Raw genomic sequence first — 52460 nt, 5'->3', positions numbered from 1 at the left:
CATCATGCCTTCCCTCGTTCATATGCTGGACACTCCACGCACTGGGGAGGTTGCCGGTCGCAGTCCTTGTCCTTGCGTCCCGCAAGTCGATGCCGATGTCATGGTCTGGCTGCGTTCTCCCCATGACTCCCTGCGAGACGCCATACATATACGCCCGCATTCGGACACCCCCCGCCTACGTGTTGGGGGCACCATCAGCATTCCGCCTGTTAAGCCGTGTAGGCGAAGGCGACATTTCAGCCCTCGGATGCGGATTAACCGGTTCGTGTTCCTCAACCTTCCAGTGCTACAGCCTCGGGAACCATCTCGGCGTAACGGCTTCGCCTCAATTCCCTTTACCTGCGGGCTACGTCACCCTGCCAGTTGACGACAGGTCACCGCCGCTTGGGCTCATGCCCCTCACAGCAGGGGGCACGGCATTCTTCAAATCCTCCTTTCTCAATGCATTCCAGTCATATGCACCCCGGACCATCCGGGACGAGGCGCACCATAGGTGAAGTCGCTTACCCACAGCCGGTTCGGCGCCGGCGACTGGAATTGCCGGTTGACCTTGTCGAGTGGACAAGGTGCCGCCTTGTCGCTGATGGTGGTCTTCACCGGCTTGCCGCGGATCACGCCCTGCAAGCCCATGCTCCTCATCAGCCGGGCGACAGTACAACGGGCAATGTCGAAGCCCTCCCGCTTCATCTGTCGCCAGACCTTGCGTACGCCGTAGACGCCGAAGTTCTCGTCGAACACGCGCCGCACCTCCTCCTTCAGGACCTCATCCCGCTTTGCACGGGCTGGCAATCGGGAAGGATCGGCGCGCCGGGCGGCATGCTCGTGCCAGGTCGACGGGGCGATCGGCAGCACACGGCAGATCGGCTCGACCCCGTACGCATCGCGGTGAGCGTCGATAAAGGCGATCATCGCTTCAGTGGGCGGTCGAGTTCCGCCATCGCAAAATAAGCCGACGCCTTGCGCAGGATCTCATTGGCCTGACGAAGCTCGCGAACCTCCCGTTCAAGCTCCTTGATCCGCGACAGCTCCGCGCTCGTCGGCCCAGGCCGTATGCCTGCATCCCGCTCAGCACGCCGCACCCAACCGCGAAGCGTCTCCCCGGTGCAGCCGATCTTCGAAGCGATCGAATTGATAGCTTCCCATTCCGAAGCATACTCGCCCCGGTGCTCCAGAACCATTCGAACCGCGCGCTCGCGCACTTCAGCTGAATAGGTATTGCCGTTCCGTTTCGTCATGATGGCTCCTTAATCTCAAGAGGGGGAGCCTCCGGCAATCCCGGCGCGGTTCATTTCCGCTGCATATCAATGGGTTAGCGGCTGCCGGAGGACATCATCCCTCCTCCGCTACCATTGTCTGAAAGTCCATAAAAATCAGGAAGTTAGCGCCGAACGGAGGTTCGGACGACTGTGAGACATCTCACGCAGATGTACGCGGAGATGCCATGGCGCTGCCTTCCTACATGTCCCGGCGCGAGGGACGCTACTACCTGCAGGTTCGATTCGCCCGGCCTCTGGCCAAGCTGACCGGTGTTTCCCTCTTCAGGGCGTCGTTAAGAACCAGCGACTATCGTCAGGCACGGCTTCGTCTCGCAGAATGCCTGACGTGGGTGCACCGGATGAACGAAATCAAGTACGAAGACTACGTTGGCTTGTTCCAGAAAAACATCACAGAGCTTCGTCAATACGTAGCCGACGCGCTTCCGCTGAGCGAGGCGCGCCTGGTCGCCCGTCAGCTCTACGAAGAGACGCTCAAGAACCTGATCCGACGTGCCAAAGCGGCAGGATGCGATCCGGACATGGTCGAACCGGGGTTCCAGGAACTGTTCAACCGCTTCGTCCGACAGAACGTGGAAGCCGACGCTTGGCTCAGGCACGTGGAGAGGATCCAGGAATACGAACGTGGCCGGGCAGACATGCAGGCCGCCATCGAGCTCGGATTGGTTCGGCCGGGTGTGGGAACAGGTCCGGGTTATTGGCCAGAAGCTCACGCGCGCGCGGCAAGCAACATCGCCTCGTTCTCGCCAACCGCCTTTGAGCCGACAATTGGCGCTCAAGGTCCGCGTGGCACGGCATTAAGCGTGGCCCAGCCGTCAGGAGTGGAACTTGCGAGTTCCGACAAGAGGGCGAACTCCGATCAGCAGAAGGCTCCGCTCCGGTTTTCCGAAGCTCTCGCTCTCTATGTGGAAACCGATGAGGAGTCCAACGGAAACGCGGACGCCCGGTCGATCGTGAAGCTCGTCGTACAGTTCATCATCGACAAGTTGGATGACCCCTTGCTTTCCGAATTCGACGAGGAAGCGGCTGCGCGAATTGACGCGATGCTGCCTGACATCCCCGACCGCAAGAACATCCCGCGCGAACATGCCGGCAGCCTCGCGGCACGCTACGACTACGCGCAGAAGCATGGCTGGGACGGGCTGAAGCGCCTCACCGAAGCGCGGTTGAAGAACGGCTATCACAACGCCATGTCCCGCTTCTTCGGGTGGCTGATCCAGAAGAAGTTCTACCTGCGCGACATGCCCAGGTTCTCGAGGACCAGCGACGAGAACCTCGTCTCCATCGAGCGGGACGCATTCTCGACGGACGAGGTGAGCAGGATCTTCTCGCTGCCGCTCTTCACCGGCTGTCTGAGCGCCGACCGGATCTGGGTCAAGGGAACCTGCCTCGTGCAGAACCACCTCTATTGGGGATACGTCATGTCGTTCCTCACGGGAGTGCGGCCCGGAGAGCTCGGACAGATCGAGCTCGACGACATCGAGGAGGAGCACGGGATCTACTACCTCCAACTGCGTGCCTTCGATCCGAAGAAGGGACGCGTGGCGCGCAAAGACGCAAAACGCTTCAAGACCCCGGCGTCACAGCGGACCATTCCGCTGCATCCCCTCATCCTTGACCTTGGACCGCTTGAACGAATCGAGGACCTGCGGTCGATCGGCTGCCCTGTGCTGTTTCCTGAATGGGAACCCTATCCGAAGCCGGGAGGCGAGATGCGATGGGGACAGCCGCTGACGAAGAGTTTCCAGTACCTCAAGAGAAAGATCGCGATCGATCGCTTCGACGTGGCGCTCTACTCGTCCCGTCACTGGTTCGCCCAGTTGATTGATGAGACGGATATCAAGGACGCAACCCGGCGCAAAGTCATGGGCCATTCCGGCGGGAAGGACGTAGCGACGCGATATGGCCGGAAGCAACGCCTGACCACTCGCGATCTCTCGGAGCTTGCCCACATCTCGTCTCCCGAGATCGACGAAATGAGCCGGCCGCTGCTAAGCGCAAAGGAGCGGGCTGATCGCGGCGAGCTGACGGTGCTGAAGCCATGGCTGACGACGGCAAACTGGTCCGACTACTACAAGCGGAAGTTGCTGGGAAAATGACTCAGCTCCGCCAGCCAAGCCATGGCTCTATGCCGAACGGCCCTTTGTTCACAACGGCCTGTCGCTTGCGGCCTACTGGCACGCTGCATTCGACGCTGGTCTGGTCAGCTTCACCGATGAGGGAATGGTTCTTGTCAAATCCGGACTAAGCGAAACCGCTCGGGCAGCGTTAGGCATCGCCACAGCCCCGCGCCTCTAGTTGACGGACGATCATCGTCCCCAGCTTGCCAAGCATCGGGCACGTCATGGCTTCTGAATGGGCATCCTGTCCCGCCGCATAATTCAATTTGGATGGCCGCCTCTCGGAAATGACTCGTCAGTCAGTCAGATAGTATCGCGGCGTGAACCGCCCGAGTTCCAGGAGCAGTGTGTGTGTAGGACGGTCGGCGACTGAACTGCCGAACCGCTCAGCTCATCTCCCCCGGGGGAGGGCAGCCATAGGCGTTCACGGCGATCGAGTGCCAACTCACAGCCGCCTGTTCCCAAAAACGGACCTTTCGCTTCCTGCCCCCAAAACGGACAGGCGGACTTTGCCTATCACCACAATTAGCACGTTGGCCGCGCCAATTCGGCCGTCATAATGATCGGCCCCCACGGACGGGTCCAATTTGATTGTTAGTGCAATGATGGTCGTGGCGCCAGCGCGGGCGGCATCGCTGGTTGGGGTTGCAGGGCCGCCCGCGCGAATGCCGGGATGAAGACCTCCGGCGCCGGCGGCTTGTAGCCGAGCGATCCATGCGGACGCACGGTGTTGTAATGCCGACGCCAGCTTTCCACGATGATCCTGGCCTCTTTGAGCGTGTAGAAGATCTCGCCGTCGAGGAGTTCGTCGCGCAGGCGAGCATTGAAGCTCTCGATGTAGCCATTCTCCCATGGGCTTCCGGGTGCGATGTAGGCAGTCTTCGCCCCGACGGCGGTGATCCAGTCCTGCACGGCCGTGGCGATGAACTCCGGGCCGTTGTCGGAACGGATGTGCTCAGGCACGCCGCGCAGGATGAACAGGTCGGACAGGACGTCGATGACGTCGGTGGAGTTGAGCTTGCGATCGATGCGGATCGCCAGCGCCTCATGCGTGAACTCGTCGATCACGTTAAGCATGCGGTACTTCCTTCCGTCATGAGTGCGGTCCTCGACGAAGTCGTAGGACCAGACATGGTTGGGCCGCTCGGCGCGCAGGCGGATGCATGATCCGTCGGCGAGCCAGAGCCGGCCTTTCTTCGGTTGTTTGGCTGGAACCTTCAGCCCCTCTTGCCGCCAGATGCGCTCGACCCGCTTGTCGTTGACCACCCAGCCCATCTGGCTGCGCAGAAGCTCGGCGATCTTGCGATAGCCGTAGCGGCCATAGCGGCGGGCCAGTGCAACGATGTCCTCGGTCAGTTGCTGCTCGTCGTCCCGGCCGCGAGGAATACGCCGCTGCGTGGAGCGATGCTGCCCAAGCACGAGGCATACCCGGCGCTCCGACACGCGCTTCGGCAGAACCGAGCGAACATGGTCGATGCAGGCACGGCGACGCGAGGGGCTCAGAAGTTTCCCCGCGCAGCCTCCGTCAGGATCAGCTTGTCCAGCGTCAGATCGGCCACCGCCTTGCGAAGCCGTTCGTTCTCCTTCTGGAGATCCTTCAACTGCCGAAGCTGGTCACGGCTCATGCCGCCATATTGCTTGCGCCACCGGTAGAACGTCAGTTCGGAAACGCCGATCTGGCGAACGGCATCCGCCATCGCCATGCCTTGGCCGCGCAAAACCTCAACCTGCCGAAGCTTCGTGACGATCTCGTCGGGCTTGTGTCGCTTGTTGGCCATTGTGGTCCTCCTTCATGGTCAAAACCATACTTCAAGGTGGACCCGTTCAATGGGGGTGGATCACGGGCGCGCCAGAATAAAATCAAGCGCTTAGCGGATACTTACGGAAAGAAAATTGCCCATCAGAGCCGTTTTTGCCACATAAGACTGGCTTTCGGAAACCCGCAGAAATCCGCCATTGTCCGTTTTGGCCCGTTTTGGCTTGTGGCGCGTTTGTGGCAAGACCGCTGCCCTGCTTGAACGCCGATCATAGCGCGCGACACCCGCGTGCGACCTGCCCGGTTGACCAAGGCGAACGACCGCAGCGCGTCGGCATTTCTGCTACCTATTTGTGTATCCATTGGCTACACTCCTGCATGACCAAGGATTCGGGGCTTCGCATCAGAGTCCAGCGCGAGTTGCGGGAGCAATTTCTGGAGGCCTGCCGTGCTCAGGACAGGCCTGCCGCGCAGGTCATACGCGAATTCATGCGTGATTTCGTCCAGCGCGCCGCGCCAGTTTCAAACGCCGCCGCGGCCGGCAAGCGACGGAAGGGGACCAATAGAAAATAGCTAGTTGCAGGGGGGCAGCGCCCGATGTGGTCTGATAATGAAACTGAACGCGATTTCCTGAACTTCACCGGCATCGCCGATACCGTTGCCGAGATCATTGTGCAGGCCGGCGAGCGGCCTGTTTCAATTGGCGTGTCCGGCGCCTGGGGCGTTGGCAAGTCATCTATGATCAAGCTTATCCGCCGCGCCCTTGATGAGCGGGCGGAAGGGCGCCGCTCGGAGTTTGTATTCGTTGAGTTCAACGCATGGCTTTATCAAGGCTACGACGATGCACGCGCGTCCTTGCTGGAAGTGATCGCCACCGCGCTGGCGGAAGAGGCGAAGAAGCGGCAGACAGGTCTGGATAAAGCGCAGGAGCTGCTGAAGCGAGTGGACTGGCTGAGGGCGGCAAAGTTGACCGCCGGTTCGGCGCTCGCACTTGCGTTGGGATTGCCACCAGTCGGGCTGATCGGCGAAGCCGTCCGGCTTGGCAAAACCGCACTTGCCGGCGAAGCCACAGCGGCGGATGTCGCCGCGATGGAAGCGACAGCGGGCGAGATCGGGGGCGCCGCAACGGGACTTCTTAAGCCGCGGCACGATTCCTCGCCGCCCAAGGAAATACACGCGATCCGCAAATGCTTCGAGGAAACGCTGTCGGAGATGGGCGTGAAGCTCGTCGTGCTGATTGACGACCTCGACCGGTGTCTTCCTCCCACGACCATCTCGACGCTCGAAGCTATCCGGCTGTTCCTCTTCCTCAAGAATACGGCTTTCGTGATCGCAGCCGACGACGCGATGATCAAACATGCCGTTCGCAAGCATTTTGAAGGCATCGACGATGAGAACCTCGTCATCAGCTATTTCGACAAGCTGATCCAGATACCGATCAGAGTCCCACCGCTCGGAACCCAGGAGGTTCGGGCGTACATGATGTTGCTATTCGTCGAGAACAGCACGCTGCCGGAGCCCGACCGGGAAGCGATCAGGAAAATGGTCTGCAAGCAACTCCAGCAGACGTGGCGCGGAAAGCGCGTCGATCGCGCGTTCATGCAGACGCTTCATGCCAATCTGCCGGGCGACCTCGTTGCCCGCTTCGATACCGCTGACCGGCTTGCGCACCTGATGACCTCGGTCTCGCAGATCGCCGGCAATCCGAGGCTGATCAAGCGCTTCCTCAATGCGCTTTCGATTCGCATGACCATCGCCCGCGCTCATGGCGTCGGGGTGGACGAAGCAGTGCTCGCCAAGCTCATGCTGTTCGAGCGGTCCGGCGACAAAGACGCCTACGGCGCGCTCACCAAGGCGGTCAATGAGGACGACGACGGGAAGCCCCGCTTCGTCGCCGATTGGGAGGAGAAGGCCCTCGCGGGCAAAGAACTCGTGCTGGAACCGCCTTGGGACGCCGCCTTTATCCGCGAATGGCTGACTGTGCCGCCGCGCCTTGCCGACGTGGACTTGCGCGGAGCGCTATATGTGAGCCGGGAGCATGCGCCACTGATCTCGCCGGAAGACCGGCTGTCTTCCGAGGGCGCCGAGCTGCTTGCCGCGATCCTCGAGCACCCGGACATGGCGGGCGAGCTGCACGAGCGTCTGACCCGTCTGCCGCGTCCAGAAGCTGCGATCATCATGGATCGCGTGCTCGAGCGCGCAAGGCAGCAGCAAGAATGGGGCACGCCAACCATCCTCGATGCGGCGCTTGCGGTCGCAGCCGCGGACCCGCCGCAGGGCGCGCGGCTTGGCGCGTTCCTGCGCGACCGGCCACCCGCGCAAATCACCGCAAGCATCGTGCCGAAGATTGGCGACCAACCGTGGGCAGCGGAAGTATTCGAGGCCTGGCGCAAGGCCGATGTAGCTCCGCCGGTCAAGAAGGCTATGACGCAGCGAACCAAGCTCGCGCAGGGGGGATAAATGGGCACATCGCAATCCAGCTCAGGATCGCCGTCAGGCGTGCCGCTTGTCCCGCCATGGGTTCCCGATCCGGTGCCGCCTGCCGGCCCAGATGGCAGCGGGCAGGATGGACAAGATGGACTGGGTCCCGATGGTCAAGGTCAGCCGCAGCCGCAGCAGCCGGCCCAACCCGCGCCGGCAGCGCCACCGCCGGCTCTGGCGCCTGCGGGGCGCTTCGGCCCCGCGCGGACAAGCCTCGGACGTTTTGCCCGCTCGGGCTCCGGCGACGACATGCGCCGTGGCGTCGGCCACTATGTCAGCAAAGGGCTTGGCGGCAGCGGCTCGGCCGCGCGCCGCTTCGGCGGCACGGCCAGGACGGCGGGTTCTCTCTATGGAGCGCTTTCCTCCACCGCTGCCGGGCAAGCTGCGGCGCCCGGCAGTCCGCTCGACCCCGCGCTGCTTGCCGGACGTTCAGCCGATGAGGTGATGGACGCCGTTGTCGAGGCCGTCCGGCCAGTAGATGGGACGCAGGACACGGAAGCAAGCCGGGATGCCGTTCGTACGGCCCTTTCCGAGCTTCTTGAACGCTTTCCCGGAGCCGACCTCCTTAATCTGGCTGAAGACCAGAGGCTGTTTGCCATTGAGCGCTACCTCGCGCTCGATGTTTACAACCGGCTTCGCCTCGATGTGGGAAAGGCGATCAAGGACAAGGCGCCGGGGGTCGCAACCGCGCTTTCCCGGATGCGCCAGATCCGCGAATACGTGCGCGAAACCATCGCTGCCCGGTTCCGGGCGCTACGCGCCGCCGGACAGTCGCTCAGCGCGCGCAGGATCGCGCAGATGGGCGCGCAGGCGCTCCGCGAAGCGTTCGAGGTGTTCGAGGAGTATGTGCGATGAGGCTCGTCTGCGCGCCCCTGAACGGCGGATTTGGCGCTGGCGCGGCGGCCGACCTCGAAGTCGTGCTGTTCTCGCACGCGGACCGGCCGACGCGCGCAGCGGCCGGCGCCAACGTCGTGGATATCATTCGGCGCGCAAAGCTGCGGCCCGCTACCCGCGCATGGGACCTGCTCTCAATCGCGCTCTCCGTCATCGCGGCAGATACAGGAGTGCGGCGTGACGAAAGCCCCGACGGCTGGACCCGCGAAATTAATCTACAGATCGCCGTGTCCGATCCCACCTTCTGGACTGCGCAGAAGGACCTCTTTGAAAAGCAGCTCCGCTTCCTCACCACCGATCTCTGGACTCTCTCGTTCACGGGCGGCGGTGTCCAGCCGGTGCCGCCCAATCCTCCGGCCATGCCGCCGGAGGATTGCGTCGCGCTTCTTTCCGGAGGACTCGACAGTCTGATCGGCGCGATCGATCTGGTTTCCGGTCATGGCAAGCGGCCCTACCTTGTCAGCCAAGTCGCGCAGGGCGACAAGGAAAAGCAGGCCTATTTCGCATCCAAGCTGGGCGGCGGCCTTAAGCATCTCCAGCTTAACCACGACGCCAACTGCCCCGGCGTCAACGAGCGCTCGCAGCGTGCTCGATCGATCATTTTTCTCGCCTATGCTGTTCTGCTTGCGACGAGCCTGAAACGCTATCATGACGGCCAAGCCGTAACCGTCTATGTCTGCGAGAACGGATACATCTCGATCAATCCGGCGCTGACGCCCGGAAGGCTCGGAAGCCTGAGCACACGCACCACGCATCCTATCTTCATCGGGCTTTTCCAAAGCCTGCTTGATGTCGCCGGGCTACGCGTCCGGATCGAAAATCCTTACCAGTTCAAGACCAAGGGTGAGATGCTGGCAGGCTGCGCCGATCAGGCGTTCCTGAAGAAGAACGCGCACACCACGACGAGTTGCGGGCGCTTCGCGCGAAATGGTTTTCGCCATTGCGGGCGCTGTGTGCCATGCCTTATCCGCCGCGCGTCCTTTCACGCGTGGGGGGAGCCTGACAAGACCGTGTACGTCTATTCAAAGCTATCGAAGAATGATAGCGACCACTCAGGGTTCGATGATGTCCGGTCGGCGGCGATGGCCGTCGCCCAGGTGCGTTCCGAAGGTCTCGACCGCTGGCTTGGCGCTTCCCTGAACTCCGTTCTGATGGGGGACACGATGCCTTACAAGCAGGTTGTCGCCCGCGGACTCGAGGAGCTGGGAAAATTTCTCAAGGCCACGGGTGTCAAGTGATCGACTTCCATTGCCATCTCGATCTTTATCCCGATCCTCAGCAAGTGGTGGAAGGTTGCAGGCAGCGCGGCATGTATGTTCTTTCGGTAACGACGACGCCTAGCGCCTTTCAGGGCACCAGCGCGCTTACCAATGGCACTGAGAGGATCAGGACCGCGCTTGGCCTGCACCCGCAGCTTGCCCACGAGCGGCAATCAGAGCTGCCGCTGTTCGACGAGCTGCTGCCACAAGTTCGGTATGTGGGTGAGATCGGCCTTGATGGCGCGCCGGAGTTTCGCATCCACTGGAGCGCGCAGCTTGCCGTCTTTGACCATGTGCTCCGCTCCTGCGCCAAGGCAGGCGGCCGCATCCTGTCGCTCCACAGCCGCCGCGCAAGCCGTGCAGTGCTCGACCGTCTTGAGGTGCACGGGAAATCAGGCGTGCCCATCCTTCACTGGTTTACCGGAAGTTTTCGCGACCTCGACCGGGCCGTCGCTCTTGGATGCTGGTTCAGCGTTGGGCCTGCCATGCTTCGCAGCGAGCGCGGACGCGCGCTTGCCGCTCGTATGCCGCGGGATCGAGTATTGACGGAGTCAGACGGCCCGTTTGCACAAATCGATGGCAGGGCTGTCATGCCTTGGCAAGTGACTGAGGCGGCGCGCATGCTCGCTGAACTCTGGTCGCTTTCACCAGATGAAGCGGAGCAGATTACACACAGCAACCTGCGCACTCTTGCATCACTTGTGCCGTCCAATGCCTGACCGATTGTCTCCAGTAGAACGCAGCGCCCATATGCGGCGCATCCGGAAAGTGGATACCAAGCCAGAGCTTGCCGTGCGGCGCATTGCACACCGGCTCGGCTATCGATTTAGGCTTCACAGGGCCGACCTTCCCGGCACGCCCGATCTTGTCTTCCCTAGGCTACGAAAGGTGATTCTCGTGCATGGCTGCTTCTGGCATCAACATCCGGGATGCAGCCTCGCGCGTGCGCCGAAGTCGCGGCTTGAATACTGGCTGCCCAAACTGGCGCGGAATCAGGAGCGCGACATCCAAGCCTTAGCGGCCTTGCAGCACCTTGGATGGGACGTTCTCGTGCTTTGGGAGTGCGAGGCGGCAGCGGGAGAAGCGATCCGCCCGCGCATTGCCTCTTTCCTTGCTGGCGGCAATGATCAGTCCGCGCCTGAAGCAGAAAGCAAGGGCAACTCGCTGGCCACCGGATCACGTTGAGCTTTCTTCCGTGCGGAGAAGCGGCCCTCTCCCGGATGGTCAGCATGATCGCCGATGTGTTGCCGATATTTCGCGGGGAGAGGCTTGAGGCGCTCCGGCTCCGGTATCGGGCGCCGCACAGGTGGAATGAGCTTCAGCGTGCCAAGATTGCCCTTATCGCCAAGAAGCTGGCGCCGGATTTCGCGCGCAAGGACCTCCGCAAGAAGGGACGGCACGGCATTTCCGAGCATCTTCTGCGCGTCGGTCCGGCCGCACTCGAACTCAAGCCCATCAGGGAAGGTCTGAAGGCGGCACATTTCCGCGATTGAGAGCTTGCGGTTGCACCAGTGGAACGGCCCGATCGCCGATCCCGGCTGCGCCTGGATCGTCCATGAAGGCTGGTCCTTCGCCAGCTTCAGCAGGAAGCTCCAATAGCGCGTGCGCCATCCGAAAAGCTGCGATCCGCCGCCGCGGTTGGTGTGCCAGAGATAGTTCTGGCCTTCCGGAATCGTCGGGAGCAAATCGCCCCATTTGCCGCCGACCGCGAGCGAAGGCTCATTCGGCATGCGGGGAAGATCGCCGATGGCATCCCACGCGGTGCGGTACGGCTCGCGCGCATCCAGCAGGCTGATCTCTTCCTTCGCGCAATGCGTTGGCGCCGGAAACTGGAACGGAATGCCTTCGCGGCTTCCAATCAGGAACACGCGCTCGCGGATTTGCGGGACGCCATAATGGGCGGCGTTGAGCATCTTCCATGTGACCGTGTACCGGGTGCCAACTTCCCGGTTGATCTGCTCGATGCCTTCAAGCAGATGCCGCAGTCCTTCGTCCTTGCCTTTGTAGACAAGGCCGTACACGTTCTCGAGCAGGAAAGCCTTCGGGCGCGTGTCCCGCAGCACGCGAAGATAGGCCGTGAGCGTGTCCGCGCGCGGATCGTCGAGTCGCAGCGCATCGCCGTTGACCCAATAGGATGACTTCGAGAAAGGCTGGCAGGGCGGGCCGCCGATCAGCACATCCGGCTCGCCGGCGCGAAGTCCGGCTTTCGCCAGAATCGCCTCTGATGAGATGTCGTGGATATCGCCTTCGAGCAGGCCCCATTTCGGGCGGTTAAGGCGCACAGTCCTGCATGAAACTGCGTCCAGCTCGACCGCTGCCGCCGTAGCGAATCCCGCAGCTTCAAACCCGAAATCGAGCCCGCCGACTCCGGTATAAAGGCTAATCGCGGTCAGTCGGCGTGCAGCCACCCTATGACTCCTCTACAAAGGCTGGATCGAATCGTTGTAGTATGCCCCAGATATAGCAGCCTAGCGAAGGCAACTTGTACTGTCAATACAAATTTTGGGGAAGGCGTGCTGCGGGTCAAGCTTCGGGAAGCCATGGAGGATTATCGCCGCCGAACTGGTGAGCGCATGACGTATGAGCTTCTCGCCAAACGTACCGGCCTTGCGCGGCCAACGATAGAGTCTCTCGCCTCCCGCGACAGCTACAACACCCGACTAAGCACCATCGAGAAAGTATGCCGCGTCCTTGGCTGTCAGCCGGGCGATCTTCTCGAGCTGACAGTTCCAGAGATCGCGCAGAATGAAAATCGATAAAAACATAGCCGCCCGGATCGTGCGCGAGGAGGCGAAGGCGTCCGAATCGGGACCGCTCGACGCCGCCTGGACCGAGAAGGTCGATAGGCTTTCCCGGCTTTGCGCCGATGGTGTCTCCGCCACTCACATCGCCTTTCTCGCGACGGCGATGCTCGCTAAAGCCGTTGATCGCCGCGCTGATCTTTTTGCGATCAAACCGACGCACGCGCCCGGAAATCTGAACGCCTTCTCGGCACGCACCCTTTGCCACAGCGTGATTGTTCCACTCGCGGCCGAGCTGGGCTTTAGCATTGGCGTCACCGGGCGTGAGCCGCTGAACAACCAGCCTTACTTCCGGATGACCCGCCTTGGTGATGACACGCCCGTTCATCCCGGCGGCCGGGCGGCGTTTGACTATATGGTGGAACTCGTTCGCGAACTCACGGCGCTCAAGGATGAAGCGCTCGCGCGCGAAGCCCTGCGCGCCTTCATTGCGGTTCGACGCCGCTATCAGCCGCGCTACACCGATCACGATGACGGCGCCAGCATCACGCCCGACCGGCTCGTTCTGGCGATTACGCGCCTTGTGAATGACGACTCCGAAGGGGGGCGCAGAGCACAAGCCGTCGTTGCCGGGCTGATGGATATTTTTGCGGGGCCGGACCGGGTCGAAAGCGGCCGGATCAACGACCCCAGCCGCAAGTATCCAGGCGATGTCTGTGTCCGTTCCAACGACGACCCTGAAATCTGGGAGAAAGCAATCGAGGTTCGCGACAAGCCGGTCACGATGCACGACGTGCAGATATTCGGAAAGAAATGCGTGGACATGGGAGTCCGCGAGGCAGCCGTCGTCATGGTCTCGGGCGCGCAGCAGGCCCTCGATACGGCGGCGCTGACGCGATGGGCCAACGGGTTCGGGATAGGCCTCACGCTATTCCGCGGCTGGCCCGGCTTCGTCGAGCAGGCGCTGTTCTGGAGCGGCGAACCCAAGCCCGAGGCCGCCAGACGGGCGATCCAGTTCATCCATCAGAGGCTTGTCGCCGTCGAAGCCTCGCCCGCCGCCGTCGTCCTCTGGCAGTCGCTTGTACGCGCGGACTGAGGACGGCCGCCGTGAAAATTGAAAAACTCACCCTCAGGAATTTTCGCTGCTTCGGTCCGCGAGGGACGAAGATCAGGCTCTGTAGAGCGGTCACCGCCTTCGTTGGCGCCAATGGCTCCGGCAAGACCGCGGCCTTTCAGGCTCTATCAAGGCTTTTTGGCGTCACGCCCGCCCAGCGCGCGGTGCGGCGGCAGGATTTCCATTTGCCCGCTGACCAACAGGGGCTTCAGTCCGGAGCAACTCTGTCGATTGAGGTTGTGTTTTCGTTTCCCGAGCTGGAGGGACTCGACGAGGACGAGGCCGAGGACGCCGTTCCGGAATTCTTCCTGCAAATGGCCGCGTCTGCGCCGGGCGCTCCGCTCAAGGCAAGGATGAGGCTTCAGGCGACATGGACAGACGACGGCACGCCGGACGGCAGCATCGACGAGGACCTCCGATGGATCACCACGCTAGATGATGAATTCGAGTGGGATGAATGCAAGCGGGTGCAGGCCGTCGAGCGCGGCTCCATCCAGCTCATCTATGTCCCGGCTGCCCGCGACGCTGCGGCGCAGGTGACCGCATTGCTCAAGGGTCGGCTGTGGCAGGCTGCAAGATGGTCAGACGAATTCCGCGAGAGCAGCGCGGCAAGCGCCCAAGAAATTCAGCAGCAGTTCGAGCGCGAAGAGCCCGCGGAATTTGTCATCGAGCGGCTCACCAAGCGCTGGCGGCAGGTCCATGAGGCAGATACGGACACAACGCCGGTCTTGCGCTTGGTCGAAAGCCGGTTCGAGGAGCTGGTCCGCAAGGCCGAGTTTGCTTTTTCGCCCGATGAGGAAGGGCAGGAACGCGCGCTCGCGGACCTGAGCGACGGCCAACGCTCACTCTTCCATATTGCGCTTACGGCCGCGACTCTGGAAGTCGAGAAAGATGTGTTCGCGCAGGCCGCCGACGAAAGCGCGTTCGATCAGGACAAGCTGCGGCGGACGAGCCTCACCTTCCTTGCGATCGAAGAGCCGGAGAACAGCCTTTCGCCCTTCTTTCTCTCGCGCATCGTCGCGCAGGCGCGGGAGATCGGCACGCTTGCGTCGGCGCAGGTGGCCCTGTCAAGCCACTCGCCGGCGATTCTCAGCCGCATAGAACCGGAAGAGGTGCGCTACTTCCGCCTGAACCGCGAGCGGCGGCGTGCTTATGTCAAGCCACTCAAGCTCCCAACCGACGATGACGAGGCGAGTCAGTATGTGCGGCTCGCAATCAGGGCATATCCGGAACTATATTTTGCCCGCTTCGTCATTCTCGGCGAGGGCGATTCCGAGCGCCTTGTGATCCCGCGCGTCGCGGACGCTATGGGCGTTCAGCTCGACCCCTCGTTCGTGCCGATCGTGCCGCTGGGCGGACGATATGTCAGCCATTTCTGGCGACTTCTCAGCAATCTTGGGATTCCCCACGCGACCCTGCTGGACCTCGATCTTGGGCGGGCGCACGGCGGCGCAGCCCTCATCGCCGATGTCGTCGCGAAGCTGGGTGAGATTGATAACGACCTGAGCGAGAACTCGCTCGTTGCGGCCGGCACCATCGATCCTGACGAGGTGGGCGATGTCGAGGACAGCGATCTGCTGGATGAGGGCGAGGATAATGACTGGCTGAAAGCGCTCAGGGAGGAAGGGATATTTTTCTCGTTTCCGCTGGATATCGATTTCGCGATGCTCAGCGCTTTCCCGGAAGCCTATCAGCATCCGAACCCCGGAGGGCGCGGGCCACGCGGCGGCGCCGATACAATCCGGGACAAGAAAGCTGTCACCCTTAAGACCGGCGGTGATCCCGATCTGTACGACGATGATTATGATGATGAGTTCAAATGGTATCCCTACCTCTTCCTAAGCAGAAGCAAGCCCGAGACCCATATCGCCGCGCTTGCGCGCATCGAGGAGGACGACCTTGCCGAGGATGCGCCTGCCGAACTCAAGGCGCTCATTGAGCATGTGAAGCAGGCGCTCGGCTTTGAGGACGGCGATGAATGAGCCTAGTACGTCCCGAAGATTGGAGGCCGCAAGGCGTTGATGACCTCGAGCCGCGCGCGTGGGAAGCGCTGCGGCAGACGGAAAGGAGCGTGCTGGTCACGGCGGGAGCGGGCGCGGGAAAGACAGAGTTCCTTGCGCAGAAGGCAACCTATCTTCTCCAGACCGGCCTTTGCCCTTCGCCCAAACGCATACTTGCGATCAGCTTCAAGCGTGATGCGGCCCGCAATCTCGCGGAGCGGGTAGCCAAGCGGTGCGCGCCCGAGCAGGCGCGGCGCTTCAACTCCTACACCTTTGACGCATTCGCAAAGAGCCTTGTGGACCGTTTCCGTGCGGCGGTGCCCGACCCATACCGCCCGCCCGCGGACTATCGGCTCGTCTTGCCGCGTCGCCAGGACTACAGCGATTTTCTGGATACGCATGAATTCCGCGGCGTGAACGCTGAGCAGCTCGAACGTGCAATAGCCAGGGCGCGATTGCCGGTCGCCAATGAAGGCTCGGAACTCCAGCGCGCCGTCGCCACGTATTGGGAGGCGCAATACAATGGTCAGGACGATGTGCCGCTCTCGTTTCCGATGATCAACCGGCTCGTGGAATTGCTCATCCGGCAGAACCCATCGATTCTGAAGGCCCTGCACCTCACATATCCCGTCGTGTTTCTCGACGAGTTTCAGGATACCACCTTCGCGCAGTTCCAGCTCCTGCGCACAGCGTTTGACGGTAGCGAAGCCGTCCTCACGGCTGTTGGCGATGACAAGCAGCGGATTATGGTCTGGGCCGGGGCGATGCCGGATGCCTTCGCGCAGTTCGAGCAGCACTTCGGCGCGGAGCGCATATCGCTCATCTGTAACTGGCGCTCGCATGAGGACCTCGTGCGCATTCAGCACGTAATCGCCAGCAGGATCGACCCCGATGTTGAGGAGCCGGAAGCGCGTGCCGACCGGCTGGTCGACGGCGATGTTGCGGCTATCTGGGAATTCGTGACCGAGGATGAGGAAAGCGATTGCCTCGCGCAGTGGATCGAACGCGAGGTGCAGGATGGCAATGTCGAGCCGCACGACATTGCCATCCTTGTGCGCATGCGTGCTGATGAGGTGGAAGGCCAGCTATCACCGGCATTCGCAAACCGAGGGCTGAGGCTGCGCAATGTCGCACGCAACGTGGGCGATATTGCCATTCAGGACCTGCTTGGAGAGGACTTGACTCAAATCCTCTTACGACTGATGCGCCTTGGCTCAACTGCCCGGAGTCCGGAGAACTGGAATGCTGCTTTACTTGACTTGCAATTTCTCGAAGCGGTGGATCCCGCTGATGAAACGGGACAGCAGCTCCTCCAGGAGCGGCTTCAGAAGTTTGTGCGTGAGATGCGGCGGACCTTGAGAAGGCTTGATCCTGTCCCCGAATCCGCGGCAGAGGCCGCGCAGGCTGCGATCGATTTCATCGGAACGGAGGTGCTGCGTCAGGCCTTTCCCTCTTATCAGAGGCAGCCCGACTTCGATCGCGTCTGGAATGGCTTCACGCGGCTCCTGCAAGAGAGTCTCCAGCACGCGGATACGTGGTCGATGGCTCTCGACGAGTTCGAAGGGTTGAGCCAGATCGCGCTGATGACCATCCATAAGAGCAAAGGCCTGGAATTCCATACGATGATCTTCTACGGGCTCGATAACCAGACATGGTGGAGCCTAACGCCCAATCGCCTGGAGGAGCTGAACTCATTTTTTGTCGCTTTCACCCGCGCGAAACAGAGGGCCTTCTTCACCCTGTGCACTGAGCGGGGGCAACCTGTTGCCTGGATCGAAGACCTTCTTATCCCTGCGGGGCTTCGCCACATCGCAGCCGCGGAATTAATTGGTGGGTAGCGGGGCACGTGCGGCGTAGCCGCACCCGGCTCTATTCGCTGCGCTCACCGAACCCGCGGGGCGGTTTCGGCCCATGCGGGTAACGATCCGTCGCGCAAGATGAGTTGGCCAGCCTGCGGCTGACTGTTCTCGTGTTTGTTTTTGGGGGCCTGCGGCCCCGCTTTTTTTTTGAAGTTTGGGGCCTGCGGCCCCCTGTCCGTCAAGGCCAAGACGAGCGCCGCCGGGGCGTTTCCCCGATCTTCCTCCCGCTGGTCGTGCAGACCGGGTGATCCCCCTCACCCCGGCGGCGGCCTTGACGGCGCATCCCCCGCTCATTGGCGCGGGCCTAGTCCGGTTGCATGTGCAACCGCTTTTTAGACTAGGAGAAGATCAATGAAATCAGATGTTTATAGCCGTATCACCGATCAGATCGTGGCTGAGCTGGAGAAGGGAGTCCGCCCCTGGCACAAGCCTTGGAATGCGGGGCATGTCGCGGGGCCGATCAGTCGTCCGCTGCGTTCCTGCGGCAAACCCTACAGCGGAATCAATGTCGTCATGTTGTGGGCGACCGCGATGGAGCGCGGCTTTAGCGCCCCGATCTGGATGACCTTCAAGCAGGCGCTTGAGCTTGGCGCGCATGTGCGCAAGGGCGAGAAAGGCGCGCTTGTCGTCTATGCCAGCACCTTCACCCGCACCGAGCAGGATACGGACACCGGCGAAGCGCAGGAGCGGGAGATTCCGTTCCTCAAAGGCTATACCGTTTTCAATGTCGAGCAGATCGAGGGCTTACCCGCGCATTACACCGCGAGCATAGCGCCTCGGCTCAATCCCGAGCAGCGCATTGAAAGGGCGGATGCGTTCTTTGCGGCGACTCATGCCGACATCCGGCACGGCGGCAACAGCGCCCATTACGTGCCTTCGCTCGATTACATCCAGATGCCGACCTTTGAATCGTTCCGCGATGCCGCAGCCTATTACGCAACGCTCGCGCATGAGTGCACGCACTGGACGCGGCATGAGAAGCGGCTTGACCGCGATTTCGGGCGCAAGCGCTTTGGCGATCAGGGTTACGCGATGGAAGAGCTTGTCGCCGAGCTTGGCGCGGCCTTCCTTTGCGCCGATCTCGATCTTGTCCCGCAGATCAGGGACGACCACGCGCCTTATATCGCCGGATGGCTGAAGGTCCTGAAGGACGACAAGCGGGCGATCTTCACCGCCGCGAGCCATGCGCAGCGCGCCGCCGATTTTCTGACCGGGTTGCAGCCTTCCACCCCGATGATGGAGGCCGCAGAATGACACAGCTTGGTTTTGACAGCCTGCTGACTTCGGCAGCCGAAGAGAACCGGAACCGGGAATTTGCGCGGGAAACCGCGCATCTTCCTTCGACCATGCCGGAGGGACTGGCGCACTACCGCCTTCTGATCCGCCAGCACCATGCGGCCATGCTCGCCGCCGATGGCGAGAAAGTCATGGCGTTGCGGCGCGAGGCAAAATTTCTTGCGCGCAAGCTGAACGGGGGCGACACGGGAATCCTTGCCGACGAGGACTCGGCGGGCAATGTGCTCACGCGCGAGACTGAACCGCGCCGGGATTGCCGGAGGCTCCAACTCCTGAGTAGGATGGAGCATCATGAGCAAGACGACGAACAAGTTTTCCCCTGAAGTGCGCGAGCGCGCGGTGCGGCTGGTTCTCGACAACGAGGGTCAACACGCGTCGCGCTGGCAGGCGGTCATGTCGATTGCGGCGAAGATCGGCTGCACCCCGCAGACGCTGAACGACTGGGTCAAGAAGGCCGAAGTCGACAGCGGCAAGCGCGCCGGCATCCCGACCGAGATGGCCGAGAAGATGAAGGCCCTTGAACGGGAGAATCGCGAACTGCGCCAGGCGAACGAGATTCTCCGCAAGGCGTCGGCGTATTTTGCGATGGCGGAGCTCGACCGCCGACCGAAGTGATGGTGGGTTTCATCGACGCGCATCGGGATGCGCACGGGGTCGAGCCGATCTGCGACGTTCTGCCGATCGCCCCTGCCACCTATTATGACCATCTGGCCAAACGTGCCGACCCGGCGCGGTTGTCGGATCGTGCCAAACGGGACGAGGCGCTGCGCCCCGAGATACGGCGTGTTTTCGAGGACAACTGGAGCGTCTACGGCCTGCGCAAGGTCTGGCTCCAGCTGCGCCGCGAGGGCTTCGATATCGCTCGCTGCACGGTGGCACGGCTGATGAAGGACATGGGCATTCAAGGCATTATCCGGGGCAAGCCGCACAAGACGACGATCCCTGACAAGAAGCAGCCATGCCCGCTGGACAAGGTGAACCGCCAGTTCCGCGTGCCTGCGCCGAACATGCTGTGGGTCAGCGATTTCACCTATGGTGCCACCTGGAAGGGGTTTGTTTATGTCGCTTTCGTCATCGACGCTTATGCCCGCAAGATTGTCGGCTGGCGGGTCAGCACCTCGGCGTATGCGGGGTTCGTCCTTGATGCCCTCGAACAGGCGGTCCATGACCGCCGCCCGGTCAAGGGCATGGGGCTGGTTCACCACAGCGACCGCGGCAGCCAGTATCTGTCGATCAAATACACTGAACGGCTGGCCGAGGCGGGCATCGAGCCTTCGGTTGGCAGCGTCGGTGACAGCTACGACAACGCGCTGGCCGAGACGATCAACGGGCTCTTCAAGGCCGAGGTCATCCACCGTCGGGGGCCCTGGCGCAGCTTCGAGGCCGTGGAATACGCAACCCTCGAATGGGTGGACTGGTTCAACAACCGCCGCCTGCTCGAGCCGATCGGGAACATCCAGCCCGCCGAAGCCGAGGCAAACTTCTACGCGGCTCTGGAAACTGAAGCCATGGCCGCGTAACTAAACCAAATCAGCCTCCGGCAAACCCGGCGCGGTTCACCCTTTCCAAAGGCTACACGCATTACATCATCGCAGATGCGCGCTCAGCACAGGGGGTGAACTATTTGGGCAGAACCCCCGTTTATGGGCACACCACTGTCAACGTCTTCGGGAACACGGCCTATGGACAGACTTCTCTTTACGGAGGTCAACCCATTCTGCAACCCTACTCCTCCACATCCTTGGTCGTGGTCATGTTCACGGCTCCGAACATTCCTCCAAATGCAATAGACGCTCGGACAATCGTAGCGAGCAGAGCTAAATGAAGGAGCCGACTGTCAACTCTCGCGAGCCATAGCCGTCGTAGCTGAGGCATTCCAAGATTGACGATCAAAGGTTCGGACGCTGCGTAACCTGCCCGACACGAACTCAGCCCATCAACCGTTGGCCAATCCGGTCACTGCACAGACACCAGAATTAACCATATCCGAGCTTACCGGCTTGAGATCTTTCGCGGATCCCGATCGGTTTGCGACGCCCAACGGGGCGCTGACGAGATCGGCCTTCGCCGGGTGCTGGCACACCTGACGAAGGCCTGACCCGAACGCCTTAATGGAGGTTTCCGGGCTATGGCAACTGTTAGACAACATCCCCGCCGGACGGAAGGCGCCCGGCGACTTATCGACGCCAATCTGCCGAGAGGAGTCAGGTCGCACGGCGACTTCTCCGGTCATCCATGCGGGGGCCTCCGACGGCGAGGCCGATCATCACGAGACGAAGGAACAGAGCAGCTGGTTTCGCAGATGATCGAGACGGCCAAGGCCGGCGCGGTACGGGACGATCCGACGTTCGGAGAATACGCTCCACTGTTCGGCTTCTTTCGTTCCTGCGTGATGCAGGAGGGTCGGCTGCTCGAACTGGCGATCGCCGATGCAGTCGACGAGAATCCTTCATTGAGTCTGCTTCCGCCAAGGCCGATGCCGATCGTTCCGGCCGCGGTGGAGATGCTCAAGAGGACTCCCGGGCATGTAGCCAGGGGGATCAGGTTTCCTTCCCGCGTCCATTCCACCGAGGCTTACAGGCCGGACCTCTTCATCGTAGACGAGGTAAAGCACACCGGGCTCATGCTCGATATCAAGCGCAGCCTCACTTCCTACCGTCCGCGGGAGATAGAGCGGCTCCGCTTCCGAATGCTGGCGGTGGCGTCGATCGCCTCGGAATGGGTTGCAGAACGACAGGGACCAGTCCTCGTCGAGGTGGAAACCGCCATCATCGATGGGGCCGACGAGGTCTCTGACCACGATCATGGCATATTTCCGCTTTCCGAGATCGACGAGCTTCTCGGCATGGAAGGCGTGCTCGAATCCATCACACGGGCACGAGCGCTGTTCGCGGAGAAGGTCCAGATGGAGCTGAGGGCCCGTTGCCGAGGACTTGTTTTCGGCGATGGCAGCAATGCGCCTGACTTCTCTGCCGAGCACAACGGAGTGCAGGCTGGAACGACGCATCCGTCCGAGATCGGACCGCCGCACTCGGCAACGGTGAGACCGGTCCGGTTCGGCTACGCCAAACGGCCGAACCTGCACTAGGGGCCTGACCGGGCGGCGCGAGTCCTTTCGGACGCTTCCCTCGGTCGACCAATCATCACCCTGACGAAACCGATGCCTGCCACGACCGCGTGGTGGGATGGGAGTCCTGCATCCATGAAGAAGCCACGCCGCAGACCACCTGCCACAAAGGTTCCGGACACTCTTTCAAGGAATCGAACCGCCTCTCCCGCTGAGACGACGCGGCAACGGGAGGCTGTAGAGCGATCATCGACCGCGGCCCCAGTGGCCACCCTGCGCCCCCCATCGCCCCTTGCCAGTGGGGGAACTACCGCCACATGGCCCTCTGTCGAGGGATTCCGCGTCGGTTCCAGAGAGCTGCTCGAGGCGCTCGGACACCGGCCGTCATGCGCTGCGCTGACGAATGCAGGACTCGTCGCCTCGTGCGACTGCCCTCCGAGCAGGCTGCATGATCCGGCCATCGTGGTCGGCGTGGTCATGCACTACGCGAGGATTGCAATGGCGCAACAAGCAGCGTTGCCTACCGTGGTCGTCGAGCTGCTGATGCTCCACGTCCATGCTGGCGACCCTGCCTGCATCATGGTGGCTGACCTCCTCTCCAGGAATGGCCTTATCGATCAGCCGCTTCTTCCCAAGTTCGGCAAGAGGATTCGCTCGTGAGCACTCGGCTGGCCGATTATCTGCTGCGTCGGCTCCGGCACAGGCTGGAAAGCCAGGCGCTCCATTGCGCGGTCGAGGAAGACCTGCTGATCGCAGGTATCCAGGATGTCGACGGCGTCCTGGTTCGGGCATTCGTCGTCCATCCTTCAATGCTCGATAGACCGCCGGATCAGATCGCCGCGGCGCTGGCGAGGATTCGGTCTCGTCCGAGGCCGCACTCCGCCCACTTCCCGAGTGCTTCGAGCTACGATCGCGGACCCGATTTCATCACGGAGGGCGAGCGCGGCAGGCGGTACGGAAGCATCAGCAACATGCCGGGTACGGGGAGTGGTGGAACCTGCGGGCGAAACGGACGCCAAGCCAAGGCTCGCATTCGCGCCCTGACCAAGGCAATTCTCCAGGAAGTGCGGCGGGCTGCCGATCGCCCGGACGCGGCCGAGGTGGCGACGTTGCTCCTCGTCGCCAGGGCGGCCGAAGAAAGCAGGGTTTCGCTCGACGACTTGCTATCCGTCCTGCGAAGCCCGCGTCCCGTGATCACCGTTGTCGGTCAGGTTGCAGGATTCGAGGCCTGTTTCCTCGATCTGCTCGCCAGGGGAGACGTCCTGCCCGGGCGGGTCGCAGTCGCGAGTGGCTCTGAGTTCGTCGACAGGGTCGTCCGGTTCCCAGATCAGGGCGCATCGCGTCGGCGGGTGATTGCATTCTGCGGAAGCTGCATTGATGCCGCCGAGATCGAGGCGACCGAACGCGCATTGGGGCGCATAGCACTGCTGCCGTATCCAATCCTCGGCATTGCGGAGAGCATGGATTGCCTGCCGGAGCGGCTCACGCATACGGCGCAGCTATCCCTTATCACTGGGCAGCTCGACGCAAGACTCGTCAGACGGGTGATCGAGGCCGTGCTTGGAGAGGCGCCCAGTCGGGACCTTCCGCACGAATCCTGTGCCCGGCTGACGCTCTCCGATCTCGCCCTTGCGATCCGGCCGGCCGTTGCACCTGCGGAGGCGGTTCATGCCCTCGAGCGCATCGCGGCCGCCAGAGGGACAGGGTTTCACGGTAGCGAGACATCGTCGTCGAAGGATTCGCGAAGGTGGTCGCCATACGGCAGCAAGGAGCCCCGCCGCCGCGCCCCTGGTTCCGGAAACGAGATCATCCAGCCGGTGAGGCCGAAGGGGGATGAAAGCGACCGTTTCGTCCTGCGCGTCGAGACCATGCCCGGCCTCGGCGAGGCAGCGGAATGGGCGAGGTCCCTGCAGGGCGACCTCGAACTGTGGCGTGCCAGCCAACTCCCTTGGGAGGAGATGTCCACCAGGCTGCTCCTCTCGGGACCTCCCGGGACAGGCAAGACGTCGTTTGCCCGGGCACTGTGCAACTCGCTTCAGGTTCCACTCATTGCCACGTCCGTCTCGACCTGGCTCGAGCCCGGATATCTCGGAGACGTGCTCAGGCGAATGAAGGCGGCCTTCGCGGAAGCCGAATCCTTGAAGCCGTCGATTCTCTTGATCGACGAGATCGACGGCATCGGGACAAGGCGGCAGCGAGGCGAGCATGCCGACTACACCAATGCCATCATCAACAAGGCACTGGAGCTGCTGGACGGTGCGGTCCGCTCGACGGGCGTGATCGTCGTTGCCGCCACCAACCACCCCGAGATGATCGACCCAGCGCTGCTGCGCTCCGGCCGGCTCGAGCGGCACATCAGGCTGCCAATGCCGGACATCCCGGCGCTGATGGGAATCCTGCGCTTCCACCTGAAGGACGACCTCGAATCCGTCCGGGCAAGCGCGCCGGCCGAGGTGACGGAAGCATTCGAGTCCGCCGGTCCCTGGCAAGCCGACCTGACACAGGCAGGTCCGGATGCGGGCGGAGAAGCCACCGGGTCTGCCGTTCACTCCAGAAACCGCACGTCGGCAGCCGCGAGCAAGGACGCCAACCCATCGCGTCGGCGACCAAGCAGAGGCGTCAGACAATCAACAAGCACCACGAGTGAGGATTTGCATGGTGACGTTTGAACAGGGTCGCATTGCCGGCAACGAGCTGTTCGAAGTCGAGCATCAACGGCTGTCGAGGCTGGTCGCCGACATGGATCGGCTCCGCGAGGGAGCTACGGTCGAAGAGTTGGCTGGAGAGGCGCCGCCCTGCCTCGAACGCTGGCAGCTCGTCCAGCGACCGGCCCCGTGCCTGGTGGGGCTTTCTTTCGGACATCCGCTGCTTCCGGGCATTGGCCGCCCCATCATCACTTCGGACCTTGTCCTGTTGACAACGGACGGGTCGTGGGCGCGGACGGTGAGCCGTTGGTACCGGCTCGGCACCCCCGCTGATCCCGAAAGCGCTTCAAAAGGATACCGGCCGTGGAACTGACTGGTGATCAGGGCGCAGAAACTATTCTCCGCGCGTTGGCTCGCAGGGCATCGGGACTGAGCGGAGCCGACATCGAGCGGCTGGTTCGTGAAGCTCGCCAGGTCGCCCGGCGGGAGCGACGTCCGCTCTCATGGGACGACCTCACGCGCCGGCTGGGATTCCTGAAGCCTCCTTTGCCGGAAAACCTGCGCTGGCGGGCAGCCGTGCACGAAGCAGGCCACGCCGTTGCCGGAATGGTGCTCGGACTGGGCGAGATCGTCCTCGTGACGATCGACGCTCCGGATGGAGGCATGGTCGTCTATGAGGAAACGCCCGCGGAGGAAACCGAAGAGCATCTGAATGCGAGGCTGGTTGCACACCTGGCTGGACGCGCAGCCGAAGAGGTGATCCTCGGCTCATGTTCGGCTGGCTCCGGAGGCGATCACCGAAGCGATCTGGCTGCCGCCACACAGCTCGCCCTCAACATGGAAACGGCGTTCGGCTTTGGTGCCGACAAGCCGCTCCTTCATCTCAACAGTGGGAAACACGAGGCGGCTCTCGTCTATCGACGCGACATCGCTGAACGGGTCAACCGGCGGCTCGAGAGCGCATACGGGGAAGCTCGCGAGATCGTTCGGGAGCACAGGGAGGCCGTCCTGAAACTGGCAGTCTCCCTCAAAGTTCAGGGTGCTTTGGAGGCGCAACAGCTGACCCCCGAATTCGTGGAGCGCCCCGGCAAGTAGACAGACCCACGTGCAAGTTCCGGCGTTTCACTACTGCTCGGAACACCCCGTCATGCGCGAATCCTTGGCGCGCCAAAGCCTCCGTCGAACGGAAAAGGACTAAATAAGAAACAGAAAAGGACTCGATATTATCAAGTATAGATTGATGTTCTATCGAATCCTTGCGGCGCTTGGTTCGGCTATCGTCAGCAATTTATGGCTCTATCACCATCGTATTATGGTGTTATATATTACACTATTGACAAATAGATTCAGATGAGTCTTGGAATCTACCAGCTTTTTGGAGGGTTATGGCAGTTCGACATTGGATATGACTGTGACTCTGAGGAGGAGCGGCAGTCACATCATCTTTGAGGTCCACGGTGAGGCACGATGGGTAGGCTAGCTAGTTTCCGACGGTCAGCACTCTCCCCGCAGCCACGCAGAGGGGCGATGATTGTACGCAATCGGTTCGGCACAAAGCCCTTTCAGGCTGCTGTGCGGTCAGTGAACCGGCCCGTCCAGGTATCCACTCCGCCTGGGTCCTGGCCATTGCAGATGCGAGCGGAAACCGCAGCAGCTTTTTGCGATGAGCCGAGCGTTTCTTCCTTCCTGCGTAAGGTCGCGCTTGGCCATTACAGCCCGCCGGTCAAGATCCCTGGAAGCCATCCGAAGTGGCATCGGAGCCAACTTGAGAACGACATCGCCAGGCTCCACGGGCTTGAAGCACCGTATCCGGTTCCGCTGGAGGACATCCGGAGGCTGATCTAATGCCTCGTTCAAAACCTCTAGGTTGGCCCCGTTACATGATTGCGAAGCGCACGAAGAAGGGCGTGGTTTCGTACTACTGGAACTTACCCACTTGGGCCGACAAGAAGGGATGCCCCCTCACCCGCGAAGCTCTTGGATCGGACTATGCAACAGCAAAGAAGCGCTGTGACGATGTCCTGAACCCGCAGTTCGACGCGTGGCGTAGGGGCTCCGATCCAGAGCCGATTCTTCGCAACTTGAAAGGAACGTTTGATTGGCTGGTCATCAGGTTCCAAGATACCCCCCAGTATCGGAGAATCGCTGAGAAAACCCAGGCAGACTACAGCTATGTGCTTGAAAGGCTCGCGAACTACCAGCTGAAGGATGGTCGTCGGTTGGGGAACGTGCATCTGAACTCGGTCACGCCGGGCGTGGCCGACCTCCTATACGAAGCGCTCAAGAAGCCCACACAGCCTGGCGGGAAGGAAAGAACCCGAACCGCGGTAAAGGCGATGGTCATAGCCCGACGTGCATGGAATGCTGTCCATCGGGCTGAGTCGGATATTGTTCCGTTCCAGAATCCCTTCGCAAAGATGGAACTGAAGTACAAGGCAAAGCCCACCCGCCTCGTCCGGCATCATGAACTCACGCGCATGGTCGAGGTCGCGGACAGGCTCGGACTATACAGCATTGGGACCGCGATGATGATTGCGTACTACTGGCTGATGCGAGAGGAGGACATCCTGAAGCGACTGACCTGGAACCATTACCGTCCCGCGGACCGGCCGGATGTCGTAAGGATAATCCACCACAAGACCGGAGAGCTGGTCGACATTCCGCTTTACGATGAGGATGGCACCCCCTTGTGGCCTGAACTTATGGAGAGGCTGGACCGGGCTCCACGCTACGGGCCTGTGATAACAACTCGCGAGACGCCGGATCGAAAGAGGAAGACCCATCTCCCTTGGGAACCGGACTATTTCCGCCACCAGTTTGCCAAGATCCGAGAGGAAGCAGGCCTGCCGCCAGACGTGACGTTCAGGGGACTGCGTCACGGGGGAATCACCGAAGGCGCCGACGCAGGACTGAGCGATGCCCAGATGCGGGCCTTGAGCGGCCATCTCACCTCTGCCGCGCTGCTCAGGTACGCTCAGAAGACCCAGAAGCAACGACTCGATGCCGCGCGGCTCAGGCGTGAGGCACGAACCAAGCAGCAACGAATGTCAGAATGACACTACCTTCGTGTCAGAATGGATTCTACTAAGTCTTTGAAAAATTGGTGGGTGATGCAGGGATCGAACCTGCGACCCGCTGATTAAGAGTCACTCGGACTCCAGCGGGAGTCTTTCGGAAGCGAGTGGGGACCTTGGGAAAGCAACGGCGCAGTATCGGCCGATTGTCGTTGCGAGTCAGGCGTATAGGAGCGGGGCGGCATGGATGCGGCGCATCTGGAAAAATTAAATGACGGCCAACGTGCCGCGGTCGTGCATGGCATCGGCCTGTCCGACGGCACGGTCGGTGGGCCGCTGCTGATCATCGCCGGGGCCGGGTCCGGCAAGACAAATACGCTGGCGCATCGCGTAGCGCAGCTCATCATCTCCGGCGCTGACCCTCGGCGCATTTTGTTGATGACGTTCTCCCGTCGCGCGGCAGCCGAGATGGGTAAGCGCGTCGAGCGCATCTGCGCCAGGGTTCTCGGCGACAAGGTCCGAATCCTGACTGACGCCCTTGCATGGTCAGGCACTTTCCACGGCATCGGCGCCCGGCTGCTGCGTGAATATGCCGTCGAGCTTGGGCTCGATCCGCAATTCACCATCCATGACCGCGAGGATTCCGCGGATCTCATGAACCTCGTCCGGCACGAACGTGGCTTCTCGAAGATGGAAAGCCGGTTCCCCGCGAAGGGGACGTGCCTCTCGATCTACTCGCGCGCTGTCAACGCCGAAGCGCCGCTCGAGGAGATCCTGCGCGCCAGCTTTCCTTGGTGCGCAGGCTGGGAGAAAGAACTGCGCGAACTTTTCGCCGGCTATGTCAAGGCCAAGCAGGTCCAGAACGTTCTCGATTATGATGACCTGCTGCTCTACTGGGCGCAGACCATGGGCGACGCGACACTTGCCGACGAGATCGGCGGCAAATGGGATCATGTTCTGGTCGACGAATACCAGGACACCAATCGCCTGCAGGCGACTATTCTCACAGGGTTGAAGCCGGCCGGGCGTGGCCTGACCGTCGTCGGCGACGACGCGCAGGCGATCTATTCGTTTCGTGCCGCGACGGTGCGCAACATCCTCGACTTCCCGAAGGAATTTTCGCCGCCCGCCGAAATCATCACGCTCGAGCGCAATTACCGTTCGACCCAGCCGATCCTCGCCGCCGCCAACGGGGTGATCGGCTTAGCGCGGGAGCGGTTCACCAAGAACCTCTGGACCGATCGGCTTTCGAACGAGCGGCCGCGGCTGGTCACTGTGCGCGACGAGGCCGACCAGGCGAAATTCGTGGCGGACGAGGTCCTGGAAAACCGAGAGAGCGGGATGCGCCTCAAGGACCAGGCGGTACTGTTCCGGGCGAGTCACCACAGCGGTCCGCTCGAGGTGGAGCTGACGCGCCGCAACATACCCTTCGTCAAGTTCGGAGGGCTCAAGTTTCTCGACAGCGCGCATGTCAAGGACATGCTGTCGGCCTTGCGTTTCGCGCAGAACCTGCGCGACCGGGTCGCGGGTTTCCGCGTGCTGCAGCTCCTGCCCGGCGTCGGACCTGCCACGGCACAATCCGCCCTCGATGCGGTGGCCGAAAGCGCTGACCCGATCGACACGCTCGACAATCTCCCCTGCCCTGCCCGCGCCCAGGTTGACTGGCCGAGCTTCGTGGAGCTGATCGCCGGCCTACGCTCCGGTTCGTCGGTGTGGCCGGCCGAAATCGGGCAGGTCCGGTCCTGGTACGAACCGCACCTCGAACGAATCCATGAGGATTTCGAGATGAGGCGGGCCGATCTGCTCCAGCTCGAGGACATCGCTGCGGGCTATCCCACCCGCGAGCGCTTTCTCACAGAGCTCACGCTCGATCCTCCGGACGCGACGTCGGGTCAGGCCGGTGTACCGCTGCTCGACGAGGATTATCTGATCCTCTCAACGATCCATTCCGCTAAAGGCCAGGAATGGCGCTCGGTCTTCGTGCTCAACACCGTCGACGGTTGCATTCCTTCCGACCTCGGCGTCGGCACCACTGACGAAATTGAAGAGGAACGCCGTCTGCTCTATGTCGCAATGACACGCGCCAAGGACAGTCTCAATCTCGTCGTACCGCAGCGATTCTTCACCCACGGCCAGTCTTCGACAGGCGATCGGCATGTCTATGCCTCGCGGACGCGGTTCATTCCCGCTAGTCTGCTGAAACTGTTCGAGTGCCGGACCTGGCCGGTGGTGGCGCCTGGAGCCGCAGGCGAGGCCGGTCCGCGACAGGTTCGTCTCGATGTCGGCGCGCGCATGCGCGGCATGTGGCGCTAGATGAAGATGGCATCACCATGAGCGTTCCCTGGGAAGAAGGCGCCGATGGCAGAGGAATTGGTCGGCTCCGCGCGGCCTGATACTGGCGAAAAGCAAGGTGAGAAACCCGTCCGCAAGATCATCCACTGCGACATGGATGCTTTTTATGCCTCGGTCGAGCAACGCGACAATCCCGAGCTGCGCGGCAAACCGGTAGCCGTCGGCGGGTCGGCCGCCCGTGGCGTCGTCGCGGCGGCAAGCTACGAGGCGCGCGCCTTCGGCGTGCGATCGGCGTTGCCCTCGGTGACCGCGAAACGCCGCTGCCCCGACCTGATTTTCGTCAAGCCCCGCTTCGACGTTTATCGGGCAGTCTCGGCACAGATTCGCGAGATTTTTGCCGAGCATACCGACTTGATCGAACCGCTCTCGCTCGACGAGGCCTATCTCGACGTCACCGAGAACAAGCAGAACATCAGCATCGCTACCGAGATCGCGACCTTGATCCGGGCCCGGATAAAGCAGGTGACGGGGCTCAACGCATCGGCCGGCATTTCCTACTGCAAGTTCCTCGCGAAGATGGCGAGCGACCTCAACAAACCAAACGGCCAGGCTGTCATCACGCCGGCTATGGGTCCCGAATTCGTGGCAAAACTGCCGGTGAAGAAGTTCCACGGCATTGGTCCCGCCACGGCAGCGAAGATGGAGAAGCTTGGGATCGAGACCGGCGCTGACCTGCGCGAAAAGCCTTTGGTGTTCCTCCAGGAGCATTTCGGGAAGGCCGGTATCTGGTACTACCGCATCTCACGCGAGATCGACGAGCGAGAGGTGCAGCCCGACCGGCCGCGGAAGTCCATCGGCGCGGAGGATACCTTCACGGATAATATATTCGAGCTCGAACCGGCAAAGGTGGAGTTGGTGGCCTTGGCAGGCAAGGTCTGGCGCTTCTGCAAGGAGCGCAGCTTCTCCGGGCGAATGGTGAGCCTGAAGGTGAAATATGCAGACTTCTAGATCATAACCCGCAGCAAAACCGTTCAGCATCCGATCCGGAGTGAGAATGAGCTACGGGAGCTCGCAGCCGGACTGATGGAGTGCATGTTTTCCGACACCGAAGGGAATTCGGTTGCTGGGAGTTACGCTTTCATCGCTCGTGAATGACTTCGACGGGGAGGAACCGCAGCTTTCGCTTTCTCTTTGAGCCGGCGGTCAGGCGAGTGCGGTTCCTTCGCGAATCGGAACTCGGCGGTTTCATGACCGACGATATAAGAGCACGCGGCCGGCCGGCACGAGTTGCAGCAGATAGTCGAAATCCGCGATATTGGCCGTAAGGACTGCAAACCCGAGTTTCTGCGCCTGCAGGAAAAGCACGCAGTCGTGAAGGGCGCGAAGCCTCGCATCCTTCTGATAGCCTTGGAGGCGGCACAGAATGCCGGACAACAGGGCGCCCCGCGCCAGCACATCGGCATCGGGAGTGAAGGTTCGATGTGCTGGCATTGCATCGACCAGAACGCCGATCTGTTTGACGACGCCCTTGGTGCGCGCGTCGGCAGGATCGAGCACGCCGACCGTGTGCATCAACTCCTGAATGGCCACGGTCGAGTGGTTGGCTGTTCGAACATCCAAGAGTTCGCCGACGGCATCGGGAGCGCGGCCCTGCAGGCCATCCATATAGACGCAGGTGTCCAACAGCACCCCATGGCCCGCGCCGGGATGATCGCCGATAAACGGCAGCTCGGCATCGTCCCGCCGCGAAAGGGTGTGACCGGGATCCAGACGCCCCCATCGGACGGCGGCGTCAAAATTGAAGGCGGCCACCTCAGAAGCCGAGCTTCAAAGACGGATCGACCGTTCCTCGAACCTTGTCGAAGGCATTGCTGAACTCGTCCTCGAGAGCCACGTTGGCAAGCGCGAATTCGATGAGCTCGGTGTCAGTGCTGATCCCCGTCTGCTTCTTTGCCTGCTCCAACAGGGCCGGACTGATCCGCCCGCCGATGCGCGCGCTCTTTTCGCCGAGCAACCCGGATTTCTCGGCAGCCGACAGGACTGCTTCATGGCGAGCCGGATCGATGAGCACGAACCTGCCCGTCTTCGCCGAGCGGTCGAGCTTCATCTTTCGGCCCTTCGCCGGGGAGCCGCTGATGCGGGCGCGGGCAGCAGTTGGTTTTGTGGTCTTCGCCATATCCACCGCTCGTATGTTGAACATTTTTGACTTCTGTTCAACATAGCACCTTGTCGGCTGAATTCAAGACGTGTCGGAGTTTTGGCATGCGAAGTGCGGAGCGCCGCAGCTTCCGAGTTCGAGCTCGAAGGGGCGATCTTCGTCCTCACCAGGCGGTTCTAGCCCCAAAGCCGGTATCGGTTTCGGAGGCACGGTGGACACAAACGACGCCACGGCTTGGTCAGCCGGCTTCAGGCCCCGTTGGGCTATAACGCTCCAGGGGAACCTCGGCGGACTCGCCCATCACCACGCCGGCCAGCAGACGACCGGCAAAGGGGCCTACCGTCAAACCCGAGGCTCCGAGACCATTGCCGATCGTGAGGCCGGCGATTTGCGGTACGCGTCCAAGGATCGGTCTCATGGCGGAGCCCGCCGGCCGAAAACCTACCCGCGTTTCAATATGAGTGGCGTCAGCAAGCCCCGGTGCGATGCCAAGTCCTGCCTGCAGCACCTCCAATTGGCCTCTCGCGGTAACGCGGTAATCGAAACCTGAACCGTCCTCGCGCGTTGCCCCGACCACAACGCGCGAGTCATCGAAGGCTAGCATATAGTAGCTGTTCATCGGCAGGACGACCGGCCATCCGCTCGTGGCTACGCCCGGCAGATGCAGATGAATAATCTGCCCCTTTTGAGGCACGACTGGATGACGGAGCCCGAGCAGCGCCAGGATCTGCGCTGCCCATGCGCCGGCGGTCACGATAATTTCGTCGGCGGGAATGGGCCTGCCATCGCTGCCAAGGCATTCCGCGCGTCCATCATTCAGGCGCAAGGAGACATAATCGTTCCGCAAGGTCGCGCCCGACGAAATGGCAACGCGCAGCATTGACGCGGCAAGCAGCCTGCCATCGACGCGCGCGCCGCCGGGAATGTGGATTGCTTCCAGATCGTCACGCAGCGGAGGGAACAACCTTTTCGCCTCGCCAGCACCGAGCCGTCGCACAGTGCCCGCTTCGGGTGCATCTTTGATGCGGCGGCTAATCCGGCCCTCGATCGTATCGAGCCGTGCCCTGTCTTCGGCCAGCACGAGCGCGCCTACCCTACTATAGCCAAGCTCCGTCTCACCTTGCCCCCTGAGTTCCTCGATCAGCGTGCCGTAATAGCGGGCGCCCCGGGCATAGAGTAGATACCAGTCTGGATCGTCCGCCTCCGTTGCCCAGGGACAGACGACTCCGGCGCCCGCCAAAGTCGCCTTGCCCGGATGATTTTGATCGATGATTTCCACCTGCGCCCCGAGGCGGGCTAGGTGGTAGGCAGCACTCGCTCCAAGAATTCCTGCGCCAATGATCAGCACACGCATGCGTTTCACGACCAATGTTTGAGTGACGAGTCAAGGAATACTGCCGACGATACTTGGCAAAGGTTATTTTCCAACGGCGAGCGACGGAAAACCTCGGCAGGAGACGGAAAATTCCCACCCTGTAGGAAGGTTCAAGGCAGCTTGAACAAAAAGTCGCGGCTCACCTCCTAGGCAGATATTAGGCAATTCACGGATGGTCGGCCACGGGGGATTTTTGTGCATACTCTATTGAACACAGAATGGTATGCTTAGAAATAGAATCAGACCGTCACACGTTCAATGATGGCAGACAGGGAGAACGGCCGGTGCATTCCAACAGCAAGCGCAGCGTAAAAAGCGCGACGCGCCCGAAGCACAGCAATCCCGACGCTGGACAAAAGAGCGGCAGCATCACGGATCGTGTCTATGAGGAGGTCAAGCTAATGGCGATGACCTACCGCTTCCGGCCCGGCGAACGGATCAACGAGGTCCTCCTTGCCGAACAGTTGCAGGTGAGCCGCACGCCTCTTCGTGAAGCGCTGAACCGCCTGTCCTCCGAAGGCTATATCAGCGTCGCTCCCAATCGCGGCTTTATCGGCCGCGAGTTGGATCCAACCGAAATTCAGGGGCTATTCGAACTGCGCTCCATTCTCGAGCAAGGGATCGTGCGTCTGGCCTGTGAGCGCGCAAGCGATGAGGAGCTTGAGGCGCTGAAGCTCTTCGCAGACGACCAGGCGGCAAATTGGAGGGAGAAGCCGACCCTGCAGAACCTCCGCGATGACGAGGAGTTTCACTTGCGCATTGCGAGAATGACGGGCAACGCAGAGTTGGTGAAGGCACTCGAGCAGATCAATGGGCGCATTCATTTTGTGCGCTGGATCGACCTACGCCTGCGTCCCCCTCCTCCCGGTGTCCGTCACAACGGCGAATTCATCGATATGCTGATGCGGCGAGATGCGGACGCCTGTGCAAAGCGTATCGCCACCATGATCAACCGCCGCTATGACGAGATTGTCGAGGTTATTCGAGCCGGCATCGCCGACATCTATGTCGGTGCCGAATTCTAACTCGCAAGATTTGGCGCAGTTCAAGTGATGTCAGGCCGCGCGCGTCGCATCGAGCGAGGGGCGTGGGTGACCCAGATGCCGCGTCGACGGCTCCGACGACAGCGAAAGACGGAAATGATCGATGGCGTTGTTGAGCTGCGACGCCACGTCGTCCTCAACGGCCAGTTTTCCATCGACGACGGAAAACTGGGACTGCACGAGGAAAAAGCTCTGCACCACATGGCGTACGCCCATCGAGTGCAGGACGGGCCGCAATCCGTAATCTAGGGCGAGCACATGCGCAGGGCTGCCGCCTGTGGCAAGCGGCAGCGCAGCCTTCCCGGCAAGAGCGAACTGCGGGAGGATGTCGAGAAAAGCCTTCAGCAGACCCGTATAAGAAGCCTTGTAGATCGGCGTCGCCACGATGAGCCCGTCCGCGTTGCAGGTGGCATCCACTGCTTCCTTGAGCTTGGCATTGCTCAAGTCGCCGCGGAGCAACGCCTTCGGATCGAGGTCGATGACGTGAATATGCCTGCCTTGCGAGTCGCTTCGCGCCAAAACGTGTGCCAGAGCATACTCTGCCAGCTTAGCAGTGGTTGAGTTGCGCGACGGACTGCCGGAGATAGCCACGATGGAGTAGGTCATTTCCGCTTCCTCTTAAACGCATGGGTGGCATCCACTCACAGCCCAAATAAAGCATACAATTTTGTATTTGTAAATGTATGCAGATATGGAACAAACCATGATTTTCGCTTGGTCAACCTAGCGGATTTCGAGGCAAACCCAACCTCTCACGCAAGGTCGACTCGGTGTAGCTCCGGGGAAAAACGCCTCGCGACTGCAGGATCGGTATGACCTGATCGACAAAAATCTCCAGAGCGTCGGGCAGCAGCGGGGCATTGATCACAAATCCATCCGCCGCCTCGTCTTGCCACCAATCGATGAGACGGTCGGCGACCTGATCCGGCGTGCCCGCGATCAGCCGCATGCGCAAAGCCAGTTGCCGCAGTGAAAGCTTCTCGTCGAGAGCGACGTCGACCATGGATTTCAGGACGCCGATCGGCGTGGCGGACTCCTTCGGAAGGTTGAAGTCCTTCTCCTGCAGCACCTGGTCCACGTTGATCCTTTCAAGATCAATGCCCAATTGCTTCGACAGCGCCTCGATCCGCTGCTCGGCCGGATCGAGCCCGGCTTCGTACTCGGCGACGAGCCGCTTGACCTCTGCCTCTGTCGACCCGATCAGCGGCTGAAAGCTCGGCAGGACCAGCGTGGAGCCCTCGGGGCGGCCCTGCGCGCGAGCGGCCGCTCGCGCCTCGGCGACGAAGCGCCGGCCGGCCGGCTTGCTCCCCAGGAACGCATAGATGATCTCGCCGAAACGGCTGGCGAGCCTTTTGCCCTGGTCCGAGCCGCCTGCCTGCACGACCACCGGCGGGCCGTAAGGCGGCAAAGGCACGTTGAGGGGACCCGCAACCTTGAAATACTTCCCCTCATGGTTGATCGGCATCACCTCGCCGAACGGATTTGGATTGGGGCCGATCGCCTCATCCCACGGGAATTTCCAGCTGTTCCAAAGGCCATGGACAACCTCCAGGAACTCTTCCGCCCGCTCATAGCGGTTGTCATGTGTGGCAATCGCGGCGCCGTAGTTGGCCGCGACGGCGGGGTTGGCGGTTGTGACCGCGTTCCAGCCGATGCGGCCGCCCGAAAGCAGGTTCACCGAGGCGATCTGCCTGGCGAGCGTGTAGGGCAGGCTGAAGCTGGTGGAGGCAGTCACAATCCCGCCGATGTCCGGCACGCGGCCTGTGATCGCTGCCGCAAGCACGATAGGGTCGAACGGATACTCATGACGAACCTTCGGGTTGGGGGTTAGTTGCGGCTGGTCGGCTAGAAAGAAGGCATCGATCCGGCCGCGCCGGGCGATCTCGGCGCTGCGGATATAATTCTCCAGGTCAAAGATCCTCGCCCGGTTTCCCCGGCCCTCATTCCAGGAATTGGGGAGAAACCCCGAGGAGTTCAGCCAGCTGACAAGATACATCCTGCGTTTGCGCATTAAGAGGCCTCCTGGGTTCTGCCGCCAAAAAGACGCCGCCACATTCCGGTCCGTTCGACCGGCGTGATCGGGCTGGCAAGGGTGTCGCTATTGAAGACGATCCGCTCGCGCCGACGCTCCGTCCTCGGGTCTGGGATCGGAACCGCCGAAAGCAGCGCGCGTGTGTAGGGGTGCTTCGGATTGCGGAAGAGCTCGTCGACCCGGCCGCGCTCGACGATGCGACCGCGATACATCACGATCACGGAATGGGCGATCTCAGCGACCACCGAAAGATCGTGCGAGACGAAGAGGTAGGAAAGATTGAGGTCCTTCTGCAGTTCTTTGAGAAGCGTCAGCACCTCTGCCTGAATAGACACGTCGAGAGAGGAGACGGGCTCGTCGAGCACCAGGAGCCGCGGATGCAGCATCAGCGCACGCGCGATGGCGATACGCTGGCGCTGCCCGCCGGAGAACTCGTTGGGATAGCGCGCGGCGTGCTCCGGCTTGAGGTGCACCCGCTCGAGCAGCTCCATGACGCGGCGCTCAGCGAGCTTGCGATCCATTCGGTTGATGACCGCCGGCTCCATCAGGATGTCCCTGACCGTCATCATCGGGTCAAGCGACGCATATGGATCCTGGAAGACCATCTGCACGCATTTGCGCATCCGCCGCCTATCGCGCGGCGGCATTCGGTGAACGTCCTGGCCATCGAACAGAATGGTGCCGTGGGTGATTGGCTCCAGGTTGAAAAGCGATCGGATGAGCGTCGTCTTTCCCGAACCCGACTCGCCGACGATGCCGAGCGTAGTGCCCGCCTCCACGTCGAGATCGACGCCGGCGACGGCCTTGATCACCCCCACCCTGCCCCGAATAACGCCGCGCGAATAGACAGGAAAATGCTTGCCGACATTCCGCATCGATAGGATCGGAGCGCCCTCAGCACCGACCTTCCTTTCAAAGGCTGAATGGATCACCTCGGCATCGGGCGCGACATCGCTGGGGGCGCTCAGGTCAGGCGTGTGGTTCAATCGGGGGATGCTGTGGAGCAGCTTGCGTGTATAAGATGACGCTGGCTGGTAGAAAATCTCGTCCACCGTGCCTTGCTCGACCACTTCGCCGCGCTGCATGACCGCGACGCGATCTGCACGGCCCGCCACCACACCAAGGTCGTGCGTGATGAGAAGCAGCGCCGCCCCGGTGAGCGCCTGTGCTTTCTTGAGCGCATCCAGCACCTGGGCCTGCACGGTCACGTCGAGCGCGGTGGTCGCTTCGTCGGCAATGATCAGATCGGGGTTGTTCGCCATCGCCATGGCGATGACTACGCGCTGGCGCATGCCGCCTGAAAGCTCGTGCGGATAGCTGTTCATACGCTCGCGCGCATGCGGGATGCCCATCGTTTCGAGAAGCTCCAGCGTGCGCTCGGCCATCTCCCTCTCGCTCAGCTTCTGGTGGGCCCTAATGCCTTCCCTGATCTGTGCGCCGATGGTGTAGACGGGGTTGAGCGACGTCATCGGATCCTGCGGCACGAGGCCGATGCGGCTGCCGCGCAGGGCCCGGCGCCGCTTCTCGGAGGCACTGAGCAGTTCCTCCCCGCGCCAGCGTATGGAGCCGGCCACGCGCGCGTTCCTGGGCAGGAGGCCCATGACGGCAAGCGCCGAGACCGACTTGCCCGAGCCGGATTCGCCGACCAGCGCCAGCACCTCGCCCGATCCGATAGACCAGCTTACGTCTCGCACCGCCTCGATCGGCTCTTCCCTGTGCCGGTCGAAGCTGACGGTAAGGCCGGAGACGCTGACCAGCGGCGCGCCGGTGCCGCCCGCGATATGGACGCTCTCGCTCATATGGGGCCTCATTTCCTCTGCTGCTTGGGATCGAGGGCGGCCCGCAAGCCGTCTCCGATGAAGGCCACGCAGAGCGCGATCAGGATGATGAAGAGCCCCGGGAAGTAGAAGAGCCAGGGGCGGGTAGAAATCGCACCTTGGGCCTGGTTGATCAGGAGCCCGAGCGAGGTGTCCGGAGGCTGCACGCCGAAGCCGAGGTAGGAAAGAGCGGTCTCCGACAATATGGCGCTCGCCACCAGCACCGTGGCCGCGACGATGATCGGCCCCACCGTGTTCGGAAGCAGGTGGCGGAAGATGATGCGCACCGGCCCCGCTCCGGCGATCTTCGCCGCGATGACGAATTCGCGCGTTCTAAGCGAGAGCACTACCGAGCGCACGACACGCGCCAGCACCGTCCATGAGAGGGTCGCCAGCACGAGCGCCACCAGCAGCCAGCCGTGCTCCCCGCCCTGAGACTGCCGGGCGAGGAAGGCGGCGACCGCCAGGAGTGGGAAAATCATGATGAGATCGACGATCCGCATCAGGAGCGAGTCCGCCCAGCCGCCGACATAGCCGGCGACCGCACCCCAGATCGAGCCGATCAGCGTGGCGAGCACCGCCACCGTTCCAGCGATGGAGAGCGAGCGCTGCGTGCCCCGCATCACGCCCGCCATGAGATCGTAGCCCAGATGATCGGTCCCGAAGGGATGCTCCCAGCTCGGCGGCGCCGACAGGTCGGACGTCGATACGGCATAGGAATATTTCCACAAGGGCCCGCCGGCGAAGGCGAAGAGCACGATCAGGATAAGGATGACGAGCGAGACCACTGATGCCTTGTAGCTAAAGAACTTGCGCGCAATGGCACGCCAGGGACGGTAGACCTGCTCCTGCGCAGGCGCCTGTCCTATTTCCACTGCTCTATCGCTCATAGCGGATGCGGGGGTCGAGGACGGCATAGAGGATATCCGCAATCAGATTGAAGACCATGATGATGAGACCGGCCACCAGCAGCCAGCCGAGAACGACATAGACGTCGTTGTTCTGGATTCCGGTGACGAGGAGGTCTCCCATCCCGCGCCATTGGAAGACCGTCTCTGTGACGACGGACTCGCCGAGAATGACGGCGCCGCCCGCAGCCACAACGGTAAGCATAGGCGCAAGCGAGGTTCGCAGGCCGTGCGCCAGCACCACGCGCGTCTCCGAAAGGCCCTTGGCCCTGGCAAGCTTCACATATTCGCTGTTTAACGCGTCGATTAGGGCCACACGGCCGTAGCGGCTCCATGTCCCGAAAGCCTGCATGGAAAGCGCGATCGTGGGGAGCGCCAGCACACCGATGAGAAGCAGCACCCGATCCCACGGTGTGCTCGCCGTCATGCCCGCGCCATCCCCGGACGTATAGAGCAGCCTGAACCCAAGCTCCTGATTGATGCTGATCGCCAGCCGCTTGAGCTGCAGCGCAAGCCAGAACACCGGCATCGATATCATCGCGACGGCGACGAAGCTGATAATATGGTCGGCCCAAGAAAACTGCAGCACTGCGCCGATAACCGACGCCGCGACAGCCATCAAGAATGCGAGCACGATGCCGAGCGCCAGGAGCCGCAGCGAAACGCCAAGGCGCTTCACGAGCTCCGCACCGATATCGATATTGTGAATGCTCGGCCCGAAATCCCCGACGAACAGGCCGGAGAGCCACATCCAGTATCGGTCGAGAAGTGGCTGATCGAGCCTCAACTTGACCGCCATGGCGTGCAGCACCTCGGGCGGCGGAGGCGGCTGCATGGTCTTCAATCCCGCGAGCGGATCGCCGGAGAAGCTGATGACGACGAACATGAGAAAGCTGGCGATCAGCATCATCGGGATCATGACAAGCAGTCGCCTGACCAGATAGGCTAGCAAGCTCAACTCCCTGCAGCTTGGAAAATCATCGGCGGAACGATTTGGGTGAAGGGGCCGCCATGCCGGAAGCTGCCCGGCCCCTTCCGCCCATTCACTCCGCTAAACCCCATTCGGCCGTGTTGTAGGCCGGACCGAGTTGGTTCGGATTGTCGCGCAGGTTGAGGATCGCTTCCTTGTAGATCAGCGCCGTCGGCAACTGATAGATCGGGAATAGCGCCGCGTAATCCATCGCGAGCTCGTCGGCCTCGGACAGGATTGCGGCAGATTCCTCTATTGACGAGGCTGCCGCAGCCTTGCCGATGATCTCCTCGATTTTCGGATCATTGAAGCCAAAATAGTTCTGACCGGCATCCCTGAGGAAAATCTGCCCCGCCTTCACCGCGGGAAAGACCTGCTGCGAGAAATAGCTGAGGTAAAGGTCGAAATTGCCGCTCAGGAGATAGTCGGCGGTGGCGTTCGGGCCGGTCAACAAATCCGTCTTGAGGCCGAGCGGGGCGATATAGCCTGTGATCAGTCGTGCCATGTCGTTGGCCGCCGGATAGCCGGGCGGAAAGCCAAGCCGAAGCGTGGATACAGGCTTGCCGGAGGGATCCAGCAGACTGCCTCCGCTGAGCTTGTAGCCCGCCTCGGAGAGGATCCCCTTCGCCTTCTCCACGTCCCCCGTACCGTAGCCGCGCGCTCCCCTGCGGTCGGCATAACCTGCCTGGTTGGGCAGGAACATCACGCTGCCCATATGGGGCCAGTTGCGCAAATACGGATCAGCGGTCTTGGCCTTCAGGTCACCGGCGTCGATAGCCGTCAAAACCGCCTTGCGCAGCGCGATGTCGGACATCGGGCCGGCTTTGGAGTTGAGGCCCATGAAATACCAGTTGGCGGACGGATTCATCTGGAAATCGATGCCGAGATAATCGAGGCGCGCCGCCTGCTCGACCATGTCCTGGGTGGCGCCCTGCGGATAGATCACATCGACCTCGCCGTTTTCGAGCGCCGTCAGCTGCTGAGTTGAATCGGTGATGATCCGGAATTTCAGCTTGTCCAGATAAGGCCCTTTTTCGCCATACCATTTCGGATTTGGCACAAGCGTGACGAGTTGCCCCGGATCGAACGACTCGACCATGTAGGGTCCGCCCGACCAGGCCGGCACCTCATTGGAGAGGAAGTTGTTGTAGCTCTCCGCGATGTCGCCGTGCTTCTCGGCTAGATGAGCCGGATAGAGGAACATGAAAAGTCCTTGCCAGCCCACGAACGGCTCGCTGAATGTCGCCGTCACGACCTTTCCGGTCTCGTCCTGCTCGAGCGTTTCGATGAAGTCGTGGCCATCGCTCGCATTGATCAGGCATTCCGGGCAGTCGCGGCGGTTTTGCGTCTTCCAGAAATAGATGAAGTCGTCGCCCGTGATCGGGACGCCGTCGCTCCACACCGCATCTTCCCTGATCCTGTAGACCACGGTTTGGGGATCGGTCGATGTAAGCTCGGCGCTCTCCAGGAGGTCGGTGTTCATCTTCAGGGTGAAGTCCGGCTGCACCATGAAGGCCGACGGAACGATTGGCAGCGTCACCGTGCGGACCACGGCGTTGTTGCCGAGGGCCGAGGTGACGTTCCAGTTGGTGATGTCGCGCGTGACGGTGAAGGTAACCTCACCGCCCTTTCCGGGCGTGCCCGGATTGACGGTCGTGATCGACTCCCCGGTGACCAAATTGTCCTGAGCAAGGACAGCGGCTGGCGCCGTAAACACTACCAATGCGGATAGAATTGTTGTTAGACCATGTAGTCGGATGTTCATGTATTACTCCCATCCATACGAGTACATATTTCTATTAACCCGATGCAAATCGGACCCGAATTGAGATTTTTTGTTGTACGACTTCTTAATACCGGATCACGACTGCGAGTGTTCCCCGTATTGTTTTTCAACACAATACGTTCTTTGCTGCGTTTTACTGTTGCTTGTTTTGCAGCACGGCAAGCAGAGTTTCGTGAGATGACCGCCCTGTCAATGGAGCCACGGCTGGATTCCCGCATCGTAGGACCAGGCAGCCATTGACCGGCGGACCCGGATTCCTACGCAGTCTTGGCTGCGGACACGACCACCTCGATCAGGACGTTTTCGCCGAGGTCAGCGACGCCGATGGTCGCACGGGTGGGCAAAAGCTCACCGGGCAGCCATTCGAGCCAGGCCTCGTTCATTCCTTCCTTCTGCGAGAAATCGGAGATGTAGATCATCGCCGTGAGCAGATGCGCCTTTGAGGAGCCCACCTTTTGCAGCAGTTCGTCGATCTTGCGGCAGATCTGCTGTGTCTGGCCCTTCATGTCGACGCTCAGGTCATCGGCAATAAGGCCGCCAAAATAGAGCACCCCGTTGTGCTCGACGACCCGATGGTTGATGCGTGTCTGCATGTGACGCTTGATCATAACCTTCTCCTTATTGTTCGCTGGTGTTGATGGAAATTGCAGATTCAGCAGCACGGCCCTAGTCCAGGGGCTGGCCCTCCGCCGCCGGCGCCAGGCCCGCTATTTCGGCTACGGAGAGTGGCTTAAGCGGGGGGCGGATGCGGTAGTACCCAACAGCGTCCTGCCGGGTCCGGCGCGCCGCTGCGATGACTTCCGTGACCACGGGGCCGCAGATGCGGCCTTGGCACGGCCCCATGCCGCACCGCAGGAAGGCCTTTGCCTGATTTGGCCCGGGCGCCCCAAGCGCCACGGCTTCGCGGATCTGTCCGGCGGTTACTTCTTCACAGCGGCACACGAGCGTATCATCCGCGGGCATAAGCACTTCATCGGAGGGCGCATAGAGCGCCTCCAGGAAGGGGCGGATCGCCCGATCGCGCGCGAGCCTCGCCATTACGGACCGGGCTTCGCCCGTAGTAGCCTTGCCCGCCCTGGCGGCGATCCGCAGGGCCGCGAGCCTCCCTCCGAGAGCGGCGGAAACGGCGCCGCCGATTCCTGCTCCGTCCCCGGTGACGTAGACATTCTGGATGCTCGTTTCGCCGAACGGATCCAGCCTAGGCACGAAACAGCGCTGACTTGCGCTCCAATCCTGCTCGCAACCGAGGAGGCGCGTGATCTGCTGGTTGGGTATCACGCCCTGGTGCAGGCCCACGGTGCCCGCCGAAATGCGATGGCGCTGGCCTTTGATCGTGAAGCTGACGGCTTCCGCCGCCTCGCGGCCCTCGATCGCAACCGCCTGCGCATGACGATAGACCGGCACGCCCGCGCGGGCGAGCTGCCGGATCATGGCCAAGCCTTTCCTCAGATAGGCCGGAGCGCGCAACGCCCCGAAGAAATGCGGCAGCGCCCGGCGGAGCGCGCCAGGCGCTGCGGTCTCGACGACCGCTCTGGGAGGCGATCCAGCCTCCGTCATTTGCTGTGCCACCAGGAAAAGGAGAGGGCCACAGCCGACCAATACCGTATCGTCACTGACGAGCCCGTGCGCCTTAAGCAGGATCTGCAACGCGCCGGCCGTCATCACGCCCGGCAGAGTCCAGCCCGGCAAAGGCGTGGCGCGCTCCATGGCACCCGTGGCTATGATCACCGATCCCGCAGTGACTTCGCCACTGCCAGTCGCGCCGCTGTAGTTGATACGGAGCGACGCATCGACATTCCAGACAATCGTGCCTGGCATGTAGACCGCGGAACTCGTCCTGAAAGCCTCGGCAAGAGCTCTACCCGTGGCATAATCTTCACCCATCAGCGCCAGCCGCCCCGCATCCGCCCGCTCGATGGCGCGATAGATCTGCCCGCCAGGCGCGTCCTGCTCATCGAAGACGACTACGGAAAAGCCGGCGCGAGATGCCTCCACCGCCGCGGCCATACCCGCGGGACCGGCGCCGATTATCGCGACATCATATGCGCTCATATGCTTCCCACCCGCGCCGCGCCGCGCTGACGGCGCACCCGCATATCCGGCAGCACCTTCACCATGCAGGCCTGCCGGTTAGGTATCCCGTCGATCTCCACCAGGCATTCGAAGCACACGCCCATGAGGCAGAAGGGCCCGCGTTCGGACGCTGAAACCGCCGTGCTGCGCAAGACCCTTTCGCCGGCAAGCAGCAGCGCGGCCGCCACGGTATCGCCGTCCTCCGCCTCGAGTCTGTGCCCTTCGAAATCGAAAGAAAGCCTTGCCTTACGCGACGTCGCGATGCGCTTGAACATCAAACCTCCCTGCGCTGAAGGCGGCGAATTCCTCATCAAGGCGGCCGCGCGCGATCATCGGCGCGAGCGCCAGCGCATGAGCGCCTGCCAGAGTGACGCCGGAATGGCAGTTCACCACGAAGGCGCCCGGATGAGTCCGCGATTGCTCGTAGATGGGAAACCCGTCGCCGGACATGACGCGGAGCGCGGCCCAGGCCCGCACGACCTGCAGCTTTCTGAGAAATGGAAAGGTGCGGGCGGCGCGTCTGGCAATCTCCGCCATGACGTTTGGCCGCGACGCGGTATCGAAGCCCGAGTCTTCGTAGCTGTCTCCCATGAGGAATGTACCTTCCTCCGTCTGCCGAACGAAGGCGGTTGGCATAGGCAGGACCGTCGCTGCGCGCTCCGTGACAAGAATCTGCCCCTTGAGCGGAGAGACCGGCGCGCTGAGCCCTACCATTGGCGCGAGCGCGCGGTTAGCAAGGCCAGCGGCGAGCACCACTCTCTCCGCCGCGAACACCCCGGCGGCGGTCGTGACGCGATAACCCGAGCCGTCCCTTGCTATCGCGGTCACACGGGCATCGGCATGATAGCGTCCGCGCCCTTGCAGGAGCCCAGCATGCAGCGCTCGCAAGAGGTGAAGCGGGCTCGCATGGCCGTCGTGCGGGGACCACGAGCCGCCAATGACCGCTTCACCCAAGCCGGGGAGCATCTCGGCAAGCTCGCGGCGGTCGAGGACCCTTGCTTCATAGCGCTCCGGCCCATGCACTTGCCGCATCCGTTCGATGAGATTGGTACGGGCCTGCAGTTCCTCCTCAGAAAGGCAGGTATGCACTCCTCCAGCCTTGTAATAGTGCGGCGATACGCCGGTCTCCCCGGCGAGCTCTCCGGCGAATTCCGGCCAGAGGTCGGCCGAGCGGCGTGTCCAACGCGCATACTCGGGCATGCCGTCGCCTTTCGACTGCACCCACACGAGCCCGAAATTGCCGCGGGACGCCCGAAAAGCCACATCCCCCTCGTCGAGGACGATGACGCCTTGCCCGATTTTCGCCAGCCCGTAGCTTATGGCGGCGCCAACCAAGCCGCCCCCGACGACGATCGTATCGGCATGCTGAACCGCCATGCTGCAGCCATCTCCGCTGGCACCGGCCGGTTGGCACGGCGCATGTCAGAAACCGGCTAAACTCAATCAACAGCGCAGTCGATAGCGCGCTGCAAGGATTCCCGCGATGCGGGAACAGATCGCGCCGCCTTCGACACACCGTGCAAAGTGGTCCAATCCTGAGTGAATGGGCAAAACGGCAGCGAGTGCGACTGATCGTATGACCGCATCCTGCTGCGCTGGGTGCGGCAGGGTGCGCCCGTTCAAAAGAAGCGGGAGCGCCGCCCGATGACAATTGACCAGCCACGGCTTGACCAGGGACCTTCCCCTGGTTCGCAGATGCCTGCCACCACCGTTACCCATGGCCAGGTGCTGAAGATTGCGTTGCCAATCACCCTGGCATCGATATCGACACCCCTGGTCGGCATCGTTGACACGGCAGTTGTCGGGCAGTTGGGGAACGAAGCCCTGATCGGCGGCATCGCTGCCGCCAACGTGATCATCAACCTCGTCTTCTTCACCTTCAACTTCCTGCGTTCCTCCACCACTGCCATGGTTTCGCAAGCGTTCGGGGCGGGACACGGGATAGAGATGCTCGCGCATGCGCTCCGCGCCATATGCTTGGCTTTCGCGGCAGGCCTCATCGCAGTGGCGCTGCAGTGGCCGATTGCCTATGCCGGCTTTTCACTGCTCGGCGTCGGCGAGGATGTAAGGGCAGCCGGAATGGTCTATTTCGGCATCCGCGTCTGGTCAGCACCGCTGCTGCTCGTCAATTATGCGCTGGTGGGCTGGCTCTTCGGCCAGGGCTCTTTTCTGCCGGGCCTTGCCCTCCAGGCTGTGCTCAACCTCGTCAACGCAATTCTCAGTATCGCCTTCGTCCTCCATTTCGATTGGGGTGTTGCCGGCGCGGCGCTGGCGACGGTGGCCGCAGAGACGGCCACCGCTCTCGCCGGCGGCATTCTGATAGCGCGCGCTCTTCATGGAAAGGCACGGGCAGTGCTTTCAGCCGTGCCGGACATGCGCCAACTGAAGCGGATACTCAGCATCAATGCAGACATTCTTCTGCGATCCATGATTCTCTTTTTCAGCATCGCCCTCTTCACGCGGGAGAGCGCCGCTTTCGGTACGGCGGTGCTCGCAGCCAACGTCGTGCTGATGAACCTCTTCTATTTTTCCGGCGCGATGATCCAAGGGCTTGCCGTCGCCGCCCAGCACCTTGCCGGAAGGGCGGTGGGCGGGTGTGACCGCGTCATGTTCGAAACATCGGTAAACCTCTCCGTCTTCTGGAGCGTTGCGACGGGCTTTGCTGTGGCGGCGGTCTATCTCCTCGTTCAAGACCCGATCATCGCGCTCATGACGGCAAGTCCTGATGTACGTGCGCTCGCTCACGCCTATTTTCACTGGGCGCTACTGACTGCCCCGCTCGGCAGTCTTGCCTTCGTCATGGATGGGGTCTTCATAGGTGCGACCTGGGCGCGCGACATCCGCAACATGATGCTCGTCGCTTCGGCCTGCTACCTGCTGCTCATCTTCACCCTTATCCCCTGGCTCGGCAACGATGGACTATGGATCGCCTTCCTCGCGTTCCTCGCCGTACGCGGTTTCACGCTTCGTTGGCGCATGAACCGGCTGATGTCACGCACCTTTCCGCTCCCCTCGCGATAGCCGTCAGCGGAAGCCCCCCGGCGGAATTTCTTTCTGTATGCAATTAAAAATATTGATTTGAATGTAGAAGTGTACTTTACTGAGGTGGTACCGATACCCGAGAGTTGGAAGCATTCTACGGAGGCATCGACGCGATGGGTGCACCGGAATTCCCTGAGGAGGCCACCTCCAATGAACGGCTGGGGACCGTTCAATCCGTCGAACGCGCCATCTCCCTCCTGGAGGTGCTGGCGGAACACGGATCGGGAATGCGCCTGAGGGAGATCACCGCGGTCGCAGAGCTTTCCCGTTCGACCACTCACAGGCTGCTCACCACATTGGAAAAGCGGCATTTCGTGCAGTTCAATCGGCATGATGGACGCTGGTATATCGGCCGCCAGGCCTATTTGGTGGCGAGCGCCTTCGTTCATAAGCGGGCCTTCGTCGCCTCCGCCATCCCATACATGCGCAGGCTCAGGGACCTGACGCATGAGACCGCCAATCTCGGCATTGCCGAAGGCCACGATGTGGTCGTTCTGGCGCAGATCGAGAGCCGCGAGGCAAGACTTTCGGTGGCCAAGGTGGGCGGCCGCATGCCCATCCACTGTTCGGGAATGGGCAAGGCCATCCTCGCCGCCTATCCGGAGAAAGAGGTCAGAGCCGTCATCGCAAATATGGCGGCGAGCACGGATGCCCTGGGCCCCTGCTACAGTGACGACCTGCATGTCACCAGGCGACGCGCCTACGCCATCGACGACGAAGGCTTGGCCCGGGGCGTGCGGTGCGTCGCCTCCGTGGTTTACGGTGCCAACAGCGAACCTCTCTGCGCCATCTCCGTCTCCGGTCATGTCAGCCGCCTGACGGACGAGCGCATCGAAGCGGTTGGCCCGCTCGTGTCGTCTGTCGCGCAGGAATTGACGGGAGCGCTCGGCGGACGCTGAGCCACCGGAAAGATGCCATCACAGCCCCAACAATGCTGCGGCATTGCGGAAGAAAATGCGCTCGAGCACCTCCGGACGGAAACCGATTTGCTGCACGCTCTTGACGGCTCGGTCCAGCGCAAGCACGGGATAGGAGCTGCCGAAGAGCAACCGGTCGCTGAGGAAGCCGTTTGCAGCGCGGACATATTCCTCGAACCCCGGCATGCGGCCGGCCAGATACATGTCTGGACACAGATACACGTTTTGCCGGCGCAGGCACACATGCAGGATTTGCAGCACCCATGGCCAGCTGCCATGCAACGACACCAGCTTGAGACGCGGGAAATCGGCCGCAACACGATCGAGGTGCTCGGGATTTGTGAAGCTCAGGTCCGGTCCCGCATTTCCTCCGGCCATGATGAAAAGCGGGATGCCTGCGTCCTCGCAATGGCTATAGAAGGGGTAGATGCGCCTGTCGTCGATCGCCAGCGCGTTTCCCAGCAATCCCGGTTCAATGAGTGCGCCTTTGAAGCCGTCGCGCATGGCGCGGTCAATCTCCGCCGATGCCTCGGCCGCCTTGCCAGGATCCACCACTGCAAGGCCCACGAACCTGTCCGGCCACAGCCGGCAAAGCTCACGGACGCTGGCGTTGCTCACGTTCCCCAAACCGGGCGAAATACGGCCCGCCGCCAGCCCCATTCCAACTCCGGCCGCATCCATCTCCGTAAACAGTAGTTCCATCGAGGCTTCCGCAAGCGACGCGGGCGCCTCCAGGCCCATTTCAGCTGCCATCCGCGTGATCCGCGGCACGTCGGTGAAGTAGCTGGTGGTAAGAAACTCTCCGAAGGGAGGTCTAAGGCGGCAATCAAAGATGCGCATTCGAGACGTTCCGATCTTTATCAGGAGGTGGTGGCAGTCGCCGCAAAAAGCGAGGCGGCTCAGAAGCGCGATTGGCTGAAAGGCGCGATATCGATGGATGTCGGGCGGCCGGCGATCATTTCCGCGACCAGTTTGCCCGTCATCGGTCCGCCGCACATGCCCACATGCCCATGTCCGAAGGCGTAGACGATGCCCGGCGAAGCTTTCGACCGGCCAATCACCGGAAGAGAATCCGGCAGGCTGGGGCGAAATCCCATCCACTTGGACATTTCCGATTCCGGGTAGTCCTCGCGCAAGGCGGGAAACAGCGCCCTTGCAGGACGCAGCAGGCGGCGCGCACGATCCATGTTGGGCGGTCTATCGAGGCCCGCGAACTCGACAGTTCCCGCTATCCGCAGCCCCGCCTGCATCGGCGTTGCAACGAATTTATGCATGGCCTCGAGGACGGGCACCCTGGGCATCGCCTCCGGCGACTTGAGCATCAGGTGATAGCCCCGTTCGGTGTCGAGCGGGATCTTCTCACCCAACCGGGCGGCAAGCCGCGCGGACCGGGCGCCGGCGGCGATCACGGCGAAATCGCAGGCCACCTCGCCCCTATCGGTCACCACCGCTCTAATGGCCGATCCGTCGCGCCTGAAATCCTCCACGCTCGCCTTGAAATGCCGCCCGCCGGCTTTTTCCACCGCCCTCGCCAAATGCTGAACGAGGCCTTGCGGATCGACGGTATGGCCGTTCCCGGGCACGAAAAGCGCGGCGTGGTAGTCGGGCGAGAGCGCCGGATCGAACGCATTGATTTCAGGGCCTTCAAGGATATCGAAGGCGATCCCGTGCCGGCGCCGTAGCTCCCAGCCATAGGCATCGCCGCGGAGCGCGGCCTCGGTTCGATAGACATAGAGAAAGCCGTCGCGCCGGATGAGATGCGTTGCTTCAGCCTGCTTCGCCAACGGCATCAGACAGTCGAAAACGGGACCGAGGAGGCCCGCCAGTGCCGCTGCCTGCTTGTCCACCCGCTCGCGCCGGCCGGAACGGATGAAGCGCAGGAGCCAGGGCGCCAGCTTCGGCAGATATCCCCAGTGGATCGCGAGGGGACCATGGGGATTGAGCAGATAGCCCGGCACATGGCGCAGCACGCCGGGCATTGCCATGGGCACCACGGAGGCAGGGCTGAAGGCGCCGGCATTCCCGTAGGAAGCGCCGCTGCCCGGCGGATTGGGATCGATAAGCGTGACGTCGTAGCCTTCCCTTTGCAGCCAGAGGGCGCTGCACACGCCCACAATGCCCGCTCCCACGACAGCTACGTTCTGCTTTTTCCCATTTTGCATTTCCATCGGACCCTATTCGATAGCGCGCCAGAGGCGGCGGCTGAACCAGAGCGAGAGCGCCGCAAGGACGATGAACATCCAGAAGAGCGGCCGCTCCAAAAGCACAAGGGGGGAGAGCTCGATGACCTGGCGGGCCGAGCTCTCGAGCATCGGTCCCAGCACATAGGCCAGCACCAAAGGCGCCAGCGGCCATTTGGCCCGCGTCAGCAACCAGCCCAGGAAGCCGAAGACGACGCACACCCAGAGATCGAACATGCTGTTGCGCACGCTGAAAGCGCCCACCAGGCAAAGGACCATCACCGCCGGCGTGAGGATCGCCTTTGGAATCGCGGCGATGCGGACCCAGACGCCCACGAGGGGAAGGTTGAGGACGAGGAGGATCACATTGGCAACGAAGAAGCTGCCGATGACGGTCCACACAAAATCGGCTTGCGCTATGAACAGCATCGGCCCCGGCGCGAGGCCATAGACGGTCAGGGCGCCCAGGATCAGCGCCATGGTGGGTCCGGTGGGGACGCCCAGCGCCATCAGCGGCAGCAGATTGCCCATCGCCGCCGCATTGTTCGAGGCCTCGGCCGCCGCAACGCCGGCCACCGCGCCCTTGCCGAACTTTTCCGGCGTTTTGGAAAAGTGCTTTTCGAGAGTATAGGCGAGGAAGGACAGAACCGAAGGCAGCATGCCCGGCAGCAGGCCGAGAGGAAACGACAGGGCTGTCGCCCGCGCCCCTGCAGCCAGCCCGAGGGCGCATTCCTCCCGGCTGGGCATGAGCTTGTCGATCCTGACCTTGCTGAAATGTCCGGTCTCCTCCTCATAGATGCGCAGCATCTCGCCCAGGCCGAAGAGGCCGATCATCACGGGCACGATATTGAAGCCTTGCTGCAGCGCGGTCGTGCCGAAGGTCAGGCGCGCCAGCCCGGCGGCCTCGTCATAGCCCACCGAAACGAGGATCAGGCCGACCACGGCGATGATGGCGCCGCGAAGCAGCGAGCGTCCTGAAAGGGCGGCGATCGCGGTCAGGCTGAATATGCTAAGTCCCAGATACTCCGCCGGGCCGAAACCGAGCGCCAGGCGCGCCGTGGAAGGGCCGAGCGTCGCTACCAGGATCGTGCCGATGATACCGGCGAGGAAGGAAGCGATCGCGGCTATTGCAAGTGCCGGCCCCGCCCTCCCCTGCTTCGTCATCTCATAACCATCGATGGCGGTGACGATGGAGGAAACCTCTCCGGGAACCTTCATCAGGATCGCAGTCGTCGACCCGCCATACATCGAGCCGTAGTAGATGGAGATCAACGCGATGATCATCCCCTCCGGCGGCAGATAGACCGTGAACGGGAAGAGAATGGCAACCGCGGAAACGGCCCCGATGCCGGGCAGAACGCCGACGATCGTGCCGATCAGGCATCCCATGAAGGCAAACGCCAGGTTCTGGGGAGAACAGGCGGCGAGGATACCGGCTAGAAAGGCGTCCATGTGCGGCTCCGTTCCTACCAAAGAATCCAGGTGGAAAAATAGCCGCGTGGGAGGCTGATCATCAGCGTGGTCCAGAGCCAGGTGGAGGCGGTTGCAAAGATGGCCGCTACCGCCAGGCTGCTTGCCATTCGGTACCCACCCAGCAGTCGCATATAGGCGGCAACCACGATAAGCGTGCTGATGATATAACCGAGGCCATGAAGCGAAGCGGCATATGCAACGAGCAGGCCATAGCCGATCGCCGTGTTCCGATTGCCCTCGGAAATCCGCCAGTTCTCCGCCAGCGGCTTCAAGGCATAGAAAAGCGTCAGGATGATGAGGAGCAGGCCGAGAAGAATCTCGTAGCCGCCCACTTCGAGCGCGCGCAGATGCCGCGTGACCAGGACGAAGCGGATTCCGTCGCCGGTCACCACCGCGCCAAGGAGCAGAAGAATGCCGATTTCGGCATTCTTCACCAGGCGCGAGCGCACGGTCTGCTCATCGGACATTGCGGTTGCTCCGCAAGTTGGGATCGACGGATGCAGGGGGGCGGCCGCAGCGATCCGCCTGCCCTCCTGACTCGTTCATCGCTTCGCCAGCGCGCGATATTCCTCCGCCTCATCGAGGATATAGGTGCGCGCCTCTTTCGCCGGCAGGAAACGCGGATAGAAGCCGATCGCTTCGATCTCCTTGCGGAAACTGTCGTCCCCGCTCATCTTCTGGACGACCTCATCGAGCCGGTTCAGCACCTCTTCAGGCAGACCGACCGGTCCCGAGAATCCGAAATAAGCGACGAAATCGACCGGATAGCCCGACTCGGCGAGGGTCGGAACATCGGGAAGCGCGGTGGCCCTTTCAGGACCGGCGATCGCCAGCACCTTGAGATCGCCCGATGAGATCAGCGGATTGATCGAGC

43 protein-coding genes, 2 pseudogenes and 2 other annotated features (1 of these 47 only partly in view) are annotated in these 52460 nt (G+C 62.0%); of the genes and pseudogenes, 24 read left to right on the top strand and 21 right to left on the bottom strand.

The window, feature by feature from the left end; all coding sequences use genetic code 11:
- Positions 1-468: 468 nt before the first annotated feature.
- Positions 469-1235, bottom strand: a pseudogene (locus CHEJ32_RS26720) (IS3 family transposase); the annotation flags it as partial.
- Positions 835-951, bottom strand: a sequence feature (AL1L pseudoknot). It overlaps the preceding pseudogene by 117 nt.
- Before the next feature lie 206 nt (positions 1236-1441).
- Here CHEJ32_RS26720 and CHEJ32_RS0111265 point away from each other — a divergent pair.
- The gene (locus CHEJ32_RS0111265; protein ID WP_028033971.1) at positions 1442-3373 is read left to right on the top strand and encodes a site-specific integrase; all 1932 of its coding nucleotides are present in this window, start codon (positions 1442-1444) and stop codon (positions 3371-3373) included.
- A gap of 615 nt (positions 3374-3988) precedes the next feature.
- Here the strand turns inward: CHEJ32_RS0111265 and CHEJ32_RS0111260 are convergent.
- Positions 3989-5172, bottom strand: a protein-coding gene (locus tag CHEJ32_RS0111260) for an IS3 family transposase (protein ID WP_122066866.1) whose coding sequence is annotated in 2 segments (ribosomal slippage) — positions 3989-4908 and positions 4908-5172 — 1185 coding nt in all. Because the reading frame shifts where the segments join, the coding sequence is not laid out codon by codon here.
- Positions 5173-5747: 575 nt separating this feature from the next.
- Between CHEJ32_RS0111260 and CHEJ32_RS0111245 the strand changes: the two genes are divergently transcribed.
- The 5 genes from CHEJ32_RS0111245 to CHEJ32_RS24480 are packed head-to-tail and all read left to right on the top strand — an operon-like array spanning position 5748 to position 10969.
- A complete protein-coding gene (locus CHEJ32_RS0111245; RefSeq protein ID WP_028033969.1) occupies positions 5748-7610 on the top strand; it encodes a P-loop NTPase fold protein in 1863 nt (620 codons plus the stop codon).
- The gene (qatB, locus tag CHEJ32_RS0111240; RefSeq protein WP_028033968.1) at positions 7611-8486 is read left to right on the top strand and encodes a Qat anti-phage system associated protein QatB; all 876 of its coding nucleotides are present in this window, start codon (positions 7611-7613) and stop codon (positions 8484-8486) included.
- The gene (gene qatC, locus CHEJ32_RS0111235; RefSeq protein ID WP_028033967.1) at positions 8483-9763 is read left to right on the top strand and encodes a Qat anti-phage system QueC-like protein QatC; all 1281 of its coding nucleotides are present in this window, start codon (positions 8483-8485) and stop codon (positions 9761-9763) included. Before qatB ends, qatC begins: the two co-directional genes overlap by 4 nt.
- Positions 9760-10503, top strand: a complete 744-nt coding sequence (gene qatD, locus CHEJ32_RS0111230; protein WP_028033966.1) for a Qat anti-phage system TatD family nuclease QatD — start codon at positions 9760-9762, stop codon at positions 10501-10503. The genes qatC and qatD overlap by 4 nt, the downstream gene beginning before the upstream one ends.
- The gene (locus tag CHEJ32_RS24480) at positions 10436-10969 is read left to right on the top strand and encodes a very short patch repair endonuclease (protein WP_371179800.1); all 534 of its coding nucleotides are present in this window, start codon (positions 10436-10438) and stop codon (positions 10967-10969) included. The genes qatD and CHEJ32_RS24480 overlap by 68 nt, the downstream gene beginning before the upstream one ends.
- Here the strand turns inward: CHEJ32_RS24480 and CHEJ32_RS0111220 are convergent.
- Positions 10912-12192 carry a DNA cytosine methyltransferase gene (locus tag CHEJ32_RS0111220; RefSeq protein WP_028033965.1) on the bottom strand — a complete coding sequence of 427 codons (1281 nt, stop codon included), beginning with the start codon at positions 12190-12192 and terminating at the stop codon, positions 10912-10914. The two genes, CHEJ32_RS24480 and CHEJ32_RS0111220, sit on opposite strands and share 58 nt — an antisense overlap.
- A 105-nt stretch (positions 12193-12297) precedes the next feature.
- Here CHEJ32_RS0111220 and CHEJ32_RS0111215 point away from each other — a divergent pair, with 105 nt between their 5' ends.
- From CHEJ32_RS0111215 to dinB, 15 genes and pseudogenes are all read left to right on the top strand, one after another.
- A complete protein-coding gene (locus tag CHEJ32_RS0111215) occupies positions 12298-12543 on the top strand; it encodes a helix-turn-helix transcriptional regulator (RefSeq protein ID WP_034658210.1) in 246 nt (81 codons plus the stop codon).
- Positions 12530-13621: a restriction endonuclease, SacI family gene (locus CHEJ32_RS0111210; protein ID WP_034658209.1), complete on the top strand. Its 1092-nt coding sequence runs from the start codon at positions 12530-12532 to the stop codon at positions 13619-13621. The genes CHEJ32_RS0111215 and CHEJ32_RS0111210 overlap by 14 nt, the downstream gene beginning before the upstream one ends.
- An 11-nt stretch (positions 13622-13632) precedes the next feature.
- Positions 13633-15621, top strand: coding sequence for an ATP-dependent endonuclease (locus CHEJ32_RS0111205; protein ID WP_028033962.1), 1989 nt, complete (start codon positions 13633-13635; stop codon positions 15619-15621).
- Positions 15618-17477, top strand: a complete 1860-nt coding sequence (locus CHEJ32_RS0111200) for a UvrD-helicase domain-containing protein (RefSeq protein ID WP_028033961.1) — start codon at positions 15618-15620, stop codon at positions 17475-17477. The genes CHEJ32_RS0111205 and CHEJ32_RS0111200 overlap by 4 nt, the downstream gene beginning before the upstream one ends.
- Before the next feature lie 372 nt (positions 17478-17849).
- Entirely contained in the window at positions 17850-18752 is a 903-nt protein-coding gene (locus tag CHEJ32_RS0111195; protein ID WP_028033960.1) for an ArdC family protein, read from the top strand.
- Positions 18749-19117: a hypothetical protein gene (locus tag CHEJ32_RS0111190; RefSeq protein WP_028033959.1), complete on the top strand. Its 369-nt coding sequence runs from the start codon at positions 18749-18751 to the stop codon at positions 19115-19117. The genes CHEJ32_RS0111195 and CHEJ32_RS0111190 overlap by 4 nt, the downstream gene beginning before the upstream one ends.
- A protein-coding gene (locus tag CHEJ32_RS0111180; RefSeq protein WP_156936676.1) for an IS3 family transposase occupies positions 19086-20314 on the top strand; the annotation gives its coding sequence in 2 pieces (ribosomal slippage) (positions 19086-19374 and positions 19374-20314; 1230 coding nt in all). Before CHEJ32_RS0111190 ends, CHEJ32_RS0111180 begins: the two co-directional genes overlap by 32 nt.
- Positions 19367-19483 (top strand) — a sequence feature (AL1L pseudoknot). Its footprint overlaps the gene before it by 117 nt.
- Before the next feature lie 782 nt (positions 20315-21096).
- A complete protein-coding gene (locus CHEJ32_RS0111175; protein ID WP_028033957.1) occupies positions 21097-21882 on the top strand; it encodes a hypothetical protein in 786 nt (261 codons plus the stop codon).
- Positions 21883-22359: 477 nt separating this feature from the next.
- Positions 22360-22521 carry a hypothetical protein gene (locus CHEJ32_RS0111170; RefSeq protein WP_156936675.1) on the top strand — a complete coding sequence of 54 codons (162 nt, stop codon included), beginning with the start codon at positions 22360-22362 and terminating at the stop codon, positions 22519-22521.
- Positions 22518-24530 carry an ATP-binding protein gene (locus CHEJ32_RS24475; protein WP_051469605.1) on the top strand — a complete coding sequence of 671 codons (2013 nt, stop codon included), beginning with the start codon at positions 22518-22520 and terminating at the stop codon, positions 24528-24530. The genes CHEJ32_RS0111170 and CHEJ32_RS24475 overlap by 4 nt, the downstream gene beginning before the upstream one ends.
- A complete protein-coding gene (locus CHEJ32_RS26220; RefSeq protein WP_156936674.1) occupies positions 24520-24879 on the top strand; it encodes a DUF6634 family protein in 360 nt (119 codons plus the stop codon). Before CHEJ32_RS24475 ends, CHEJ32_RS26220 begins: the two co-directional genes overlap by 11 nt.
- On the top strand, positions 24870-25601 hold the full coding sequence (locus CHEJ32_RS24465) for a hypothetical protein (protein ID WP_051469603.1): 732 nt from the start codon (positions 24870-24872) through the stop codon (positions 25599-25601). Before CHEJ32_RS26220 ends, CHEJ32_RS24465 begins: the two co-directional genes overlap by 10 nt.
- Positions 25602-26386: 785 nt before the next feature.
- Entirely contained in the window at positions 26387-27562 is a 1176-nt protein-coding gene (locus tag CHEJ32_RS0111145) for a tyrosine-type recombinase/integrase (protein WP_028033954.1), read from the top strand.
- A 201-nt stretch (positions 27563-27763) separates the two neighbouring features.
- Positions 27764-29833, top strand: coding sequence for an ATP-dependent helicase (locus CHEJ32_RS0111140; protein WP_028033953.1), 2070 nt, complete (start codon positions 27764-27766; stop codon positions 29831-29833).
- 132 nt (positions 29834-29965) lie between these two features.
- Positions 29966-31007 (top strand): annotated as a pseudogene (gene dinB, locus CHEJ32_RS24460) (DNA polymerase IV).
- Positions 31008-31057: 50 nt separating this feature from the next.
- Here dinB and CHEJ32_RS0111130 read toward each other — a convergent pair.
- The 3 genes from CHEJ32_RS0111130 to idaA all read right to left on the bottom strand — a co-directional run bounded on the left by CHEJ32_RS0111130 (position 31058) and on the right by idaA (position 33324).
- Positions 31058-31624: a type II toxin-antitoxin system VapC family toxin gene (locus tag CHEJ32_RS0111130; RefSeq protein WP_028033952.1), complete on the bottom strand. Its 567-nt coding sequence runs from the start codon at positions 31622-31624 to the stop codon at positions 31058-31060.
- A gap of 1 nt (position 31625) precedes the next feature.
- On the bottom strand, positions 31626-32012 hold the full coding sequence (locus tag CHEJ32_RS27705) for a hypothetical protein (protein WP_245261069.1): 387 nt from the start codon (positions 32010-32012) through the stop codon (positions 31626-31628).
- 196 nt (positions 32013-32208) lie between these two features.
- Positions 32209-33324, bottom strand: coding sequence for an iminodiacetate oxidase IdaA (gene idaA, locus CHEJ32_RS0111120; protein WP_028033950.1), 1116 nt, complete (start codon positions 33322-33324; stop codon positions 32209-32211).
- A 305-nt stretch (positions 33325-33629) separates the two neighbouring features.
- Between idaA and CHEJ32_RS24455 the strand changes: the two genes are divergently transcribed.
- A complete protein-coding gene (locus tag CHEJ32_RS24455; RefSeq protein WP_051469602.1) occupies positions 33630-34370 on the top strand; it encodes a GntR family transcriptional regulator in 741 nt (246 codons plus the stop codon).
- A 30-nt stretch (positions 34371-34400) separates the two neighbouring features.
- Here the strand turns inward: CHEJ32_RS24455 and emoB are convergent, their stop codons facing one another.
- The 10 genes from emoB to CHEJ32_RS0111065 all read right to left on the bottom strand — a co-directional run bounded on the left by emoB (position 34401) and on the right by CHEJ32_RS0111065 (position 45351).
- Entirely contained in the window at positions 34401-34994 is a 594-nt protein-coding gene (emoB, locus tag CHEJ32_RS0111110; protein WP_011581165.1) for an NADH-dependent FMN oxidoreductase EmoB, read from the bottom strand.
- Between the two features lie 112 nt (positions 34995-35106).
- On the bottom strand, positions 35107-36399 hold the full coding sequence (emoA, locus tag CHEJ32_RS0111105) for an FMNH-dependent EDTA monooxygenase EmoA (protein WP_028033949.1): 1293 nt from the start codon (positions 36397-36399) through the stop codon (positions 35107-35109).
- Positions 36399-38219: an ABC transporter ATP-binding protein gene (locus CHEJ32_RS0111100; RefSeq protein WP_028033948.1), complete on the bottom strand. Its 1821-nt coding sequence runs from the start codon at positions 38217-38219 to the stop codon at positions 36399-36401. Before CHEJ32_RS0111100 ends, emoA begins: the two co-directional genes overlap by 1 nt.
- 8 nt (positions 38220-38227) lie before the next feature.
- On the bottom strand, positions 38228-39127 hold the full coding sequence (locus CHEJ32_RS0111095; RefSeq protein WP_011581168.1) for an ABC transporter permease: 900 nt from the start codon (positions 39125-39127) through the stop codon (positions 38228-38230).
- Positions 39117-40097, bottom strand: coding sequence for an ABC transporter permease (locus tag CHEJ32_RS0111090; RefSeq protein ID WP_028033947.1), 981 nt, complete (start codon positions 40095-40097; stop codon positions 39117-39119). The genes CHEJ32_RS0111095 and CHEJ32_RS0111090 overlap by 11 nt, the downstream gene beginning before the upstream one ends.
- 91 nt (positions 40098-40188) lie before the next feature.
- Positions 40189-41880, bottom strand: a complete 1692-nt coding sequence (locus CHEJ32_RS0111085) for an ABC transporter family substrate-binding protein (protein WP_084032767.1) — start codon at positions 41878-41880, stop codon at positions 40189-40191.
- Between the two features lie 278 nt (positions 41881-42158).
- Positions 42159-42509 (bottom strand): RidA family protein, encoded by a 351-nt coding sequence (locus CHEJ32_RS0111080; protein WP_028033945.1) that lies wholly within the window; start codon positions 42507-42509, stop codon positions 42159-42161.
- Between the two features lie 58 nt (positions 42510-42567).
- The gene (locus tag CHEJ32_RS0111075) at positions 42568-43953 is read right to left on the bottom strand and encodes an NAD(P)/FAD-dependent oxidoreductase (RefSeq protein ID WP_028033944.1); all 1386 of its coding nucleotides are present in this window, start codon (positions 43951-43953) and stop codon (positions 42568-42570) included.
- On the bottom strand, positions 43950-44249 hold the full coding sequence (locus CHEJ32_RS0111070; protein WP_028033943.1) for a (2Fe-2S)-binding protein: 300 nt from the start codon (positions 44247-44249) through the stop codon (positions 43950-43952). Before CHEJ32_RS0111070 ends, CHEJ32_RS0111075 begins: the two co-directional genes overlap by 4 nt.
- Positions 44221-45351 (bottom strand): FAD-binding oxidoreductase, encoded by a 1131-nt coding sequence (locus CHEJ32_RS0111065; RefSeq protein ID WP_028033942.1) that lies wholly within the window; start codon positions 45349-45351, stop codon positions 44221-44223. The genes CHEJ32_RS0111070 and CHEJ32_RS0111065 overlap by 29 nt, the downstream gene beginning before the upstream one ends.
- 267 nt (positions 45352-45618) lie before the next feature.
- On the opposite strand from CHEJ32_RS0111065, the gene CHEJ32_RS0111060 reads away from it, so the two are divergent.
- Positions 45619-46995, top strand: a complete 1377-nt coding sequence (locus tag CHEJ32_RS0111060; RefSeq protein ID WP_084032766.1) for an MATE family efflux transporter — start codon at positions 45619-45621, stop codon at positions 46993-46995.
- Positions 46996-47129: 134 nt separating this feature from the next.
- Positions 47130-47915, top strand: a complete 786-nt coding sequence (locus tag CHEJ32_RS0111055) for an IclR family transcriptional regulator (RefSeq protein WP_034658247.1) — start codon at positions 47130-47132, stop codon at positions 47913-47915.
- Positions 47916-47933: 18 nt separating this feature from the next.
- On the opposite strand, the gene CHEJ32_RS0111050 is transcribed toward CHEJ32_RS0111055, so the two are convergent.
- The 5 genes from CHEJ32_RS0111050 to CHEJ32_RS26215 all read right to left on the bottom strand — a co-directional run.
- Positions 47934-48773, bottom strand: a complete 840-nt coding sequence (locus CHEJ32_RS0111050; protein WP_028033939.1) for an amidohydrolase family protein — start codon at positions 48771-48773, stop codon at positions 47934-47936.
- Positions 48774-48832: 59 nt separating this feature from the next.
- Positions 48833-50101, bottom strand: a complete 1269-nt coding sequence (locus CHEJ32_RS0111045; protein WP_371179799.1) for an NAD(P)/FAD-dependent oxidoreductase — start codon at positions 50099-50101, stop codon at positions 48833-48835.
- A gap of 6 nt (positions 50102-50107) precedes the next feature.
- Complete coding sequence (locus CHEJ32_RS24450; RefSeq protein ID WP_034658206.1) at positions 50108-51565, bottom strand: tripartite tricarboxylate transporter permease; 1458 nt, start codon at positions 51563-51565, stop codon at positions 50108-50110.
- A 14-nt stretch (positions 51566-51579) separates the two neighbouring features.
- A complete protein-coding gene (locus CHEJ32_RS0111035; protein ID WP_028033937.1) occupies positions 51580-52053 on the bottom strand; it encodes a hypothetical protein in 474 nt (157 codons plus the stop codon).
- 75 nt (positions 52054-52128) lie between these two features.
- Positions 52129-52460, bottom strand: partial view of a tripartite tricarboxylate transporter substrate binding protein gene (locus CHEJ32_RS26215; RefSeq protein WP_051469601.1) — the final stretch only. The gene runs 634 nt beyond the window's last position; only the last 332 of its 966 coding nucleotides appear in the window; its start codon lies beyond the right edge, outside the window; it ends in the stop codon at positions 52129-52131.

The organism is Chelativorans sp. J32 (assembly GCF_000518985.1).
Lineage (GTDB): Bacteria > Pseudomonadota > Alphaproteobacteria > Rhizobiales > Rhizobiaceae > Chelativorans.
This window is presented reverse-complemented; position numbering and strand designations above follow the sequence as displayed.

What these genes read in the sequence shown, in the direction of transcription:
- CHEJ32_RS0111210 (WP_034658209.1), top strand. Translation starts at nt 12,530, where the DNA reads ATGAAAATCGATAAAAACATAGCCGCCCGGATCGTGCGCGAGGAGGCG.
- CHEJ32_RS0111070 (WP_028033943.1), bottom strand. Translation starts at nt 44,249, where the DNA reads ATGTTCAAGCGCATCGCGACGTCGCGTAAGGCAAGGCTTTCTTTCGAT.
- CHEJ32_RS0111095 (WP_011581168.1), bottom strand. Translation starts at nt 39,127, where the DNA reads ATGAGCGATAGAGCAGTGGAAATAGGACAGGCGCCTGCGCAGGAGCAG.
- qatB (WP_028033968.1), top strand. Translation starts at nt 7,611, where the DNA reads ATGGGCACATCGCAATCCAGCTCAGGATCGCCGTCAGGCGTGCCGCTT.
- CHEJ32_RS0111265 (WP_028033971.1), top strand. Translation starts at nt 1,442, where the DNA reads ATGGCGCTGCCTTCCTACATGTCCCGGCGCGAGGGACGCTACTACCTG.
- CHEJ32_RS0111055 (WP_034658247.1), top strand. Translation starts at nt 47,130, where the DNA reads ATGGGTGCACCGGAATTCCCTGAGGAGGCCACCTCCAATGAACGGCTG.
- CHEJ32_RS0111190 (WP_028033959.1), top strand. Translation starts at nt 18,749, where the DNA reads ATGACACAGCTTGGTTTTGACAGCCTGCTGACTTCGGCAGCCGAAGAG.
- CHEJ32_RS0111245 (WP_028033969.1), top strand. Translation starts at nt 5,748, where the DNA reads ATGTGGTCTGATAATGAAACTGAACGCGATTTCCTGAACTTCACCGGC.
- CHEJ32_RS0111065 (WP_028033942.1), bottom strand. Translation starts at nt 45,351, where the DNA reads ATGGCGGTTCAGCATGCCGATACGATCGTCGTCGGGGGCGGCTTGGTT.
- CHEJ32_RS0111140 (WP_028033953.1), top strand. Translation starts at nt 27,764, where the DNA reads ATGGATGCGGCGCATCTGGAAAAATTAAATGACGGCCAACGTGCCGCG.
- CHEJ32_RS0111145 (WP_028033954.1), top strand. Translation starts at nt 26,387, where the DNA reads ATGATTGCGAAGCGCACGAAGAAGGGCGTGGTTTCGTACTACTGGAAC.
- CHEJ32_RS0111100 (WP_028033948.1), bottom strand. Translation starts at nt 38,219, where the DNA reads ATGAGCGAGAGCGTCCATATCGCGGGCGGCACCGGCGCGCCGCTGGTC.
- qatC (WP_028033967.1), top strand. Translation starts at nt 8,483, where the DNA reads ATGAGGCTCGTCTGCGCGCCCCTGAACGGCGGATTTGGCGCTGGCGCG.
- CHEJ32_RS0111080 (WP_028033945.1), bottom strand. Translation starts at nt 42,509, where the DNA reads ATGATCAAGCGTCACATGCAGACACGCATCAACCATCGGGTCGTCGAG.
- CHEJ32_RS24480 (WP_371179800.1), top strand. Translation starts at nt 10,436, where the DNA reads ATGAAGCGGAGCAGATTACACACAGCAACCTGCGCACTCTTGCATCAC.
- CHEJ32_RS0111060 (WP_084032766.1), top strand. Translation starts at nt 45,619, where the DNA reads ATGACAATTGACCAGCCACGGCTTGACCAGGGACCTTCCCCTGGTTCG.
- CHEJ32_RS0111050 (WP_028033939.1), bottom strand. Translation starts at nt 48,773, where the DNA reads ATGCGCATCTTTGATTGCCGCCTTAGACCTCCCTTCGGAGAGTTTCTT.
- CHEJ32_RS0111085 (WP_084032767.1), bottom strand. Translation starts at nt 41,880, where the DNA reads ATGAACATCCGACTACATGGTCTAACAACAATTCTATCCGCATTGGTA.
- CHEJ32_RS0111075 (WP_028033944.1), bottom strand. Translation starts at nt 43,953, where the DNA reads ATGAGCGCATATGATGTCGCGATAATCGGCGCCGGTCCCGCGGGTATG.
- CHEJ32_RS0111175 (WP_028033957.1), top strand. Translation starts at nt 21,097, where the DNA reads ATGATCGAGACGGCCAAGGCCGGCGCGGTACGGGACGATCCGACGTTC.
- CHEJ32_RS0111200 (WP_028033961.1), top strand. Translation starts at nt 15,618, where the DNA reads ATGAGCCTAGTACGTCCCGAAGATTGGAGGCCGCAAGGCGTTGATGAC.
- idaA (WP_028033950.1), bottom strand. Translation starts at nt 33,324, where the DNA reads ATGCGTGTGCTGATCATTGGCGCAGGAATTCTTGGAGCGAGTGCTGCC.
- CHEJ32_RS0111170 (WP_156936675.1), top strand. Translation starts at nt 22,360, where the DNA reads ATGGCGCAACAAGCAGCGTTGCCTACCGTGGTCGTCGAGCTGCTGATG.
- emoB (WP_011581165.1), bottom strand. Translation starts at nt 34,994, where the DNA reads ATGACCTACTCCATCGTGGCTATCTCCGGCAGTCCGTCGCGCAACTCA.
- CHEJ32_RS0111045 (WP_371179799.1), bottom strand. Translation starts at nt 50,101, where the DNA reads ATGGAAATGCAAAATGGGAAAAAGCAGAACGTAGCTGTCGTGGGAGCG.
- CHEJ32_RS27705 (WP_245261069.1), bottom strand. Translation starts at nt 32,012, where the DNA reads ATGTTCAACATACGAGCGGTGGATATGGCGAAGACCACAAAACCAACT.
- emoA (WP_028033949.1), bottom strand. Translation starts at nt 36,399, where the DNA reads ATGCGCAAACGCAGGATGTATCTTGTCAGCTGGCTGAACTCCTCGGGG.
- CHEJ32_RS0111195 (WP_028033960.1), top strand. Translation starts at nt 17,850, where the DNA reads ATGAAATCAGATGTTTATAGCCGTATCACCGATCAGATCGTGGCTGAG.
- CHEJ32_RS24450 (WP_034658206.1), bottom strand. Translation starts at nt 51,565, where the DNA reads ATGGACGCCTTTCTAGCCGGTATCCTCGCCGCCTGTTCTCCCCAGAAC.
- CHEJ32_RS0111035 (WP_028033937.1), bottom strand. Translation starts at nt 52,053, where the DNA reads ATGTCCGATGAGCAGACCGTGCGCTCGCGCCTGGTGAAGAATGCCGAA.